Source organism: Flavobacterium bizetiae (assembly GCF_024271895.1).
GTDB lineage: Bacteria > Bacteroidota > Bacteroidia > Flavobacteriales > Flavobacteriaceae > Flavobacterium > Flavobacterium bizetiae.
Map to the genome: position 1 here is coordinate 1,041,543 of NZ_CP091861.1, position 57,671 is coordinate 1,099,213.

At 34.4% G+C, this 57,671-nt stretch carries 52 protein-coding genes (2 of these 52 cut by a window edge); 27 read left to right on the forward strand and 25 right to left on the reverse strand.

Features of this window, described 5'->3' with window-relative positions; genetic code table 11:
* The 5 genes from L0669_RS04750 to L0669_RS04770 form a co-directional block, all read right to left on the reverse strand.
* On the reverse strand, positions 1–203 hold the beginning of the coding sequence (locus L0669_RS04750) for a thioredoxin family protein (RefSeq protein ID WP_263761723.1). It extends 262 nt beyond the left edge of the window; 203 of the gene's 465 nt are visible here — the first part of the coding sequence; it begins with the start codon at positions 201–203; its stop codon lies off the left edge, out of view.
* 155 nt (positions 204–358) lie between these two features.
* A complete protein-coding gene (locus L0669_RS04755) occupies positions 359–2,656 on the reverse strand; it encodes a TonB-dependent receptor (protein WP_263761725.1) in 2,298 nt (765 codons plus the stop codon).
* Between the two features lie 519 nt (positions 2,657–3,175).
* Positions 3,176–4,087, reverse strand: a complete 912-nt coding sequence (locus L0669_RS04760) for an NAD(P)/FAD-dependent oxidoreductase (protein WP_263761727.1) — start codon at positions 4,085–4,087, stop codon at positions 3,176–3,178.
* Between the two features lie 16 nt (positions 4,088–4,103).
* Positions 4,104–5,306 (reverse strand): GTP-binding protein, encoded by a 1,203-nt coding sequence (locus tag L0669_RS04765; protein ID WP_263761729.1) that lies wholly within the window; start codon positions 5,304–5,306, stop codon positions 4,104–4,106.
* Positions 5,303–5,656 carry a MerC domain-containing protein gene (locus L0669_RS04770; protein ID WP_173968882.1) on the reverse strand — a complete coding sequence of 118 codons (354 nt, stop codon included), beginning with the start codon at positions 5,654–5,656 and terminating at the stop codon, positions 5,303–5,305. The genes L0669_RS04765 and L0669_RS04770 overlap by 4 nt, the downstream gene beginning before the upstream one ends.
* A 93-nt stretch (positions 5,657–5,749) precedes the next feature.
* Here L0669_RS04770 and L0669_RS04775 point away from each other — a divergent pair, with 93 nt between their 5' ends.
* From L0669_RS04775 to L0669_RS04785, 3 genes are all read left to right on the forward strand, one after another.
* Entirely contained in the window at positions 5,750–6,142 is a 393-nt protein-coding gene (locus L0669_RS04775; protein WP_263761731.1) for a Fur family transcriptional regulator, read from the forward strand.
* A gap of 74 nt (positions 6,143–6,216) precedes the next feature.
* Positions 6,217–8,085 (forward strand): Nramp family divalent metal transporter, encoded by a 1,869-nt coding sequence (locus L0669_RS04780; protein ID WP_173968884.1) that lies wholly within the window; start codon positions 6,217–6,219, stop codon positions 8,083–8,085.
* A gap of 102 nt (positions 8,086–8,187) precedes the next feature.
* Positions 8,188–8,841 (forward strand): metal-dependent transcriptional regulator, encoded by a 654-nt coding sequence (locus tag L0669_RS04785; RefSeq protein WP_263761733.1) that lies wholly within the window; start codon positions 8,188–8,190, stop codon positions 8,839–8,841.
* 342 nt (positions 8,842–9,183) lie between these two features.
* On the opposite strand, the gene L0669_RS04790 is transcribed toward L0669_RS04785, so the two are convergent.
* From L0669_RS04790 to L0669_RS04820, 7 genes are all read right to left on the reverse strand, one after another.
* The gene (locus L0669_RS04790) at positions 9,184–9,585 is read right to left on the reverse strand and encodes a hypothetical protein (RefSeq protein ID WP_263761735.1); all 402 of its coding nucleotides are present in this window, start codon (positions 9,583–9,585) and stop codon (positions 9,184–9,186) included.
* A 179-nt stretch (positions 9,586–9,764) separates the two neighbouring features.
* Entirely contained in the window at positions 9,765–10,547 is a 783-nt protein-coding gene (locus L0669_RS04795; RefSeq protein ID WP_263761737.1) for an enoyl-CoA hydratase/isomerase family protein, read from the reverse strand.
* Between the two features lie 10 nt (positions 10,548–10,557).
* Positions 10,558–11,973 (reverse strand): ATP-binding protein, encoded by a 1,416-nt coding sequence (locus L0669_RS04800; protein WP_263763907.1) that lies wholly within the window; start codon positions 11,971–11,973, stop codon positions 10,558–10,560.
* 131 nt (positions 11,974–12,104) lie between these two features.
* Positions 12,105–12,653 carry a CopD family protein gene (locus tag L0669_RS04805; protein WP_173968890.1) on the reverse strand — a complete coding sequence of 183 codons (549 nt, stop codon included), beginning with the start codon at positions 12,651–12,653 and terminating at the stop codon, positions 12,105–12,107.
* A gap of 52 nt (positions 12,654–12,705) precedes the next feature.
* Positions 12,706–13,719 (reverse strand): ferrochelatase, encoded by a 1,014-nt coding sequence (gene hemH / locus L0669_RS04810; protein WP_173968892.1) that lies wholly within the window; start codon positions 13,717–13,719, stop codon positions 12,706–12,708.
* Between the two features lie 147 nt (positions 13,720–13,866).
* The gene (locus tag L0669_RS04815) at positions 13,867–14,229 is read right to left on the reverse strand and encodes a hypothetical protein (protein ID WP_263761739.1); all 363 of its coding nucleotides are present in this window, start codon (positions 14,227–14,229) and stop codon (positions 13,867–13,869) included.
* Between the two features lie 3 nt (positions 14,230–14,232).
* The gene (locus L0669_RS04820; protein WP_173968896.1) at positions 14,233–15,105 is read right to left on the reverse strand and encodes a helix-turn-helix domain-containing protein; all 873 of its coding nucleotides are present in this window, start codon (positions 15,103–15,105) and stop codon (positions 14,233–14,235) included.
* Positions 15,106–15,332: 227 nt separating this feature from the next.
* On the opposite strand from L0669_RS04820, the gene hemA reads away from it, so the two are divergent.
* The 11 genes from hemA to L0669_RS04875 all read left to right on the forward strand — a co-directional run bounded on the left by hemA (position 15,333) and on the right by L0669_RS04875 (position 25,150).
* On the forward strand, positions 15,333–16,583 hold the full coding sequence (gene hemA / locus L0669_RS04825) for a glutamyl-tRNA reductase (protein WP_263761741.1): 1,251 nt from the start codon (positions 15,333–15,335) through the stop codon (positions 16,581–16,583).
* A gap of 104 nt (positions 16,584–16,687) precedes the next feature.
* Positions 16,688–17,611 (forward strand): hydroxymethylbilane synthase, encoded by a 924-nt coding sequence (gene hemC / locus L0669_RS04830; RefSeq protein WP_263761744.1) that lies wholly within the window; start codon positions 16,688–16,690, stop codon positions 17,609–17,611.
* Positions 17,611–18,276: a uroporphyrinogen-III synthase gene (locus tag L0669_RS04835; protein WP_263761745.1), complete on the forward strand. Its 666-nt coding sequence runs from the start codon at positions 17,611–17,613 to the stop codon at positions 18,274–18,276. Before hemC ends, L0669_RS04835 begins: the two co-directional genes overlap by 1 nt.
* A 50-nt stretch (positions 18,277–18,326) precedes the next feature.
* On the forward strand, positions 18,327–19,352 hold the full coding sequence (gene hemE, locus L0669_RS04840) for a uroporphyrinogen decarboxylase (RefSeq protein WP_041520396.1): 1,026 nt from the start codon (positions 18,327–18,329) through the stop codon (positions 19,350–19,352).
* 91 nt (positions 19,353–19,443) lie between these two features.
* Positions 19,444–20,139 carry a hypothetical protein gene (locus L0669_RS04845; RefSeq protein ID WP_263761747.1) on the forward strand — a complete coding sequence of 232 codons (696 nt, stop codon included), beginning with the start codon at positions 19,444–19,446 and terminating at the stop codon, positions 20,137–20,139.
* Between the two features lie 6 nt (positions 20,140–20,145).
* A complete protein-coding gene (locus L0669_RS04850) occupies positions 20,146–20,523 on the forward strand; it encodes a hypothetical protein (protein WP_263761749.1) in 378 nt (125 codons plus the stop codon).
* A gap of 2 nt (positions 20,524–20,525) precedes the next feature.
* Complete coding sequence (locus L0669_RS04855; protein ID WP_263761751.1) at positions 20,526–21,071, forward strand: GNAT family N-acetyltransferase; 546 nt, start codon at positions 20,526–20,528, stop codon at positions 21,069–21,071.
* Between the two features lie 132 nt (positions 21,072–21,203).
* Positions 21,204–22,106 (forward strand): oxygen-dependent coproporphyrinogen oxidase, encoded by a 903-nt coding sequence (gene hemF / locus L0669_RS04860; RefSeq protein WP_263761753.1) that lies wholly within the window; start codon positions 21,204–21,206, stop codon positions 22,104–22,106.
* A 653-nt stretch (positions 22,107–22,759) separates the two neighbouring features.
* Positions 22,760–23,218: an IS200/IS605 family transposase gene (gene tnpA / locus L0669_RS04865; RefSeq protein WP_263761755.1), complete on the forward strand. Its 459-nt coding sequence runs from the start codon at positions 22,760–22,762 to the stop codon at positions 23,216–23,218.
* Between the two features lie 42 nt (positions 23,219–23,260).
* A complete protein-coding gene (locus L0669_RS04870) occupies positions 23,261–24,199 on the forward strand; it encodes a DUF4421 domain-containing protein (RefSeq protein WP_263761758.1) in 939 nt (312 codons plus the stop codon).
* Positions 24,200–24,247: 48 nt separating this feature from the next.
* A complete protein-coding gene (locus tag L0669_RS04875) occupies positions 24,248–25,150 on the forward strand; it encodes a fructose bisphosphate aldolase (RefSeq protein ID WP_263761760.1) in 903 nt (300 codons plus the stop codon).
* 73 nt (positions 25,151–25,223) lie between these two features.
* On the opposite strand, the gene L0669_RS04880 is transcribed toward L0669_RS04875, so the two are convergent.
* Together L0669_RS04880 and L0669_RS04885 are read right to left on the reverse strand one after the other, a co-directional pair.
* Complete coding sequence (locus tag L0669_RS04880) at positions 25,224–27,053, reverse strand: hypothetical protein (RefSeq protein ID WP_263761762.1); 1,830 nt, start codon at positions 27,051–27,053, stop codon at positions 25,224–25,226.
* 2 nt (positions 27,054–27,055) lie between these two features.
* Positions 27,056–27,688, reverse strand: coding sequence for a hypothetical protein (locus L0669_RS04885; protein ID WP_263761764.1), 633 nt, complete (start codon positions 27,686–27,688; stop codon positions 27,056–27,058).
* A 288-nt stretch (positions 27,689–27,976) separates the two neighbouring features.
* Here L0669_RS04885 and hemB point away from each other — a divergent pair, with 288 nt between their 5' ends.
* The 4 genes from hemB to L0669_RS04905 all read left to right on the forward strand — a co-directional run bounded on the left by hemB (position 27,977) and on the right by L0669_RS04905 (position 30,889).
* Positions 27,977–28,969, forward strand: coding sequence for a porphobilinogen synthase (gene hemB, locus L0669_RS04890; RefSeq protein WP_173968922.1), 993 nt, complete (start codon positions 27,977–27,979; stop codon positions 28,967–28,969).
* Between the two features lie 48 nt (positions 28,970–29,017).
* Positions 29,018–29,947 carry a hypothetical protein gene (locus tag L0669_RS04895; protein ID WP_263761765.1) on the forward strand — a complete coding sequence of 310 codons (930 nt, stop codon included), beginning with the start codon at positions 29,018–29,020 and terminating at the stop codon, positions 29,945–29,947.
* Positions 29,948–29,963: 16 nt separating this feature from the next.
* Positions 29,964–30,365: a c-type cytochrome gene (locus L0669_RS04900; protein WP_263761767.1), complete on the forward strand. Its 402-nt coding sequence runs from the start codon at positions 29,964–29,966 to the stop codon at positions 30,363–30,365.
* A 74-nt stretch (positions 30,366–30,439) separates the two neighbouring features.
* The gene (locus L0669_RS04905) at positions 30,440–30,889 is read left to right on the forward strand and encodes a GyrI-like domain-containing protein (protein WP_263761770.1); all 450 of its coding nucleotides are present in this window, start codon (positions 30,440–30,442) and stop codon (positions 30,887–30,889) included.
* 574 nt (positions 30,890–31,463) lie between these two features.
* On the opposite strand, the gene L0669_RS04910 is transcribed toward L0669_RS04905, so the two are convergent.
* Entirely contained in the window at positions 31,464–33,524 is a 2,061-nt protein-coding gene (locus tag L0669_RS04910) for a M13 family metallopeptidase (protein WP_263761772.1), read from the reverse strand.
* A gap of 216 nt (positions 33,525–33,740) precedes the next feature.
* Positions 33,741–35,801: a M13 family metallopeptidase gene (locus L0669_RS04915; protein ID WP_263761774.1), complete on the reverse strand. Its 2,061-nt coding sequence runs from the start codon at positions 35,799–35,801 to the stop codon at positions 33,741–33,743.
* 203 nt (positions 35,802–36,004) lie between these two features.
* Here L0669_RS04915 and L0669_RS04920 point away from each other — a divergent pair, with 203 nt between their 5' ends.
* From L0669_RS04920 to L0669_RS04945, 6 genes are all read left to right on the forward strand, one after another.
* The gene (locus L0669_RS04920) at positions 36,005–36,928 is read left to right on the forward strand and encodes a DMT family transporter (RefSeq protein WP_263761776.1); all 924 of its coding nucleotides are present in this window, start codon (positions 36,005–36,007) and stop codon (positions 36,926–36,928) included.
* Between the two features lie 354 nt (positions 36,929–37,282).
* Positions 37,283–37,948, forward strand: a complete 666-nt coding sequence (locus tag L0669_RS04925) for an SCO family protein (RefSeq protein WP_263761778.1) — start codon at positions 37,283–37,285, stop codon at positions 37,946–37,948.
* Between the two features lie 104 nt (positions 37,949–38,052).
* On the forward strand, positions 38,053–38,292 hold the full coding sequence (locus L0669_RS04930; RefSeq protein ID WP_017495803.1) for a FeoA family protein: 240 nt from the start codon (positions 38,053–38,055) through the stop codon (positions 38,290–38,292).
* Positions 38,292–40,391 carry a ferrous iron transport protein B gene (gene feoB, locus L0669_RS04935; protein WP_263761780.1) on the forward strand — a complete coding sequence of 700 codons (2,100 nt, stop codon included), beginning with the start codon at positions 38,292–38,294 and terminating at the stop codon, positions 40,389–40,391. Before L0669_RS04930 ends, feoB begins: the two co-directional genes overlap by 1 nt.
* 6 nt (positions 40,392–40,397) lie before the next feature.
* Entirely contained in the window at positions 40,398–40,520 is a 123-nt protein-coding gene (locus L0669_RS04940; RefSeq protein WP_276598342.1) for a FeoB-associated Cys-rich membrane protein, read from the forward strand.
* Between the two features lie 779 nt (positions 40,521–41,299).
* Positions 41,300–42,181: a DUF4349 domain-containing protein gene (locus L0669_RS04945; protein ID WP_263761781.1), complete on the forward strand. Its 882-nt coding sequence runs from the start codon at positions 41,300–41,302 to the stop codon at positions 42,179–42,181.
* A 90-nt stretch (positions 42,182–42,271) separates the two neighbouring features.
* Here L0669_RS04945 and L0669_RS04950 read toward each other — a convergent pair whose 3' ends face one another.
* From L0669_RS04950 to L0669_RS04960, 3 genes are all read right to left on the reverse strand, one after another.
* Entirely contained in the window at positions 42,272–42,925 is a 654-nt protein-coding gene (locus L0669_RS04950) for an HD domain-containing protein (protein ID WP_263761782.1), read from the reverse strand.
* 233 nt (positions 42,926–43,158) lie between these two features.
* Complete coding sequence (locus L0669_RS04955; RefSeq protein ID WP_173968942.1) at positions 43,159–44,151, reverse strand: acyl-ACP desaturase; 993 nt, start codon at positions 44,149–44,151, stop codon at positions 43,159–43,161.
* Positions 44,152–44,204: 53 nt separating this feature from the next.
* Positions 44,205–44,945 (reverse strand): lysophospholipid acyltransferase family protein, encoded by a 741-nt coding sequence (locus L0669_RS04960; protein ID WP_263761783.1) that lies wholly within the window; start codon positions 44,943–44,945, stop codon positions 44,205–44,207.
* Between the two features lie 337 nt (positions 44,946–45,282).
* On the opposite strand from L0669_RS04960, the gene rnpA reads away from it, so the two are divergent.
* The 3 genes from rnpA (at position 45,283) to L0669_RS04975 (ending at position 48,233) form a co-directional block, all read left to right on the forward strand.
* Positions 45,283–45,687, forward strand: coding sequence for a ribonuclease P protein component (gene rnpA / locus L0669_RS04965; protein WP_173968945.1), 405 nt, complete (start codon positions 45,283–45,285; stop codon positions 45,685–45,687).
* An 81-nt stretch (positions 45,688–45,768) separates the two neighbouring features.
* Positions 45,769–46,593 (forward strand): DUF4349 domain-containing protein, encoded by an 825-nt coding sequence (locus L0669_RS04970; RefSeq protein WP_263761784.1) that lies wholly within the window; start codon positions 45,769–45,771, stop codon positions 46,591–46,593.
* Positions 46,594–46,595: 2 nt separating this feature from the next.
* On the forward strand, positions 46,596–48,233 hold the full coding sequence (locus L0669_RS04975; protein ID WP_263761785.1) for a S41 family peptidase: 1,638 nt from the start codon (positions 46,596–46,598) through the stop codon (positions 48,231–48,233).
* A gap of 95 nt (positions 48,234–48,328) precedes the next feature.
* Here L0669_RS04975 and L0669_RS04980 read toward each other — a convergent pair whose 3' ends face one another.
* The 6 genes from L0669_RS04980 to L0669_RS05005 all read right to left on the reverse strand — a co-directional run.
* Positions 48,329–48,775, reverse strand: a complete 447-nt coding sequence (locus L0669_RS04980; RefSeq protein ID WP_263761786.1) for a GNAT family N-acetyltransferase — start codon at positions 48,773–48,775, stop codon at positions 48,329–48,331.
* 77 nt (positions 48,776–48,852) lie between these two features.
* Positions 48,853–49,818: a DUF4837 family protein gene (locus tag L0669_RS04985; RefSeq protein WP_173968957.1), complete on the reverse strand. Its 966-nt coding sequence runs from the start codon at positions 49,816–49,818 to the stop codon at positions 48,853–48,855.
* Between the two features lie 47 nt (positions 49,819–49,865).
* Positions 49,866–51,710 carry a LysM peptidoglycan-binding domain-containing protein gene (locus L0669_RS04990; protein WP_263761787.1) on the reverse strand — a complete coding sequence of 615 codons (1,845 nt, stop codon included), beginning with the start codon at positions 51,708–51,710 and terminating at the stop codon, positions 49,866–49,868.
* A 110-nt stretch (positions 51,711–51,820) separates the two neighbouring features.
* Positions 51,821–53,008: a phosphoglycerate kinase gene (locus L0669_RS04995; protein ID WP_263761788.1), complete on the reverse strand. Its 1,188-nt coding sequence runs from the start codon at positions 53,006–53,008 to the stop codon at positions 51,821–51,823.
* A gap of 148 nt (positions 53,009–53,156) precedes the next feature.
* On the reverse strand, positions 53,157–54,131 hold the full coding sequence (locus tag L0669_RS05000; protein ID WP_263761789.1) for a PorP/SprF family type IX secretion system membrane protein: 975 nt from the start codon (positions 54,129–54,131) through the stop codon (positions 53,157–53,159).
* Between the two features lie 44 nt (positions 54,132–54,175).
* Positions 54,176–57,671, reverse strand: the final stretch of a protein-coding gene (locus tag L0669_RS05005; RefSeq protein WP_263761790.1) for a T9SS type B sorting domain-containing protein. Its footprint extends 12,785 nt past the window's final position; the window shows 3,496 of its 16,281 coding nt (coding positions 12,786–16,281); its start codon lies beyond the right edge, outside the window — the gene reads right to left on this strand; its stop codon occupies positions 54,176–54,178.

Consider the following 57,671-nt stretch of genomic DNA (forward strand, 5'->3'; position numbering starts at 1 on the left):
TTTTGGATGATTTCCTGATTTTTAAAAGTCGTTTGTTTCATTCGCTGGCAAAACTGGCACCAATTGGTATGAATGAAAACGATTATTTTTCGTTTTTGAAGATGTTGCAAACTATCAACTTCTTCAAAAGATCTGCTTTTTAACTGACAGAATCCTGTTGAAGTAAATCCGAAGAAGATGATAAGTAATATTAGCTTTTTCATTTCGTTTTTATTGCCCGCGGATTGCCCGGATTAAACTGGTTTACACAGATTTGTTTTTGATAAGCTGCATTTATTTTTGCAACAAATTAAAAAATAAAAATGTAAAAATCAGCGAAAACCCGCTTAATCCGTACAATCTGTGGGTCATTTAAGTTTTATCTCAACGTATATCTCAACCCTAAAAATCCACGGATGGTTTGGTTTTGCCCATATACATAAGTCGTATCAAAAGTTAAACCGTACGGATTATCGGGAGTATCGACTATTTGCCCCTTTGGAACTACTTTTCCATGAATACCAACATTGGTTCCGTCAGAAGTTTGCACATTTTTATCGAAAGGATCATTGGTTCTTGAAATCAAAAACGGATTATTTCGCTTTGGCGTAAAGTTCAGTAGGTTTTTTACTCCACCATAAAGTTCGAAATTTTTCCATCCAAAATAGGTAAACTGAATATTCTGAATGCTGAACCACGGAGAATTGGGACTTCTTGGATCATATTCACTAAGTAAAGGCAATTTCATTGAGCTGTACACATTTCCGGTATAATCCAGTAACAAATTCCAAGGTTCTATTTTATATGAAACGCTCCAGGTTCCGGTAAAATTCTCGGTTAAAAAAGGTCGTTCTGAAATTCCGTCCTGAACATTTTTATTATCTAAAATCGTCGCTCCCAGAATAAACTTTAATCCGTTGGTGAAATTCAAGTCAACATTCGTACTGATTCCCTGACTTATTGCGTAACCATTAATGTTGTCATAGATAATTTTATTCGGATCAGTTTCATAATCGGATATGATCTTATTGCTAAAACGGGTATAAAAAGCTGTTGTTTCGATCCCCATAAAAGTTCCGTTTGCAAAATTGATCTTCTGAATATAATTCAGGTTTGCATTTACAGATCGTTCCGGCTTTAAATCACTTTTTATCACGACATCTCTGGAACCGGTAAGCGCTGCGTGATCTTCGGTAAATAAATTTACAACACGAAATCCGGTTCCTGCATTAAAACGGAAGATCGTATTATCATTCGCTTTCCATCGATACGCGACTCTGGGTGTATAAATCGAACCATGAATCGAATTATAATCATAACGCATTCCTAACAAAACCTGGCTTTTTGGCGAAAGCGTAATTTCGTCCTGAATAAAAATTCCCGGTAACCAAGTACTTTCTGCTTCTTTTGTCGCCGGTGTATTATCATCGTAATACGAATATCGAGTGGCGATTCCGGCAAGAAAATCATTGCGGCCAATCTTCTTGTCCCAGGTCAGTTGCAGAAAACCTATTTTCTGATTCGCGATATACGATGTTGTGCCGTAGCGACTATCCTGATAATGCACATTACCGGAAAAGGAGAGCATCAGTTTTTCTTCAAAAGGTAATTGATAACTTCCTATCAACTCTCCTCGTTTGGTATAAATACTTTCTCCGTAAATTTCATCACCGCCTCGGTATTTTTTCTCCCAACGTACATCTCCGCCCCAACGGTCTTCGTACATTCCGCGGGCAGCGATCGAAAACAAACGATTATTTTCTCTTTGAAAATTCCACTTATTAAAAACCGAAATTCTTTGCGAAAGTGTCACATCGGTAAAACCATCTTTATCTTTATCTACAACCTGATTATAATCGAAGTAATTAATTCCTAGAAGTGTTGATGATTTTTTAGTCGGGTTAAATTTCATTCCCAAATCAAAATTAGTTTCTAAATACGAAGTCGTAAAAACATCTGCCGAAAACAAAGGCGCGTTGGTTGGGTTCTTCGTGATAATGTTGATCAAACCACCAACCGCTTCACTTCCGTAAAGAGAAGATGCCGGACCTTTTACGATTTCAATACGTTCTACAAGTGAATTGGGAATTCCGGATAACCCGTAAACGGTTGAAAGACTACTTACGATTGGCATTCCGTCAATTAAAACCAAAGTATACGGGCCTTCCAGTCCATTAATGTGAATGTCTCCCGTATTACAAACACCACAATTAAGCTGTGGCCGAACTCCGTTGATATTCTGCAATGCTTCGTAAATACTTGGAGTTGGATTTTTCTTGAAGAAAACTGGAGAATACACCTCAACCGGAACAGCGCTTTCTAATCTTTTTACGGCTTTTAAAGTTCCTGAAACCACGACTTCATTCAGTTGGTTCTCATTATCTGTCAATTCAAAATCATATGATTGAATAGAATCTTTAAGAACTTCTATTTTCTTTTTTATCGTCTGAAAGCCTATTTGAGAGACTTGCAGCGTATAATTACCAACCGCAACATTTTCTAATTTATAATATCCTAAACTATCCGTAATCGTTTTGTGTTTTGTGCCCAATAGATGAACATTCACCAACTGTAATTTATGGCCTTCGCCGGAAATAAAACCCGAAACAGAACTTGTTTCTTGTGCGAAGGAAATTTGCAAACCAAATAAAAGCAATATCAAAAAAAGTTTTTTCATTGTTGTAAAATTAAATTTAGACAAAACTAAAAATTAAATTTGATAAATGTTGTTTTTAATTTTAAAATTTACAATTGAAATCATATCAATGTGTTATATTTCTAATTTAAGAGATTAAAAATAAAAATATAATACTTTTGAATAGCGTCCAGCTTTAGCTGGATAAGAATATAAACAGAATTGAAAAGGGCTTTAGCCAAATTTTAGTTCGGCTAAAGCCCTTTTCAATTAAAATCTTATTCCCCTAGCTGAAGCTAGGGGCTATGCAAACAATTATGAAAAAATCACCTAACGATGTAAACCAATAAAAAATGGAATATCTTTTATTGTGCCTCTAGGCACTAAATGTTGGTAGAAAATATGAATTAAATATATTGAAGCGTGCCGTAGGTACGCAACAAAACGATAGCTGTCGCGTACCTATGGCACGCTAAACGAATTCCAAACTAATAACTACCAATATGTAGTACCTAACGGTATATTCCCCCCCCTCGATAATTTATATGTGCTTAAAAGATTTTAAACAAAATCTTCATCAATCAATTGTTTATTGACCATCGCTCCGGCAAAAGAACCTGAAGAAATGGCCAATGCAACTGATCTTGCCTGAATATGGCAATCACCGCTGGCAAAAACTCCGGGAATTGTGGTTTTCTGAAAAGCATCTACTTTCAACAGGCCATTTTCGGTCAATTCGCAGCCTAAAAATTCCGGTAAAGGACAATGCTGCTCAAAAGGAGCTTTGAAGTAAATGGCTTTAAGTTCGATTTTAGATTTATTTTTAAAAATAATCTGCTTAAGCTTTCCGTTTAGATGTTCTACGCTTTCTATTTCATCCTCAACAATTTGAACATTGTGTTGTTGCAATAATTGAGTTTGTTCAATTGTTAGCGTTGATTTTCCATTCGTTAATAATCTCAAGTCTTTTGTCCAGTTGGATATCATTTTAGAAAATTCAAAACCCATATCGCCATTGGCTACAATTGCGGTTTTTTCTTTTTTTACTTCATAACCGTGACAATACGGACAATGCAAAACCGAAATTCCCCAACATTCTGCAAAACCAGGAATTTGTGGCAATAAATCTTTTACACCAGTAGCAAAAAGTAATTTTCTGGCTGTAAAAATTTTTCCGGAACTGGTTTCAATTTCAAAGCCGGATTCTGTTTTAATGGCATTAATAGCAAGTCCACTATAGAATTTAACCGAATCATAAAATTCAACCTGGGTTTTGGCTTTCGCCGAAATTACAGCTGGTTTCTCCCCATCGTGCGTGATGAAGTTATGCGAATGTGGCGTTTGTCTGTTACAAGGCACACCGCTGTCAATGACCAAAACGTTTCGTAAAGAACGCCCTAAACTCATTGCTGCCGAAAGTCCGCTATAACTACCGCCGATAATTATAACGTCGTATGTATTATTGTATATCATAGTTTTATGTTTTTTATTAATTTCTGGGAATAGGAAAAGGATCTTTTGTAGAAAAGAAACCGTCATGATAATCTACAATTTCATCTTCTGTACAAAGGCATTTATTAAGTGCTTCCAGAATTTTAGTTTCATTTATTTTCTGACCAATAAACACGATTTCATTCAATCTGTCACCAAAATTAGACGTCCATCGTTCTTCAATTACATCCTGAAACTCAACAAAATTGTTAAACGCCATTCGTTCGCTTAATGGCATACTCGCCCACCAAACTCCTGCTCCTTCTGCTTTCATCGATCCTCCGGCCTGACTCCAATTAATGGCTTGTTCGGGTCTTGACGCCATCCACAATAATCCTTTGCTTCGAATGACGTTGGCCGGAAAATCAGAAGAAATGTAATTCCATAATCTGTTGGGATGAAAAGGTCTCGGATCACGAAATACAAAAGAGTTGATTCCGTATTCTTCTGTTTCAGGCGTATGAATTCCTTCTAATTCTCTGATCCAACCGGCAGAATTTTCGGCTTCTTCATAATTGAATAAACCTGTATTTATAATTTCGTTCGGATTCACTTTGCCTAAAACCGACTCGATTATTTTCGCAACCGGATTTAGTTTTTGAATCGAAGCTTTCAATATTTCTAATGATTCTGAGCTAATTAAATCTGTTTTATTCAAGATAATAACATTGGCAAATTCGACCTGATCGACCAAAAGATTGACTATTGTTCGGTTGTCATTTTCAACATCTGACAGCTTTTGTTCCTGTAATATTTTGGCTGAGCCAAAATCTTTAAAGAAATTAAAACTGTCGACAACCGTCACCATTGTATCGATATAACTAAATCGCGACAGATCGATATTTTCGTCTTCATTAATAAAGGAAAAAGTTTGCGCCACCGGAATGGGTTCGCTAATTCCGGTACTTTCGATCAGCAAATAATCGAACCTGTTTTCTTTTGCCAGTTTTTCGACCTCAAGCATTAAGTCTTCGCGCAAGGTGCAGCAAATACAGCCATTCGTCATTTCAACCAATTTCTCTTCGGTTCTGGACAAAGTAGATTCATTTTTTACAAGTTGTGCGTCGATATTGACTTCGCTCATATCGTTAACGATCACAGCAACTTTTAGTCCTTCTTTATTGTGCAAAACATGATTGAGCAGCGTAGTTTTCCCAGCTCCAAGAAATCCGCTTAGTACAGTTACTGGTAATTTTTTCATCGTTGTAAAGATTTATGATTTCTATAATTTAAAATATGTCCGATGATCATTCCAATTCCTCCAATAAAAATTAGATTCGTATGAAGATCTAACAGCAATTCGCACAAAACACTGATCCAAATCAAAGCCATTGAAATAATCAGAATACTTATCACTAATAAATTTGAATCTTTCGTAATTTTGATAATTGCAAAAAGACCAATCGTAGCAAATAGCAAATCGATATATGGATTGTGACTTATACCCAACGGTAAAATCGTCAGGAGCGGAAAAACCAAACAATGAACCAAACAAATGCCCGCGCTTGAGATTCCTAAAATATCGTAAAGAGGTGTGGTAGATTTCTTCATTTTCAGTACTTTTGCTTAATGCAATTTTGTTGCAAATATACAAGATTATTTTAATTGCAACATTGTTGCGATAATATTTTTTAATACCATCAAATGAAAACAACAAGAAATACAGCAGCAAAGACGGCCGTTTTAGAGATATTTGAGAAATCTAAAATTGCGCTGTCTCACACCGAAATTCAAAAACAAACGGGAGATTTATGCGATCGAGTTACGATTTATAGAATATTAGATCGTTTGGTCAATGACGATATTATACATAAAATTGTAAATCTTGACGGCACGGTAAAGTATGCAAAATGCCATCATCACGCCCAAAGAGTACACATTCATAATCATGCTCATTTTAGCTGCGAAAAGTGTTTAGAGATTACTTGTCTTGAAAATGTAAAGCCGAGTTACATTATTCCGCATAATTATAAAGTAAACGATATAAACTTTACATTGTCAGGTTTATGCCCAAATTGTTTGAATTCTAACATTTAAGATTTAGACTCGCCTAAAAATTTTGTTGCGCGAATATAATTTATCCCTATATTTGTTCAAACAACATTTTTACAATGGGTAAATCTTTAGAAGAAGTTCATCAATCGGTTGCAACACAGCATAAAAAAACAGGTTTTAGAAAAATATTAGCCTTTTTAGGCCCAGCCTACCTGGTAAGTGTAGGATATATGGATCCGGGAAACTGGGCCACAGATATAGCCGGCGGTAGTCAATTTGGGTATTCGCTACTTTGGGTTTTGTTAATGAGTAACTTAATGGCTTTGCTTCTTCAAAGCTTAAGTGCACGTTTAGGAATTGTTACACAACGCGATTTGGCGCAGGCTTCTCGAGAAACGTATTCTAAGTTTATCAATTATATTTTATACTTTCTGGCCGAAATTGCCATTGCGGCTTGTGATTTAGCCGAAGTATTAGGAATGGCTATTGGTATTAATCTTCTTTTTGATATTCCGCTTATCGAAGGTGTTTTGATCACCGTATTAGATACTTTCTTATTGCTTTTCCTGATCAATAAAGGAATTCGAAAAATGGAGGCCTTTATTATTGTATTGGTAGCGATTATTGGGTTTTCTTTCATTTTTGAAATGATCTTTGCAGAACCAGAACTGGATAAAGTTTTTTACGGACTTATTCCGTCAATGCCTAATTCTGCTGCTTTGTATATTGCTATCGGAATTATTGGGGCAACTGTAATGCCGCACAACTTGTATCTGCATTCTTCTTTGGTACAAACCCGAAAATTCGATCGTACTCCAGCCGGAATCAAACAGGCTTTAAAATACAATCTTATCGATTCGACAATCGCTCTGAATCTTGCTTTCTTTGTAAATGCTGCTATTTTAATTTTGGCTGCAGCCACATTTTACAAGAACGGAATGTTTGAGGTTGCTGAAATTCAGGATGCACATCAATTTTTAGAACCTTTACTAGGAACCAAATGGGCGCCTATTTTATTTGCCGTTGCTTTGATCGCCGCGGGACAAAGTTCGACTGTAACGGGAACTTTGGCCGGACAAATCGTAATGGAGGGGTATTTGAATTTAAGGATTCAGCCTTGGGTACGCCGAATCATAACGCGTTTAATTGCTATTGTTCCTGCTGTTGTCGTGATTTTAATTTATGGCGATAGCGTAACCGGGAAATTACTGATTTTAAGTCAGGTTATTTTGAGTTTACAATTGGGCTTTGCGATTATTCCGTTGATTCACTTTGTGAGTGACAAAAGCAAAATGAAGGGTTTTCATATTTCGAAAACGACACAAATCGTGGCCTGGATTATTGCTTTGATTATTGTTTCGCTAAATGCAAAATTGGTTTACGACGAAATCACTTCGTGGTTAGAAAACTCAGATCATCCTATGATTCTTTGGTTTACCGTTGTTCCGCTTGCTTTTGCGTTTCTGGCGTTATTATTATACATCATTGCAAAACCGTTTATTGCCAGAGCCAAATCGAATATTGAGAATCATTCGCCTCATCATTTAAAATTGGTTTATACTCCAAAAGAAACTTACGGCAAGAAAAACATAGCTATTTCAGTCGATTTTTCTAAAGCCGATGAAGCTGCACTTAACAATGCGTTCGAATTGGGCGGAATCGACGCGCAATACACCTTAATTCATATCGTAGAAACAGTTGGCGCATTAATGTACGGCGGTCATGTTGACGATCACGAAACGACTATCGATGAAAAATTATTATTAGAATATAAAGAGATGCTTTCGCAGAAGGGCTTCAGGATCGAAACAGAACTTGGTTTTGGAAAACCTAACACCGTGATTCCGAATATTATTAATGCAGGGAATTTTGATATTCTGGTGATGGGAACCCACGGCCACACTGGATTAAAAGATATTCTATTTGGTACAACGGTAGACAAATTGAGACACAAAATTTCAATACCTTTGTTGATTGTTAAATAAAGGGACTAAGGTTCTGAGTTGCTAAGGTTCTAAGGTTTTTCTTTAGATACTTAAAAAAAACTTAGCAACTCAGAATCTTAGAACCTTAGAACCTTTCAAAAAATGACTTTTTCAGAAGAAAACTATCTAAAATCGATATATCATCTTACTACTTCTAATGATTCAGAAGTGAGCACGAACGCTATTGCGGAAATGATGGAGACTAAAGCTTCATCGGTTACGGATATGCTTAAAAAGCTTGCGGAGAAGGATTTGGTAAATTATAAAAAGTATCAGGGTGTTTCTTTGACGGAAAACGGAAAATTAGCGGCTAAAATGATTGTGAGAAAACATCGCCTTTGGGAAGTGTTTTTGGTTGAAAAACTGAATTTTTCCTGGGATGAAGTTCATGATATTGCAGAACAGCTGGAACACATTAAATCGGAACAATTGATTAATCGTTTGGATGATTTTCTGGGAAATCCTACTGAAGATCCGCATGGTGACCCGATTCCGGATGCCAATGGAAGAATTGTTAAGATCGAGAAACATTTACTTTCTGAATTAACTGAAAACCAAACCGGAGTTTGCGTGGGTGTAAAAGATACTTCGTCTGAATTTTTACAATATCTGGACAAACAAGGAATTGCTCTGGGTTCTCAAATCGAACTTTTATCGAAAGAATCTTTTGATTTATCTGTGAAGATTAAAATTGATGGTCGTGAATTGTCAATTTCGAATAAGATTGCTTCGAATTTATTTGTGAAGCTAGTTTAAAGACTATTTCACTGAGAACTCTGCTCATTTTTGTCATCCCGAGGAACGAGGGATCTCCACAAGAAACTAACGCAACGAATTTTACTTTGTCGAGCTACTCCTGAAGATCCCTCGTTCCTCGGGATGACAAAAATGCGGTTATGCTCACAGAAATGAATTATAACAAAATAGGGCTTCGACTTCGCTCAGCCTGACAAACGAGGCGTTATACTTTATGATGCTAAAAGTTTCATCAACGTCGGTTTTTAGCCCCGATAGAAGTGGAAATCCTTTTGTGCCGGGGTTCGGCACAAAAGATTGTAACGGATAGCGGGATCAGCTCCTAAATCCAATAAAAGTTATTTAAACAATTCCTTTCTCGATCATTTCTAACATTACGGGCGAAGCATTCTTGAATGTTGGTTCTTGCTCGATGATACTTCCTGCGTTTTTTTTGTTTACTTTAAACGTCACATCGTTATCTGTGGTAAACAATAAAGCGGTTAAAAACGGATTTTTGATGTAGGTTCCTAAAATCATTAAAGCTTCGTCTAAAGTATGTGTGCTTTCGATTTCTTCGGTTTTATAACGGGTTGTTAACGCGATTGAATAGGTATTGTCTTCGTTTATCGCCAAACGGAAATAGATGTTTTTGATCTCGGTATCTCCGATGGTTTTTGCTAAAGTAAGTTTGGCAAAAGTTCCTGCTTTGATGCTTTCTTTAACGCGTTCGCAAAAAAGGGCGAATATTGGTTCGTATGACATTTTTTTTTAAGGTTCTAAGGTTCTGAGATACTAAGGTTCTAAGTTTTTAAAACCTTGTCTATATATTTAACCGCAAAGTTCGCAAAGATTTACGCAAAGATCACTAAGTTTTATAAGTTTCTTATGTGCTTTGCGTAAATCTTACTCCCGATAGCTATCGGGATTGGGTTAAGGAAAAATTACTTTCCTGTAAATTCAGCTTTACGTTTTTCTAGAAATGCTGTTGTTCCTTCTTTAAAATCCTGAGTTCCGAAACATTTTCCGAATGATTTTATCTCGGTTTCGAAACCGTCTTTTCCGTCTTTATAATTAGCGTTGATGGCTTTTATAGCTTTATTGATGGCAAACGGAGCATTTTTAATGATTTTTTGAGCAATTGTGGTCGTAAATGCTAAAAGTTCTGATTGCGGTACTACGTGATTTACTAAACCGTATTGTTTGGCTTCTTCGGCAGAAATCATGGCTGCTGTCATAATCATTTCCATCGCGCGGCCCTTACCTACTAATTGCGGCAAGCGTTGTGTTCCTCCGTAGCCTGGAATTAATCCTAAGGTTACTTCGGGTAATCCCATTTTGGCATTATCTGATGCTACTCTAAAATGACACGCCATCGCTAATTCCAGTCCGCCGCCAAGAGCAAAACCGTTAACGGCTGCAATTACGGGTTTCTTTAGATTCTCTATATAATCGAATAGTTTTTCTTGTCCTTCGGCAGCTAATTGTGCTCCTTCGATAATGGTATAATTAGCGAATTCTGAAATATCGGCTCCGGCTACAAATGCTTTTTCCCCAAATCCGGTTAATATAATTACACGAACATCATCGTTTTTACCTAATAATTTAATGGCTTTACTCAAGTCGCTGATAGTCGCTTTGTTTAAAGCATTTAACTTTGTTGGTCGATTAATGGTTACGGTCGCAATTTTTTCTTCAATTGAGATTAAAAGATTTTCGTAGTTCATGACGGTTAGTTTATGAGTTTGTTATGGGTAAAGAAACTCTAAATGTAGTTCCTTTTCCGTATGTTGATTCAAAGGTAATTGTTCCTTTGTAATTTTCGATGATGTTTTTTATAATTCCGAGTCCAAGTCCCATTCCGCTGGTTTTGGTGGTGAATTTTGGTTCGAAAATTCTGCCGGTATCTTGTTTCTGAATTCCGATTCCGTTGTCTTTTACCGCAATTTCTACATTATTGTTTCTGCGTTTTACAGTTACGACGATAGATTTATGAAACTGACTTTCCGGAATGGCCTGCGTGGCATTTTTAACAAGATTGGTAATCACACGAATCAATTGCGTACGATCCATTTTTGAGATGATTTCTTCTTCTTCGCTTTCAAAAACAATATAATCTTCGTTGAAAATATCTAATGCTAATTCGACTACTTCAACCACATTTAAGGTTTCGTTTTGCTGTGCCGGCATAGAGGCAAAATTCGAAAATGCCGATGCCACCGCTGTCATGGTGTCGATTTGCTGAATTAAAGTTTCGGAGTAATCGTTTAATTTCTGCTTTACATCCGGTGCCGTTGGATCGAACTTGCGCTGAAAACTCTGCACGGTTAACCTCATCGGCGTAAGCGGATTTTTAATTTCGTGTGCGACTTGTTTTGCCATTTCGCGCCAGGCTTCTTCACGTTCGCTTTGGGCTAGTTTTATGGCGCTGGTTTCGAGTTTATCGACCATTCCGTTGTAAGCCTTTATCAGGAAGTTGACCTCTTTGCTATTGGCTTCTAATACGATTTTCTCGTTTTTCTGATCCAGATTGGTTTCTTCTAAACGATCTGAAATGGTTTTTAGTGATTTTGTAATATAAGTTGAAAGGAAATATGCCAAAGCAAAAGCCACAACCAGCATAAACGAATATACTTGGCTCAAACGAATCAGGAAAGTATTTAATTCGTTGTCATAATAACCATCGTCTTCTAAATATGGAAGATTTAGGATTCCAAGTGGCTTGAATTTTTCGTCTTTGATTAAACTGTATGAAGATCTATTTTTAATTCCGTCGATGGTTTTAATGTCTACAAATCGCTTTTCGATAGAAGAACGAACCAGTTTCAGGATATATTCCGGAATTGGCGGCGCTACTTTATCTACGGCAAAGGATTCTTTGGAAGATTTTAATAATTTCCCATCAAGGCTGTAAATATTGATTTCGATTTTGTGAATCTGCGCTAATTCGTGGATTTTATCTTTAAAAATAAGATCGAGATTTCCTGTTTTTAAAGGATAAGTTGTAGTCGATAAAACATAATTGATATGTTCTTTTACTGCATTTTCTTTACGTTCGAGACGTTCCTGATGGTATTCTTTTGCCTCATTCTTGAACTGAATTATCGAAATAGAAGCTAATAAAAATGATGCTACAACTATCAATACAATCATCGAAAGGAAAATCCTAACACGCAATGAAAGCATCGACATTTTGAAGTTATTCAGCATATATTTTTAGTATTCAGTCTCAGTTTTCAGTCTCAGTCCCAGCATAAACTGAAAACTGAGACTGCGACTGAAAACTATTTTCTTTCTCTTATTCTTTTATAAAAACGGAAACCAAGCATTATTAAAACCGAGAATACAATGATTCCGATTACGCCGAAAATCCAGTTGATGGCACTTTTTAAAATTACTAAAAAAACCACTGCAAAAAGTATAATCGTTGCGCCTTCATTCCATAAACGCATAAAATTGTTGGAATATTTTACCTCATCGTTTTGCAATTGCTTGAAAATTTGATGACATTTTAAATGATACAAATACAACAAGAAAACGAAAGCCAATTTTACATGCATCCATGGCATTTTAAGCCAGGCCATTCCTAAATCTGTAAAAAACAACATCCAAAAGGCAAAAATACTTGCCAAAATTGCTGATGGCCAGGTAATAATGTACCACAAACGGTATGACATTATTTTGTATTGTGCTTGTAAAATTTCCTTTTCAGGCGAAGGTTTTTCATTGGCTTCTATTTGGTACACAAATAAACGCACAATATAAAATAATCCGGCAAACCAGGTTATTACAAAAATAAGATGCAATGATTTTAAGTAATTATAGTATTCCATTATAAAGTCTTTTTTCTTTACGCTCTATTTTCTTTACTCTTTGTTCTATTTTCTATTTAGCCCAATCGTTAATCCAATTTCCAACGGTCTGGCACCATTCATCGTCGTCATTCAAACACGGAATTGCTAAGAAATTCCCGCCGCCATTTTTCTCGAAATCTTCTTTGGCGCGCATTGCAATTTCCTCCAGTGTTTCTAAACAATCCGAAACAAAGGCAGGTGTAACAACCGCAAGATTTTTGATTCCTTTTCCTGGCATTTTGTCGATTTCAACATCTGTATAAGGCTCTAACCATTTGTCTCCTGCTAAACGCGACTGAAAAGTCAGACTGTATTTATCTTCAGGAAGTCCTAATAGTTTCACGACTTGTCTTGTTGTTTCGTAACATTGGTGACGGTAACAAAAATCATGTGCTGGCGATGGTGTATTACAACAAGAACCATCAATTTTGCAATGTGATTTTGTTACATCGGTTTTACGAATATGACGTTCCGGGATTCCGTGGTATGAGAATAATAAATGATCATAATCAAAACCAACTAAATGTTTCTGAATCGAATCAGCCAAATTCTTGATATAATCCGGTTTGTTGTAAAATGCCGGAACATCAGTAAAGGTCATTTGAGGGAATTTCTTTTTACGAATTTCTTCTGCTTTTACTAAAATAGTCAAAGTCGAAGCCATTGCGTATTGCGGATATAACGGAAAAAGTAATACCTCGGTAACTCCTTTATCATGCAATTCCTGAAGTCCTTTTTCGATTGTCATGCTTCCGTAACGCATTGCTAAAGCAACCGGAACATTTACTAAAGGCTGCACTTTTTCCTGCATTCTTTCAGAAAGTACAACTAACGGAGAACCTTCGTCCCACCAAATTTTTGCGTAAGCATGTGCTGATTCTTCTGGTCTTTTTCTTAAAATAATACCACGAACCAACAAAGCTCTCAATAAATACGGAACATCGATCACGTATTTATCCATTAAAAATTCGTCTAAGTATGGTTTTACATCTTTTGGTGTTGGACTTTCCGGAGATCCTAAGTTTACTAATAATACGCCTTTCATTATAATTTTATTGCTTTAGGCTTTAAGCTTTGGGCTTTAAGCATTTGTTTAAATTTTCGTCAAAAGTATTGTATGTAACTTTTTAGAAATATGATAATTATTATTTTTTATTTATACCTTGATTTGTAAAATTGATTCTGGATCACTTTAGAATGTTTGTCTTACCTTTTCATCTGTCACACATTCAGTTTCTCCATTTTCTATAGTTACAAAAGCAATTTTATTTTTTCCGAATAAAACTTTTAACCTCTCTGATCTTATAGAAACAGAGGTAATCTTAGCTTTTCTTTTTCTGCAATTCTTAATGACATCTGCTTTCCATTTGATACTATCATTCTGAACTGCTACTAAAATTTCACTATTCTTTTCTATATAAAATGTTATTCCTCCCGAATATTCCATTCCTTCTAGCTTTACCATCTGACTATAATCAGCTTTTGATGTTTTTTGAGCGTTCATATCTTGAAATCCCAATAAAGCAATCAGTATAAGAAAAGTGACTTTTTTCATTAATTACACATTCGTATTAATTGACATCAAATATTTTTTAGGAGTTGTGGCAAACTTTTTCTTGAAAGCCGCTATAAAGTGACTTCCTGTGCTGTAGCCAATCTTCAACCCTACTTCATTTACATTATATGATCCGCTATCTAATAGTTTACGGGCGAAATCCATTTTGTAATCAAATAGAAAACCGTAAACTGTGTCGCCATAAATTTGTTTGAAACCCATTTTAAGTTTTTTCAAATTCAAACCAATTTCATCTGCCAATTCCTGTAAACCTGGAGGTTCGGCCATATTCGCGATAATGATTTCTTTGGCTTTTCTAATTTTTAGAACGTTATCTTCATCAATCAAAAACGGACATTGTTCTGCGTTTGGATCTTCGGTTCTATTAAAATATAAACTCAGCAATTCGTATCCTTTTCCTTTATAATAAAGATTTTTTATCGACGGATGTAAGTTATAATGAAACAGTTGACTCAAAACAATCGCCATCGACGGACTAATATTTCCTTCGTTATAATACTTTTTGTCTTTATTGTCCGGACTTAAAAAAGTAATATAGTCTGCTTCTGCAGAAAACAACGCGTGAAATTTCTTAATCGAAACAATTACAGAGATTACCCACGAATTTGGAGCCAACTCTAAATTCAATGGTAATTCTTTCTGCGGATTGTACAAAAGCAACGATTTTTCTTCTTTCAAATCTAAAGCATAACTGCCCTGATTGAATAAAAATTTGGCATTGCCTTTTATCCCGAAATGAAACTGTATCAGGCCACTACCCACTTCGTGCTGTCCGAAAAAAGATTCTGAACTGTCATTCTGAAAACGAATAAGCGTAAAGTCGTCTTCAATTTTAATAATTTCCTGAGAACTCATAGCGATATTTTTTTAGTACAAAAATCAGGACAATTGCAATATCTTATTTAGAATCACTCTAAACAAAACATTTCTAACGAGCTGATTTTGCTACAAAAGTACTTCTTTTTGCATAAAAACAGATGTTTAGAAACAAAAAAACATGTAGCGATACAAAAAGTACTTTGAGCGTTACTTTTATAACCACTATAGTAATAATTTTGTTGCACTTTTATGAAAGTGAATTTATGGAAAACAATAACGTACCGAAACATCTCTATTTTTATTCAGTTGGTTTAAGCTATAAAAAAGCTGATGCTGAGGTAAGAGGTCAATTTAGTTTGGATGCAATTGCAAAAACGCGCTTGCTGGAACAGGCTAAAAGTGAAGGAATAGAAAGTTTAATTGTCACTTCGACTTGCAATAGAACCGAGATCTATGGTTTTGCTGAACACCCTTTTCAATTAATAAAACTAATTTGTGATAACAGCAACGGTTCTGTTGATGCTTTTCAGAAAGTTGGTTTTGTCTATAAAAATCAAGAAGCTATTGGTCATATGTTTCGCGTAGGAACTGGTTTAGACAGTCAGATCTTAGGCGATTTTGAGATTATATCTCAAATTAAGACCAGTTTTGCACATTCAAAATCTTTAGGTTTAGCGAATGCTTTCTTAGAAAGATTAGTAAATGCTGTGATTCAGGCGAGTAAAAAAATCAAAAACGAAACGGAGATTAGTTCAGGCGCAACATCAGTTTCTTTTGCATCGGTACAATACATTCTTAAAAATGTAGAAGATATTGGTAATAAAAATATTTTACTTTTTGGAACAGGAAAAATTGGAAGAAATACTTGCGAAAATCTTGTAAAACATACCAAAAACGAACATATTACTTTAATAAACAGAACAAAAGATAAGGCGGAGAAATTAGCCGGAAAACTAAATTTGATTGTTAAAGATTATTCAGAGTTACATCTGGAACTTCAAAAAGCCGATGTTGTGGTTGTCGCTACAGGTGCTCAAAACCCAACGGTTGACAAAGCAATTTTAAATCTAAAGAAACCTTTATTGATTTTAGATTTATCAATTCCGAAAAACGTTAATGAAAATGTAGAGGAATTAGAAGGCGTAACTTTGATTCATATGGATTATTTGTCGCAACTGACAGATGAGACTCTAGAAAACAGAAAATTACATATTCCTGCTGCGGAGGCTATTATAGAAGAAGTAAAAGAGGAATTCGTTACCTGGACAAAAGGAAGAAAATTTGCTCCAACTATTAATGCTTTAAAAGAAAAACTAAACGAGATTAAAGTTTCTGAATTAGATTTTCAAAGCAGAAAAATAGCCGATTTTAATGAAGCTCAAGCTGAAATCATCAGCAACAGAATCATCCAGAAAATCACTACACATTTCGCAAATCATTTAAAAGACGACAGCACCATGGTCGATGAAAGCATCGAATGGATCGAAAAAGTCTTTAAGATAAAAGCATCTTAATAAAATCAAATTTTAAACCATATAAGTTCATTTAATAAAACTGATGTTTTTACACAAACTGCTTAAATTTACTTATATAACTTATATGGTTCAAGAAACAAAAAATGGCTGAAAAAACAATCAGAATTGGAACTCGCGATAGCGAATTAGCACTTTGGCAAGCACATACTGTCGAAAAAAAACTAAACGACTTAGGTTATAAAACCGAGATTGTTGCGGTGAAATCTACAGGCGATATTATTCTTGACAAACCTCTTTACGAACTTGGTATTACCGGAATCTTTACTAAAACCTTAGACATTGCCATGATCAATGGTAGTATTGATATTGCGGTTCATTCCATGAAAGATGTTCCAACGGCTTTACCAAAAGGTATTGTTCAGGCGGCAGTTTTAGAAAGAGCCAATGTTTTAGACATTTTAGTTCATAAAGGCAATCCTGATTTTGCCAATCCAAGTACGATTGCAACGGGAAGTTTACGTCGTCAGGCGCAATGGTTCAACAAATATCCTAATCATACAGTAGTTGATTTACGTGGAAACGTAAACACACGTATGCAAAAACTAGAAGACAATAACTGGGACGGAGCTGTTTTTGCTGCTGCAGGTTTGGAGCGCATTAACCTTAAACCAGGAAATTATATAGATTTAGATTGGATGATTCCTGCACCGGCACAAGGCGCAATGCTTGTTGTGGCGATGGAAAATGACAATTATACGCTGGACGCTCTTTCTCAATTGAATCATATCGAAACTGAAATTTGCACGTATATCGAACGTCAGTTTTTAAGAACTCTTGAAGGTGGTTGTACGGCGCCAATTGGAGCTTTAGTAAATTATAATGAAGACGAAGACACTTTACATTTTCAAGGTGTTTTACTTTCTGTTGATGGAAAACAAAAATTGGAAATCGACAAAACGGTTGACATTTCTGAATGGAAAAAACTAGGTTTCTTCGCTGCTCAGGAAATCCTGAACAATGGCGGAGCTGAATTGATGGCATCTATTAAAGAATCTTTAAAAAAATAATGAGTAAATCAATTCAAATATTATCTACTAAAAAGCTGTCGGGCGAACAAAAACAAGCATTGGTAAAAGCCAATATTGAAGTTATCGAAGCTGATTTTATTCAAACTCAAAACAAACCTTTCGAACTAAAAGACCTCAACGAAAATCTGATTTTTACGAGTCAGAATGCAGTTCATAGTGTTTTATCGAATCCTGATTCGGAAAAACTGAAAAGCAAAAATGTATTTTGTGTAGGTTTAAAAACCAAAATTCTATTATCTGAAAATGGTTTTAATGTTGTGGCTTACACAGGTTATGCCGCTGATCTAGCAGAAATTATCACTTTGATTTACCGTAGCGAAAGCTATACTTTTTTTAGCGGAAACCTTCGAAGAGAAACATTACCAAAAGCATTAAAAGATGCTGATGTCAAATTGAATGAAATTCAGGTTTATGATACGTCACTAGTTCCTCAGAAAATAAAAACTACCGTAGATGGAATTTTATTTTTTAGTCCTTCTGGCGTTGAAAGTTATTTGAAAGACAATACGATTAAGAAAGAAAAATGCTTTTGCATAGGAGAAACAACCGCAGAAGCTTTAGATAAAATTACCAAAAACATCATCATTGCAGATCAACCAACGGTTGAAGACGTAATCGAAGATGTGATTAACGAATATAAATAAAAACCTTTGTGACTTTGTCCCTTTGTGGCTTTGCACCTAAAATAAAAAACATGTTAAAAAACGACCTATTTTTAAAAGCATTAAAAGGAGAAACTGTTCAACGTCCGCCAGTATGGATGATGCGTCAAGCCGGAAGATATTTACCGGAATTTATCGCTTTGCGTGATAAATATGATTTCTTCACTCGTTGTCAGACTCCTGAATTGGCTGCTGAAATTACTGTTCAGCCAATTCGCAGAATTGCTCCGGATGCTGCAATTTTATTCTCAGATATCCTGGTTGTTCCGCAAGCAATGGGAATCGAAGTTTTAATGAAAGAGAATTTTGGTCCGTTTTTACCAAATCCAATTCGTTCATTGGCAGATGTTCATAGAGTTTATGTTCCGGACATTCAGGAGAGTTTAGGTTATGTAATGGATGCCATTAAATTGACTAAAGAAATGCTGAACGACGAAGTGCCATTAATTGGTTTCGCTGGTTCGCCTTGGACAATTTTCTGTTATGCTGTTGAAGGAAAAGGTTCTAAAAGTTTTGATACTGCAAAGGGATTCTGCTTCTCAAACCCAGCTGCAGCACATACTTTATTACAAAAAATTACAGACACTACTATTTTATACTTAAAAGAAAAAGTAAAAGCGGGTGTTGATGCCGTTCAGATTTTTGATTCTTGGGGAGGAATGCTTTCTCCGGTTGATTATCAGGAATTTTCATGGAAATACATCAACCAAATCGTTGAAGCTTTAGCTGATCACGCTCCGGTTATTGTTTTCGGAAAAGGATGTTGGTTTGCTCTTGGAGAAATGGGCAAAAGTAGAGCTTCGGCATTAGGAGTTGACTGGACTTGTTCGGCTAGAAATGCTCGTTATTTGTCTGGAGGAAATATTACTTTACAAGGAAATTTCGATCCGTCAAGATTGCTTTCTCCAATTCCAACCATCAAAAAAATGGTTCACGAAATGATCGACGAGTTCGGAAAAGATAAATATGTTGTAAATTTAGGTCACGGAATTTTACCAAATATCCCTGTAGATCACGCAAAAGCGTTTATTGACGCGGTTAAGGAATACGGGAACTAACTAGTTTTTCAGTAATCAGTCGCAGTTTTCAGTCTCATTTTAAAACTGAAAACTGCAACTTAGACTGAAAACTAAAAAAACCATATCCTAAATGTTTGCAAACATAAGCTTCACCAGAAATTCTCCATTTTCTTTTATAGAATATGCTTTTCAGGCATATTATGCGACCGTATTTTTGATGGTTTGGTTACATCCCGAAGAACATAATGTGAGTTTGATAAATGATTTAGCTATTTTAATGGCTTTTGAGTTTATCATGGTACATTCAGGAGTTTTTATGGCAGTTATGCCTAAAAAGCTATCGCTTTTCGTGTTTTTCCCCATGTACGGACTGTTTGCATTAGCATTTCATCATTCTGTAATCAATACAAATATTTTATACATTTATTTGTTAACGGTACTTAACCGAATGCGGTTTGCTTTTTCGGATGTAAGTCCTGAAGTTCGCGCTTTACAAATAGGAAAATCTGTTGCCAAAGCAATGTTTTATTTCTTTTTAATTTTTGCGGTATCATTTGGAAATGGAATAATTCCGAAGTTTGGATTAACGGATGAATTTTTAGAAAAATCTCACTATTTTGATACTGTAAAATCAAGCGGATTATTTATAGAAAAACCATACGTACCAATATCTATGGGATTTATCTATTACTCTGTGCCAGTTTTGTATTTTATTTACCGAACCATTAAAAGCTTTGGCAGAAATAAAAACAATTCTTTTCAGGAAGAGAGATTAATCTTTAGTAAAACAACATACAGCGAGAAGTTTAAATCGGATAAAAGATAAGAAATCATGCTCAACAAAGGCTTAAGAGACGAGGAAAGTATTAGAATAGAAAACACGCTACGAACTTTGCATGCGTTAATTTTTGTTCCAAAGTTTTGGAATGCCGAAGATACAAGCCTTATCGATGAGCAACTTAAAAGTTTTGGTTTAAGCTTAGAAAGAACCATTGAAATTCCTGAAGAAGAGTTGATTCTTTTATTGCAAAGATGTCATCTCGACTGGAATCAACAGGAGGAATTTGCAGATATTTTAATAGGCTTATCTCATGAAAAACAATTCGATTTTCTAGCAAAGGCACTTGCTATTTACCAATATATTCAGCAGGAAAGCAAGGTTTTTTCTTTTGGAATAAATACTAAAATTGCTGCGGCTAAAAACAAATAGAGATGAGTTTTACAGATTTCAAAATAGAAACAATTAACGATATTCTTCCGGAAGAGTTTTATAACCTCATCGAAAAGAATAAAACTCATATCGAAAAGACTTTTCCGGTAACACTTTCACATTGTCTGGATCTTAAAAAAACAAAGCAGTTTATTAGTTTCAATCAAGATAAAGAAAATCATAAAGAAGGATATTATTTCTATCCAAGAGATATGAAAACCAATGCCTTAATTGGTTATTTGTGTATAAAAAGCATTGATAACGATAAAGCAAAATGCGAGTTGGGTTATTTTGTTGATCAAGATTATCAGGGAAAAGGAATCACCTCAAAAGTAGTTTCAGAAACTTTAGATTTTTGTTTTAATACTTTAAAAATGAATAAAGTTTTTATTTGTACTTCAAAAATCAATACTGCAAGTCAGCAAATTGCTTTGAAACATGACTTTAAACAAGAAGGAATTTTAAGAGATGAATTCAAAAATGGCGACGGAACATTAGAAGATGTCGTTTACTTTGGATTGCTTAAATCAGAATATAATAAACAGTAAGCTTATTAAAAACATGGAAAATCAGTGGGTTACAAATTGTAACTAACTGAAATCTTAAAAGAAAACAGGTAAAAAAGTAGTCAATAAATTAAATACTATTGATTATTTGGGAAACAAAAAAGGATTGGAATAATGAAAGATAAATTTTACGCATACATACAAAAGCTACAAGATCAAATTTGTGCCGGACTAGAAGCCGTTGACGGAACTACAAAATTCCGCGAAGATCTTTGGAAACGTCCTGAAGGCGGCGGCGGAAGAACCCGTGTTATTGAAAACGGAAATGTTTTCGAAAAAGGCGGTGTAAACATTTCAGCCGTTCACGGAAAATTACCCGAAGCCATGCAAAAGATGTTTGGCGTTGGTGAAGCAGATTTTTTTGCCTGTGGATTAAGTTTGGTTTTACACCCAAAAAATCCAATGGCCCCAACGGTTCATGCCAATTGGCGTTATTTTGAAATGTATGATGAATCCGGAAAAGTAATCGAACAATGGTTTGGTGGCGGACAGGATTTAACGCCTTATTATTTGTTTGAAGAAGATGCAAAACACTTTCATCAAATTTGTAAAACGGCTTGCGATAAACACAATTCGGAATTTTATCCAAAATATAAAAAACAATGCGACGCTTATTTCTGGAATGCACATAGAAACGAAGCCCGCGGAATTGGTGGTTTATTCTTTGATTATTGCAAAGCAAATGAGCAAATGTCGATGGAAGATTGGTACAATTTCGTAACCGAAGTTGGTAATAGTTTCCTTGAAGCTTATGTTCCAATCGTAGAACGAAGAAAAAATTTAGAATATACTCCGGAAAACAGAACATGGCAGGAAATCCGTCGTGGACGTTATGTTGAGTTTAATCTGGTTCACGATAAAGGAACATTATTCGGTTTAAAAACCAACGGAAGAATCGAGAGTATTTTGATGAGTTTACCTCCGCATGTGCAGTGGGTTTATGATCATCATGCCGAAGCCGGAAGTGAAGAGGAAAAATTAGTAAATGTGTTAGAAAATCCGATTGATTGGGTTTAATATTTATACACGAATTTATATTGTTATAAATATGTCGCTCCGCTGGAGCTCAAGATCTTTTTCGACAATTCATTTCTAGAGATATTTCGCCCCGCTGGAACTTTTGAACATTTTGCTATAAATATGTCGCTCCGCTGGAGCTCAAAATCTTTTCGACAATTCATTTCCAGAGATATTTCGCTCCGCTGGAGCTTTTGAACAATACCCTATAATTTTTGCTATAAATATATCGTCCCTCTGGGACTGGATGTAGATTACGTTTTATAAAAGCTCCGGAGGAGCGATATATTTATAGCATAATATATTACCATTCACATAAAGCCCCAGAGGGGTGACATGTTTATAGCAAAAATATTAGCATTCAAATAAAGCTCCGGAGGAGCGATATATTTATAGCACAATATATTCCATTCACATAAAGCCCCAGAGAGGTGACATATTTATAACAAAATTATTACCATTTAAATAAAGCTCCAGCGGAGCGGTATATTTATAACACAATTTATTCCCGTTCACATAAAGCCCCGGAGGGGTGACATATTTATAACTATCAACAGGATTAAACATCAATATTTTTATAATAAAAAAGAAATATTTATCCTACAAATTAAATTTATTAATTAGTTTTACTATCAATAAATTTTAATTAAAAAATGGCAAATACTTACTCTCAGCTATACATTCAAATTGTTTTTGCAGTAAAGGGAAGGCAAAACTTAATATCAAAAAATAATAAAGACGAGATTTATAAATATATCACAGGAATCATTACCAATCACAAACAAAAACTGATTGTCATTAACGGAATGCCAGATCATATTCATATCTTAGTTGGAATAAAACCGGATATCTCATTGTCTGATTTAGTAAGGGACATTAAATCAAATTCATCCAAATTTATAAATGAACAAAAATGGATAAATGGAAAATTTGAATGGCAAATTGGTTTTGGTGCTTTTTCATACGGACATTCACAATTGGCCAATGTTATAAAATACATTGAAAACCAAGAAAAACATCATAAAACAAAAACATTCAGAGAAGAATATATCGCATTTTTAAAACTATTCAATATTGATTTTAAAAATGAATATCTTTTTGAAGACGTTTAATATATAGCTCCGCTGGAGCACGTTATAATTATTATTATAAAAATGAACTCCAAACTGATTTACATAGCGTTTTTTGCCAGCATTTTTGGATGTTTTGCCCAAAACGATTCACTGCAAAATCCTTATTTTAAATCGTATAATGATAAAATTACTGGAAGCATTTATTATTTAGATACTTCAAATAGTTTTCAGATTGCTTCAGGCACTCAGGATTCAGAAACATTTGTTAACCTTATACCGAATAGAAGGGAACAGATTGGTTTTAATCTGAATTATAAAATCATTGATATTTCTGTTGGTTTTGCACCAAAATTTCTAAGTCAGAACAAAGGCGATTCCAATTCCAAGCATTTTAATTTCAATACCCGTTTTTATTATAAAAAATGGATGCAGTCGTTTACTTTTATCAATCAAAAAGGATTTTATATCAGTGATGATAATATAACGGCACAATTGCCCGATATGCGTACTACAAAAATTGGCGGAACGACGGCTTATGTTTTCAATAATAAATTTTCTTTTAAAACTTTGGTAAGTCAAAACGAATGGCAGACCAAAAGTTCCGGAAGTTTTATTCCTACTTTCTCGTTTTATTACACCAATATCGATTTAAACACTCCAGATGCAACACCCGGAGATATTTACGTTTTTACTTTAGCTCCATCCTATTTCTATAATTTTGTAATTAGTAACAGGGTTTTAATTGGTGCCGGAGTTGCTTTAGGCGTTGGACTTAATGATATAAATGGAGATTCATCAGCCTTATATCAAGCCGATTTCAATTTAAAACTGGCATACAATAATGATCGTTTCTTTGCTTTTGCAAGTATTAATTCTACAAGTTTTGCTCAGGACGATAAGGTCAATCCACGACTGAATGATAATATCGCTACTTTAAAACTTTCTGCAGGTTACCGATTTGATCCTCCCAAAAAAGTAAAAGAGGTTTATGACAAGGTAAATCAGAAAATAGGTCTGTGATATTCATTATCTTTAAATCTTCATTCTAAAAATCTAAAATATAACGATATGAAAAATAGAGAAAGATACATAGCACAGTTAAACCGTATGCATTCCGGAAAAGGATTTATCGCCGCACTGGATCAAAGTGGCGGAAGCACTCCAAAAGCTTTAGCTCAATATGGCATTCAGGAAAGCAGTTTCTCTAACGATGAAGAAATGTATACGCTTGTACATGAAATGAGAACCCGCATTATCAAAAGTCCTGCATTTGATCGCGAATATATACTGGGTGCTATTTTGTTTGAAAACACGATGGATCGCAAAATCGACGACCAATGGACAGCAGATTATTTGTGGGAGAAAAAAAACATCGTGCCTTTTTTAAAAGTCGATAAAGGGCTTGCTGATCTTGCAAATGGCGTACAATTGATGAAGCCTATTTCTAATTTAGATGAATTGCTGACACGTGCCGTAGAACGAAATGTTTTTGGAACCAAAATGCGTTCTGTGATTAAGGAAGCAAATGCAACAGGAATTCGTGAAGTAGTCGAACAACAATTTGCAGTAGGTTTACAAATCTTCGAAAAAGGACTTATTCCTATTATTGAGCCTGAAGTTGATATTTATAGTGCTGATAAAGCAAAATCAGAAGAGATTTTAAAAGAAGAAATCAAAAAACAACTTGATTTATTGGGCAAAGAGGTAAAAGTAATGTTGAAATTATCGATTCCAACTGTGAATGATTTTTATAAAGAATTAATCTCAGATCCGCATGTGGTGCGTGTTGTAGCATTGTCTGGTGGATATGGACAGGATGAAGCCAATGAAAAACTGTCTCAAAACCACGGATTAATTGCCAGTTTTTCAAGAGCATTGTCTGAAGGACTTACCGCTGGCCAGTCTGATGACGACTTCAACACTAAACTTGGCAAAACGATTAAGGAAATTTATGCCGCTTCTATAACATAATCGATTCATCTTTACATAAAAAAATCCCCGAAAGTATCAATTTTCGGGGATTTTGTATTTTATAGATTTAAAACTACTTAGACGATAATTCCTGCGCGAAATCTAAAGTTTGCAGGATAATGTTTTTATCTGATTTCACAGCGTTTAACTTAAACGCGAAAACCAATTTATTGTTAATTAGCTTTTTAGGAGATTCAATTGTTACAGCTGAGAATTGCTCCGAAAATTTGCTGAATTTCCCAAAATCCGAAGATTTAATTTCACCTGATTTTCCAAACGCATTTATTAGTTCCGCCATATTCAGTTTTCCGAACATATAATTTTTCTTCAAATCCTTTTTGGCTTCACCAGAAAATGTACCGTTTTTTCCATTAAAATAATCCGGCGTATTGGCGATTACAATTACATCTTTGTCTTTTTTGATGAAGATCTCTCCGTAATCTTGTGTACCCGCAATAGTGTATGAATTTCCATTTGGAACTAACACTTTTTTACGAACGCCCAATTGCATCAATTTATCAGCAAAAGTAAGATGTGTCGAAGTAAATATCACAGAAAATAACGGAACCGATTTTTTAGTTTTTTTATCGGTTATTTTCTCTTCATAATTTTCATCGTATTCGTATGATTTGGTTACAACCTCAATTTCCTTGAAACCATATAAAAATGCGCTTAAATCACCATCAAAAAGTGTTGCGGTGGCCTCTTCATCAACAATTGTCGAAATTAAATCGGTAACAATAGCAATATCTTCTTTTATCAATTTTGGACTTTGAAATATATCTGCTGTCAAAGACGGAAAATTTTCCAAAGCCGCTCTTGTATTTAAGTGATAAGACATATAGCCCAACGGTTTTTGAGCCGGGAAATAATTAAACACATTCTTGTTGATCTTTCTATTGGTGATTTTGCTAACCACCTCAGCAAGTTCCGGCGAATATTCGACAACCTCCTCTACGCGCGCATTATTGTTGTCAAAGTAAAAGTCAAGGTTAATGCCTTTTATAAAATTTCCGAAGTTTTTCTGCATTGGCAAAAACTTATCATAACCTCCAAAAATCGACATTGGATAATTGTATACAGAATATAAACTTGTCATTGCAGCGCTGTAATTTATCCAGGACGAAATATCAGCATTCGAATTTATCTTTTCTGAAGTTGGTGCAGTAAATCCGTTTTCGAATAACGATTTTATAATCTGATTCAATTTTTCTGTTTGTTCCAGATCAAAAGTAGCTTGCTGAATCGTATACGGTGCGCTTGCGGTACCCTCTTGTTCCCCATTATACGGAACCGGAGCTTCTTCAATCGCAATTGGAGCATCATTTGCAGGAGTATCAATCGTAATTGAATTTTCGTCAGATTTATTTTCGTCATAAACCTCATCAACAGCAATAGAATCCTGCCAAACTGCTTCACTTTCGGTGGTATAAAAACGCGAAGGAAGTCTTTGGGTTAGTTCCAGAATAACCAGGTAATTATCGTTCCAGGCGAAGATTTTCTTTTTGGTTTTTGCATTAAAAACAGCATATTTACCCAGATCCTGAATCTGTACATTTCGTGCTAAATCGTTTCCAAATTCCTTTATGATAAATTGTTTAACGGCTTCTTTACTTTTTACAGGAATCGTAACCTGATAATACGGAATACTGTCTGAGAATTTTCCGTGAATGGTAATTTTTTGATCTAACTGAATAAGCGAAGTATATTTAGTAAAATCTAAATCCGGTTTTTTAGCGCTGTATTTGGTTATGATTGGATGATTCAAAATTTCGGCAACGCTCACTTTTTTAGAAAGCTGATTTCCGTTAAACTGAACAAAATAATCGTATTCGTTTTTATTAATCTGACCAAAAGTCAAATACGTGGCAAGTAATAAAAGTAAAGTATAAAATTGCTTCATAATCAAGGCGTTAATTGGATTGTATTATTCATTAAAGTTGATTTTTTTAAAACGCTGTACATGCTTTGTTTTAAAAAAACCGTTTTCTTATTTTTTGAAATCTTGCTGTTGGCATTCTCTACAGACTGAACATCTTTATCGAAAGTGTAAATGGCAATAATATTCGCCTCTTCAAGATCTTTCTTTTTCTTAGGATCTTTAACCACTTTTTCGGGAACGGGATAAGAGGCAATTCTTTCGAAATTTTTTACGCTTCCGCTAAAGTGAATCTGATCGTGCTGATTGTTGATCGTATTCACCACGGCGTTAAGTGCTTTTAGATTGGTATAATTCAGTTTGATGATAAAAACATAACTATCAAAATCAGCTTTTGTGGTTACGTTCGAAATTCCGTCAATTTTTAATGCCTTAGTTTTAAAGTCTTCCAGCTTTTGGGAGATTTCCTGTTCGTTTGGGATTTTTACGCCATCGACTTCTTCGAGAAAAATTGCGGATTTTGTTTTAAACCATGATTTCGAAAAGTCGACCATCAAAGTATATTCACCACTTTGATCGTCGTGATGTTTGATTCTTTCTGTTATTTCAAAACAACTTGTTAAGAGCAAACAGCAGCAGAAAGCGAGAAATTTCTTCATTAGACAAATTTAGACCGAAAATATTTTAAAAACCAAATCTTAGTAAATTTCTTAAAACCAAACATCCGAAAACTCTAAATTTTTAGATAATATTAACGGATTCAAGGTTGGCTAACGTCCTTATTCTGTTCCTTTTTCTTTAACTTTGCACTGCTTCAAAAAAGTAAAACAATCTTCAAAAAAAATAAAAAAACAACTGTAGTTTTTAGAACAAGGGTGAATCGATCTGTTTTCAAAAAAAATCAGGTTAGAAAATCTGAAATCTAAAATCTAAAAATCTAAAATTGTATGTTCCCATTACAAAGAAACCGCCGTTTAAGAACCAATGAGTCTATTCGTTCTTTAGTTCGTGAAACCAGTTTGAGTCCACAGGATTTTATGCTTCCTATGTTTGTTGCCGAAGGAAAAGACGTAAAAGTTGCTATTCCGTCAATGCCGGGAATTTACCGTCATTCGTTAGACAATACGATTAAAGAAGTAAAAGAAGCCTGGGATTTAGGAATCAAGGCGGTGAATATTTATGTAAAAGTTAGTGACAATCTTAAAGATAACAAAGGTGTTGAAGCCTGGAATAAAGATGGTTTGATGCAACAAACGATTCGCGCGATTAAAGATGCCGTTCCGGAAATGATTGTTATGCCAGATGTAGCTTTAGATCCTTATTCTATTTACGGTCATGATGGAATTATCGAAAATGGTCAATTGATTAATGATGCGACAGTTGACGCTTTAACAAGAATGAGTTTAAGCCATGCTGAGGCTGGAGCTGATTTTGTAGCGCCAAGCGACATGATGGACGGACGTGTTTTAGCAATCAGAAAAGCATTAGAAGAAAACGGACATCACAATGTGGGTATCATGAGTTACAGTGCCAAATATGCTTCGGCATTTTACGGACCATTTCGTGATGCATTAGATTCTGCTCCGGTAGATTCTCAAAATATTCCTAAAGATAAAAAGACATACCAAATGGATTATGCGAACCGAATTGAAGGAATTCGCGAAGCATTATTAGACGTTGAAGAAGGTGCAGACATCGTTATGGTAAAACCAGGAATTGCATATTTAGACATTGTTCGCGAGATAAAAGATACGGTTCATGTGCCTGTTGCAGTGTACCAGGTATCTGGTGAGTACGCTATGGTAAAGGCCGCAGCCGAAAGAGGATGGTTAGATCATGACAAAATTATGATAGAGCAACTTTATTGCATTAAGCGTGCAGGTGCTAGTATCATCTCTACTTATTTCGCAAAAGAAGCTGCATTGTTATTAAATAAGTAAATTCTTATATTTTTTCATATTTTTGTAGCTTAATTAAACTATAAAAATATGAAAAAAGTATTAGCTTGCTTTACAATGTTGTGTTTATTCATAACTGCGAACTCTCAAGAGATTAAAATCAAAAAAGATAAAATCATTATCGACGGAACAGAAGTTGCAATTTTAGAAAAACAAAAATTAATTTATAAAATTCTTTCACTAGATAGTAGACCTATCTTTTCAATTGAAAGAAAAGCGACGACACTTCTTGATGGTTCTTTAGTATATTGGTCACTTCTTACTGATTTAAGCAATAACAAAACGAATGAAGTTATAGATTATGGTGACGATCAAGGCTTCAGTTTTCAAAGAGCTATTGTAGCTAGCGTTTGTAATGAAAAATATAAATTTATAAGCTCAGCAGGCTTAGATGAAAAGGGAGTTTTAGAATTTATCAATGAAAAACCAACTAACATTACGAAATTTTTTGAAGATGCTGATTTAAAAACGATAGAAAATCTTAAAAAAGAACAGGAAATCTTAATTCAAAATAAAATTAAGGTTAACAAAAATGGAGACATTACACAAGCACAAGAAGTAACTAAAAACCATAAAATAATTATTGAAGATGTTATAATTGGCAAAATTTCAAAACAAAATATTGCTAACGTATCGGGTTTTACACCAAACTTAACTTATATAATAACATCAATATATAAAAAAGATGAAGGAAGTATAAAAGTAACATCATGGACTAGAATAGTTGCTACTTGGTACGCTGCAAAAACCGGCTATAAAAATCCAGTAACAAATAAAAATATTAAAGAACAAATAATCACAGAAGATAATAAATCATTTAATCTAAGTCAAAAACTTCCTGATTCAGTAATTAAAGAACTTAATATTTCAGAAAAAAGTGGAGATGGAGATATCCTTTCAAAACAAATTTTAGCAAAACTTCTTTCTAATGGTTACGAATTTGAAGCTATGAAAAAATAATTTATAAAAATTTATAATGAAAAACGTATTATTCTTATCTGCCGTTTTAGCATTTGCATCTTGTAAAAAAGAGGCAACAGAAGATCCGGTTCAGGATCCGACAGAAAATTATTCAGAAGGTCATTCGGCGGAAGCCAAAACTCCGGAAGCATTAGGAAAACAAATTTTTGAAGGGCAAGGAAACTGTTCTTCCTGCCATCAGGCAGATCAAAAAGTAATTGGGCCAAGCATCAAGGAAATTGCTAAAATTTATAAAGATAAAAAAGGCGATATGGTCACTTTCTTAAAAGGAAATGCTGAACCAATTGTAGATCCAAGTCAGTTTGCGGTTATGAAAACCAATTTACCTGTAACTCAGGCAATGTCTGATGACGAATTAAAAGCGATTGAGACTTATATTTACAGCCATTTAAAGTAATATTTATAGTTTCTGCTGACATACTGTTGTCATTGCATCATTTTACATTTACAGCTTAACGAAAATAAAGCAAAATGATAATTCAAAAATTCAATGTAATTGGTATTTCGATAAGAACTACAAACGAAGATGGTCAGTCAGGAAAAGACATTACTTCACTTTGGAACAAATTTATGACGGAAGAAATTCAGGGTAAAATTCCAAGTAAAGTTTCGGAGGATATTTTTTGCATTTATACCGATTACGAAAAAGATCATACAAAACCATACACGACTATTTTAGGCTGTAAAGTAGAAAGTTTAGATAACATACCTGAAGATATGGTGGGTAAAACAATTGAATCCGCAGATTATGAGGAATTGATTGCCAAAGGAAATTTATCCGAAGGAACTGTTTATAATAAATGGCTTGAAATCTGGAATTCAGATTTAAACCGAAGTTTTACAGCAGATTTTGAGGTTTACGGAAGTAAAACCCAAAACCCGGAAAATGCAGAAGTAGACATTTACATCGCACTTCGATAATATATATAAACAAAAAACGGCGCTAATTACAGCGCCGTTTTTTATTTTATATATTCCCGTGTTCCAAAAGGACATTTCATTGGTAGAAAATCAAATTGTAATCGTTATTTTACGTTTCGTAGGAACTTTTGTTTTTGGCATTATCATCTTTTTTAAACAATCTAAAATATCAAACGTTCCTACGGAACGTAAACGCCATTCGTTAACATTTTTCTACCGACGAAACATTCCTACGGAATGATTAACCGATATAAAAAATTGAGAAGCTTAGTTTTTGTTTTTACATTCCTTTGTTCCGTAGGAACATTTCATCGGTAGAAAAATCATATTGTCATCGTTATTTTACATTCCGTAGGAACGTTTGTTTTTGACATCATCATTTTTTTTAAACAATCTAAAATATCAAACGTTCCTGCGGAACGTAAACACCATTCGTTAATATTTTTCTACCGACGAAACATTCCTACGGAATGATAAACTGGTGGTGAAACGCTTTGTTTGGATTACATAATTACAAAAAAAAAGGGCTGTCTCAAAAATTGAAACAGCCCACTTTTATATCATCAGTAAAAAATTACCAGATTATAACTCTCTTATCAGGTTCAACATACATTGCATCTCCTTTTTTGATTCCGAAAGCTTGATAAAAAGCATCTACGTTCTGGATAGGCACAACCGCTCTGTACATTCCTGGAGAATGCGGATCAGTTTTAACCTGGCTTTTGATAGCCTCATCTCTAGATTTAGTTCTCCAAACTGTTGCCCATGAAATAAAGAAACGTTGTTCTGGTGTAAATCCGTCGATTAAGCCTGGGTTTCCATTTGCTTTCAAATACAATTGTAATCCGTCATAAGCAGCGTTAATTCCACCTAAATCACCAATATTTTCACCTAAAGTAAATTTACCATCTACGTGAATTCCTGGCAACGGCTCTAAAGCGCTGTATTGATCTGCTAATTTTGTACCTAATGCAGTAAATTGTTTCAAATCATCAGCTGTCCACCAGTCAACAAGGTTTCCGTCTGCGTTGTAACGTGCACCAGAATCATCAAATCCGTGAGAAATCTCATGACCAATTACAGCTCCAATTCCACCATAATTAACCGCTTCATCAGCCTGGTAATTGTAGAAAGGAGGTTGTAAAATCGCCGCCGGGAAAACAATCTCGTTGTAAGATGGGTTGAAATAAGCATTTACAGTTTGCGGAGACATTCCCCATTCTGTTTTATCAACTGGTTTACCCAATTTTGCTAAGTTCTCTGCATAAGCCCATTTTGATATATTTCTTGAATTATCAAAATAAGTTCCGCCTTCGTTAACATTCTTAAGTTCTAATTTAGAGTAATCTTTCCATTTATCAGGATATCCAATTTTAATGGTCAGTTTTTTTAATTTTTCGATTGCTTTTGTCTTAGTTTCTGCAGACATCCAAGGCAATGCATTGATTCTGTTTTCGTATGCTAACATTACATTTGCAATCATATTCTTTGCTTTGTCTTTTGCTTCAGCAGGAAATAATTTCTCTACGTAAAGTTTCCCTAAAGCTTCTCCGGTTGCACCGTTGATTACTTGTAAAGCTACTTCTTCGCGCGGACGTTGTTTTAATGCTCCTGTTAATGTTTTTCCGTAGAAATCGAAATTAGCATTTTCAATATCAGTTGTTAAAGTTGAAGCTGTTCTGTTTAATAAAGTCCATTTAAGGTATTCTTTCCAGGCTTCTACTTTTTTCTCTGTTAATGTTTTTTCTAAAGCAATCATATAACGTGGCTGAGCTACATTTACTGTATCCAGTTTTGTCATACCAATTCCTGCGAAATATTTATCCCATTGAATTGAAGGTGTATTCTTTTTTAAATCAGCTACCGCAGTTGGATTGTATTGTTTTCTACGATCTCTACGCTCAACACGGTCTAATCTCGGAGCAGACAATTCAACTTCTAAAGCCAGGATTTGTTTTGCACTTTCTTTTGCTTTTGCAGGAGATTCTCCAAGATATTGCAACATTCTTGCTACGTGCACTTCGTATTTTTCACGTTTTTCTTTCGAATCTTTATCATCTGCATTGTAGTAATCTTTATCAGATAATCCTAAACCACCTGGGCTTAAGTTCACTGAATTTTTGTTACTGTTTTTTGCATCAGCACCAACATATACTGCGAAGAAACCAATTCCGCCCTGAGGTTGCATTTCGATAAAGAAATTTTGCAAATCAGTTACGTTTTTAATCGCATCGATTTTCTTTAAATAAGGCTGAAGTGGTTTGATACCGTTTTTGTTACGGCCAACCGTATCCATAATCGTATTGAACAAAGCAATTGCTTTACCCTGATCTGTATTCGATTTGTACTTAGGATCTTTTGATGCTTCTTTTAAAATTGCAAGTGCATCGTTATCTGTCTTTTGACGTAATTCATTAAAACTTCCCCATGAGTTTCTGTCACTTGGAATTTCAGTTTTATCTAACCAGGCTCCGTTTACGTAACGAAAGAAATCCTGACCAGGACTTACTTTTGTATCCATATTAGAAAGGTTGATACCCGGTTCTTTTGGTTTTGCATTTTGCGCCTCGATAGTTACGCAGCATAGCATTGCTGAAAATGCACAAAACACAGATTTGTTAAGCTGTTTTATCATTTTTATTTATAGTATTAGTATATATACAAACATATTGTTATTATTTTGAATTCTATGTTAAATTTTATCAATAATTGATTTGGGAAATTACGATACAATTAAAACGCTTATTTTAACCCAAATTGTCTTCTAAAATTTTTAAAAGTTCACTTTTTCAAAGAATAACTTAAACAAAAAACGACGCTAATAAAGCGTCGTTTTTTTAATTTCTATAGATTACCAGATTTTAACTCTTTTATCTGGATCAACATACATTTTGTCTCCTTTTTTGATACCGAAAGCATCGTAAAAAGCATCAACATTTTGAAGCGGAACGTAAGCTCTGTACATACCAGGTGAATGTGGATCTGTTTTTACCTGATTTTTAATTGCTTCGTCTCTCGTTTTAGTTCTCCATACGGTTGCCCAAGAAATAAAGAAACGTTGTTGTGGAGTAAATCCGTCAATTAATCCAGGATTTGGATGTGATTTTAAGTACAATTGCAAACCATCATAAGCTGCATTGATACCACCTAAATCTCCAATATTCTCACCTAAAGTAAAATTACCGTCTACGTGAATTCCAGGTAATGGCTCTAAAGCACTATATTGATCTGCTAAAGCTTTACCTAATGCTGTAAATTGTTTCAAGTCTTCTGGTGTCCACCAGTCTACTAAATTTCCTTCAGCATTGTAACGTGCTCCTGAATCATCAAAACCATGAGAAATTTCATGTCCAATAACAGCTCCGATTCCACCATAATTTACTGCTTCATCAGCTTGGTAATTGTAGAAAGGCGGCTGTAAAATTGCTGCTGGGAATACAATTTCGTTATAAGATGGGTTGTAATAAGCGTTTACAGTTTGAGGTGACATTCCCCACTCTGTTTTATCAACCGGCTTATGTAGTTTTTCGATTCCTTTTTTGAAATTCCATTTGCTTAGGCTACGGGCATTATCAAAATAACTTCCGCCTTCGGCAACACTTTTAATTTGAAGCGCTGAGTAGTCTTTCCATTTGTCCGGATAACCTACTTTTATCGTAATCTTATTTAACTTTTCGATCGCTTTAACTTTAGTTGCAGCAGACATCCAGGTTAAATTATTAATACGGTTTTGGTACGCCAAAATAATATTATGAATCATATCTACTGCTTTTGCTTTTGCTTCTGCAGGAAATACTTTTTCTACGTATAATTTACCAAGCGCCTCACCAACAGTTGTATTTACAACTTGTAATGCTTTTTCTTCGCGTGGTAATTGTTTGATAGCACCTCTTAACGTTTTGCTGTAAAAATTAAAATTAGCAGTTTCGATATCTGTTGATAATTTTGTAGCAACGGTATTTAATAAATCCCATTTTAAGTATTCTTTCCACTGCGCTACTTTATTTTGAGTAAAAACAGTTTGCAAAGCTTTCATATACTTTGGCTCCATTACCACTACTGTATCTAATTTTGCCAAACCAAGACCTGTAAAATAAGCATCCCACTTAATAGCCGGTGTTATTTTTTGAAGTTCTGCAATTGTCATTGGGTTGTATTGTAAACGGCTGTCTCTGCTTTCTACACGATCTAATCTAGGTTTAGATAATTCTGTTTCTAAAGCTAAAATTGCAGCTGCACTTTGTTTTGCTTTTTCCGGAGATTCTCCAATAAACTGCATCATCTTCGCTACATGAAGCTCGTATTTTGCTCTTTTTTCTTTAGAATCTTTATCTTCAGATGTGTAATAATCTTTGTCTGGTAAACCTAACTGACTTACACCAAGAGTTACAGAGTTTTTAGAACTGTTTTTTTCATCGGCACCAATATAGATTCCGAAAAAAGCAGCTGTACCTTCCGGTTCAACCTCAACCAAATACTTTTGTAAATCAGCCACATTTTTAATGGCATCAATCTTTTTAAAGTAAGGTTGCAAAGGTGCGATTCCCGCTTTATTTCTTCCTACTGTATCTAAAATAGTAGAGAATAAATTAACGGCTTTTCCCTGATCTGTGTCGGATTTGTACTTTGGATTTTTTGATGCTTCTTTCAGGATAGACATTGCATCTTTGTCTGTTTTCTTAATCAATTCATTAAAACTTCCCCATGTCGTACGATCACTTGGAATTTCAGTTTGATTAAGCCAGGTTCCGTTTACGTATTGAAAAAAGTCCTGACTTGGACTAATTTTGGTATTCATGTACGAAACATTGATACCTGGTTCTTTCGAAGTTGCATTTTGAGCTTGAACAGCTGTAAATGAAACTGCCGCAAAAAAGGCGCAGAACAAAGGTCTGCTAAGTTGTTTTTTCATTTATATCTAAGTTTTTGGTCTTTATACAAACGTATTCCTAATATCTGAAACACTATGTTAAAATTATTGAAATAATCGCAAAAAAATGCATTATCCTCAAATTTTAATAGATATCATCAAATATTTTCATGTATAAATCACGGGTTTCTAACTGAATATTAGAATACTTTTTGGAATATTTGTTACAAATAATTTCAATAAAAGTGAGAGCAAAAATACAGAATGCAGTTTCCGGAAAAATAAATGCTATTGGATTACCTATATTGGCGCTGTTTTGGGTGAGTTTCTTTTGGGGCACCACTTGGCTGGCCTCAAAAGAGGGCGTAAAATATATGCCTGCCTTACAATTGGCTACTATACGCCAGTTTGTTGGCGGGATTCTATATGTTGGCTATTTTATACTAAAAAAGGAACCCTGGCCAAAAGGCAAACAATGGACCACAATTTTTATTTTGGCCATTTTAAATTTTGCCTGTAGTAATGGTTTAAGTACTTGGGGTGTTCAATATATTAGCAGTGGTTTGGCTGCTATTATTGCTGCTATTTTCCCAATCTGGATTGTTGTAATTTGTTTTTTTCAAGGACAGCGAATTGCTAAACTGGCGATTACGGGTTTATTAATTTGTTTTGGCGGAATTTGTGTTATTTTCATGGATCATTTAGGAGATTTTCTAAAACCTGATTTTCAATTTGGAATTTTCTTATCTGTTGCATCAACGATTACGTGGGCTTTTGGGATTTTACATACCAAGAAAAAAGCAGCGAGTTTTAATCCGTATTTTAGTTTAGGATTGCAAATGTTGATTTCGAGCTTTTTACTTTTTGGAATCACGGAGGCTTTTGGAATGAATATTTCATTAAAGGAAATTCCGTTAGTATCATGGTGGGCGATATCTTATTTGATTGTCATTGGTTCTATTCTAACTTTCGTTGCTTTTATTTATATGTTGCAACATCTTCCCACAGAAATTACGGGTATTTATGCTTATATGAATCCAATCGTGGCTATTATTTTAGGAGTTATTCTTTTTGGTGAAATACTGACTCCGGCAATTGCAGTTGGTGTTTTTGTGACTTTAATGGGATTGTTTCTGGTGAATAAATCGATTAGAAAAAACAAAATTTAAAGTGTTGCGAGATGGCACACGGATGACACGGATTTGCTAGCGCGAAAACGCAGATTTACACGGATCTTTTATTATAAAACTTTAATAAATTGGGGATCTGTTTTGTGGTCCTTCGACTTCGCTCAGGATGACAAGCTTGGGTATAAAAAATTGCGACTCCGCGACTTTGCGAGATTAATAGCAAAAAAATCCGCCCTAATCCGTGCTTTCGCGCTAGCAAATCCGCTTCATCCGTGTGCTATTCCGCAATCCTGTCGTAAGAAAGCTCTTTTAAACTGGGCTTCTTCTGTTAAAAACAACACGCAATTAGCTTTTTAAAAAGTGCTTTTTGTATTTTTGCTGCAAATTATTTTTATGAAATCGTTTCTTTATAAATACCGCAAATTCTTTATTGTTTTATTTGTTTTTTCGGCTGTCACTATATCCCTATTTTATTCGGCTTTAAAGCCACAAAAAACATTACCGATATTTAATCCCGCTGATGTAAATCCTGAATTGGTTGATAGTACGGTGCAATATAAAAGTAAATACCATACGATTGCTGATTTTAAATTTGTAAACCAGAACGGAGATACGATTAGTCAAAAAAATTACGAAGGAAAAATTTATGTTGCTGACTTTTTCTTCACAACTTGCGGGTCTATCTGCCCAAAAATGACTACGAATTTAGAAGATGTTCAAAAAGCAATTTTAAATAATCCTAAAGTAATGTTGCTTTCTCACACCGTTTTTCCTGAAGTTGACAGCATTCCGGTTTTAAAAGCTTATGCTATAAAACATAATGTTGTGGATAGTAAATGGAATCTGGTTACGGGAGATAAAAAAGAAATCTACACAATGGCTAGAAAATCGTATCTGGCTGTAAAATTAGGAAGGCCAGATCAATTGTACGATATGGTACATACAGAGAATTTTGTTTTGGTGGATCAAAAAAGACGCGTTCGTGGTTTTTACGACGGAACGAATAAAGAAGAAATTAAACGCCTTTTAGAGGACATCAATTTCTTGTGTCAGGAGTAAAATCCCTTATTTTTAGAAACATTTAGCATTTACAAAAGTGTTAAATGCCTTGAAATAAAGAATAATTGCCTACTTTTGCAATCTAAATTCAATCTAAATAAGCTTTGCAAAATACTATCCACACTCTAAAAAAAGGCGAGAAAGCCATTATCAAAGATTTTGATATCGATCTTATTCCTCTAAAATTATTAGAAATGGGTTGTTTACCAGGCAACTTAGTCGAATTGCTTCAAATTGCTCCTTTTGGAGATCCATTATACTTAGATATTAATGGTTCACACGTAGCCATTCGTGTTGAAACTGCTCGTGAAATTGAAGTTGAACTTATCAAAACCAATTTGTAATGAGCATTCAAAATATCAATGTTGCCCTTATTGGGAATCCAAATACAGGAAAAACTTCCGTTTTTAATCAGCTTACAGGACTAAATCAACAAGTGGGGAATTATCCCGGAATTACGGTTGAGAAAAAAATAGGTTTCTGTAAATTACCTCACAACATCAAAGCCAATATTCTTGACTTACCTGGAACTTACAGTCTTAACGCAAGTTCTATGGATGAAAGTGTGGTGATTGAACTGTTATTAAACAAAAACGATAAATTATATCCGGATGTGGCAGTAGTGGTTACAGATGTTGAAAATCTGAAACGAAATCTACTGATTTACACTCAAATAAAAGACCTTGAAATTCCGACGATTTTAGTCATCAATATGTCTGATCGTATGGAAAGCAAAGGGATAACTTTAGATATTCCGTATCTTGAAGAAAAACTAAAAACGAAAATTGCTTTAGTAAGTTCACGAAAAGGTTTGGGAATTGAGGAATTAAAGGAACTTATTGTTTCTTATAAAACGATTCCAAATGAACCTTGCATGAATGCTTCGGTTATTGACGAGGAATATTTTCAAAAATTACAACATGCTTTTCCTAACCAATTATTATACAAATTATGGTTGGTGATCACGCAGGATGTGAACTTTTTGAATTTAGACCGAAATGAAATCAGAAGTACTTTTACGAAATCGCATTCTGAATTAAAGCGTTTACAGCAAAAAGAAACGATAAAACGTTATCAATTTATAAATGATGTTTTAAAAGAAGGTTTAAAAGTTGATGCCTCGATGGCAAAAGACTTTAGAGCTAAACTTGATCGTGTTTTAACGCACAAAGTTTGGGGTTACGTGATTTTCTTAGCCATTTTATTTTTGATTTTCCAATCGATTTTTAGTTGGTCAACTATCCCGATGGATTTCATCGACAGCACTTTTGCTTCTTTAAGTACGTGGGTAGCTCAGGAATTACCAAGCGGAATTTTAACTGATTTACTTTCGCAGGGAATTGTGCCGGGAATTGGCGGTGTTATTATTTTTATTCCGCAAATTGCCTTTTTATTCTTGTTTATTTCTATTCTTGAGGAAAGCGGTTATATGAGTCGTGTTGTCTTTTTGATGGATAAAATCATGCGCAAGTTTGGTCTTTCCGGAAAAAGTGTGGTGCCTTTAATTTCAGGAACTGCTTGTGCGATTCCGGCAATTATGGCGACGAGAAATATCGAAAACTGGAAAGAACGTTTGATCACCATTCTGGTAACGCCATTTACTACTTGTTCTGCGAGATTACCGGTTTATACGATCATCATTTCATTGGTTATTCCTGACGAACGTTTGTTTGGTTTCTTAAACGTACAAGGTTTGGCCTTGATGTTATTATATTTAATAGGTTTTGGAACGGCAATTCTATCGGCTTATATCTTAAATAAAATATTAAAAATAAGTGCCAAAACGTATTTCGTTGTCGAAATGCCAAGTTATAAATTGCCACTTTTTAAGAACGTTGCAATAAATGTTGTCGAAAAAACAAAAGCTTTCGTAGTTGGAGCAGGTAAAATTATCTTAGCGATATCTGTTATTTTATGGTTTTTAGCATCGTATGGTCCAGGAAAAGATTTTAACGAAGCGGAAACTATCGTAAAAGAAAGATTTGTTGACACGCCTCTTGACGAAGTTCAATTTGAAAATGAAGTAGCGTCTCAAAAACTAGAGAATTCTTATATCGGACTTATGGGAAGAGCGATTGAGCCTGTTATTTCTCCTTTGGGTTACGACTGGAAAATCGGAATTGCATTAATTAGTTCATTTGCTGCACGTGAAGTTTTCGTAGGAACGCTTGCCACCATTTATAGTGTTGGAGATACTGATAACGAATCTACTATAAAAAGCAAAATGCAGGAAGAGATTAATCCGGAAACGGGTAAGAAGATCTTTAATTTTGCTTCTGGAATTTCTTTACTTTTATTTTACGCTTTTGCCATGCAATGCGCCAGTACGCTTGCTATTACTAAAAAAGAAACAAATTCATGGAAATGGCCTGCAATGCAGCTTTTCCTAATGAGTGGACTTGCTTATTTTGTAGCGCTTTTTGCGTATCAACTTTTAAAATAAACGATCATGGTACAGGAAATTATTGCCTTTGTCATTTTATTTATCGCTGTTGGTTTTTTGATTAGAAAATTCTTTTGGAAATCTAAGAAGAAAAAAGATTGCGGTGACGGGAATTGTGGGTGTTCTTAGAGAAAGGTTCTAAGGTACTGAGAGGCTGAGATACTAAGGTTTTGAGCGACTTTGTCTTGACTACATCTTTGAATGATATTTTAAAAAATCCAATTTAAAAAATGCCAAATTTCATTTATTGTTTATTTTTCATATTCTTAAATCTATCTCTATTTTTAATACTTTCTAAAAAAGTCCTTTTAAATCGATACATCAATTTAAGCATTGTAGCCTTTTTTATAATTGTATATTTAATACACCAATTGAATCTTTTTGGATATCAAATAAATCCATCTGATTTCAGAAAAATATGCTTTTTTAGTATTGCTCTAATATTTTGGTTTTACCTGAATTCCTTTTTTTTAAAACAAATGGAGACTAAAAAAAACGCTCTCAATCATTTTAATAAAGGCATATATATCTTTGTAAAAAAAGATTTTCTAATTTATTTCCTTTTTGTGATGACAACAATAACTCAAATAGACTGGGTTTATCGTATAAAATAAGAGTCAAACAGATATTGATGTGTCAGACTGAGCGAAGTCGAAGTCCGCAAAGCTATATCTAAATAAATCATAAAAAAAATGGCTTCATTATGAAGCCATTTTTTATTTACTGAAAACTATTTAAGTCTTTCGGCAAATATTGTTTTCTTACCTTTCATTGAAAAATTTTTCACTTCAATAAAAACCGCACCTTATTTAGTAGTAAAATTTTTATTATTTTTCCAAATAATTACTTCCACAACATAAAAAATAGTTATTTTCGATGCGATTAAGAAACTAACTAAATTAACTCAAATGGCAAAAAACTTTAGATCGCGTTTTTGGAAATTAAGTAAATGGTCTGTCGGACTTTTTATTCTATTATTTGCATTCAGAATTCTATATGGTTATGTCGCAGCAGATTCAGCTTCGCGAAATGATTACAGTGATAATTTTTTTGGAAGTATCGACAATTTGCGAAAAAATTATGCATCAGAAAAAATCTCAATTAAAGGTGATATTCAGTCTGCACCAAACATGGCATCGAGTCAAAAATTTGAAAAAACAGCTTCAATCAAAGCAAAAACATCTGAATTTGATAAAGATGAAAATCTTATCAAGGCAAAAACAAAATCGTATAATGCTATTATTCAATATGAACAAAACCTAGGGCAAAAGGGTAATAGACAGATTCATCTTCTGATTGGAATAAATCCTGCAAAATTTGAAGATTTTTATGTTGAACTTCAAAAAATCGGAGTCCTTAAGGACACTGAAATTACTAAAGTTGACAAAACAAACGAGTACCGTCAATTGAATGCTAAAAAGATTTCGATCGAAAAAATGCTTCAGTCGCTGACCGAATTAAAAGCTAAAGGGGGACAGATTGCAGATTTCATTTCCCTTAATGACAAAATTTTAGAAGTAGAAGAGCAATTACAAGGACTGGGAGTTGAACTTGGAAATTTTAATACCGAAAATGAATTCTGTACTGTACGATTTTCGATGTACGAAGGAGCAACAGAAAAAAGCATAAGCTTTATTCACAGAACAAAAGTTGCCCTTGAATGGTCTATTAAATATTTTGCAATAATTGCAATTACTTCCCTTTTCATTTTAATTGCAATTTTCGTTTTACTCACTATAATTGACAAACTAAAAATTATAACTGCCGTAAACAATAAGTTAAACGAATAATGAATAAAAAATGGCTTCCTATTGAAGCCATTTTTTATTACTGAAAACTGAGACTGAGACTGAGACTGAGACCGAGAATGAGACTGAAAACTACTTAATCCCGTCCCACTCTGCGTAGAACTGAGCAAGGAATAACTCCATAAAACGATGTCTTTCGGCAGCGATTTGTTTTCCGGTTTCGGTATTCATTTTATCTTTTAAAAGTAAAAGCTTTTCGTAAAAATGATTTATCGTTGGCGCATTATTCTTTTTATATTCTTCTTTGGTCATATTGGTTATTGGTGCAATTTCGGGATCATGAAGGGTTCTATTTTTAAAACCTCCATAATTAAACGCTCTTGCTACTCCAATTGCACCTATTGCGTCTAAACGATCCGCGTCTTGCACGATATCCAATTCTATAGACTTGAACTTCTTTTCGAAATTTCCGCCCTTATAAGAGATGTTTTCGATGATATTTACCACATGCTGAATAATATCTTCTGAAACACCTTCACTTTCCAGAAACAAACGGGCTGTTTTTGGTCCGATAGTTTCATCTCCGTTATGAAATTTACTATCAGCAATGTCATGAAGCAAAGCTCCTAACTGAACAACTGTGAGATCACAATCAGTGTCTTTTGCAATTAAAAGAGCATTTTTATACACGCGCTCGATATGAAACCAATCGTGTCCTCCTTCGGCATCGTTTAATTTTTCTTTTACAAAAGCAATTGTTTTGTTTATTAATTCAGTTGTACTCATAATTTGTTATGTTTTTATCTGGGTGGTTAATAGCACACAGATCTTGCGGATTAAACGGATTGACACAGATTACTTTTAATCTCCTCTTTCGAAAATCCTTATTGAATAAAAAATGTTGATTGCTAAAGTTTTTCAACCTTAACAATCAACAATATGTTTTAAATCTCAATATCAATTATTAATTGCGAAATCAATTTTAAATCTAAAATCAGAAATCTGCAATCTAAAATTTTTTATAATCTAGCTGGTTCAACCCATTTGAAGATATGTCCTTCTTGTGGAATTACTAATCTTTCTGAGATTCTTGCCATACGAGCTGGTAATTTCATTAAGTAATCACGCGCTTTTTCAGCTTCATCAGTTAAATTGGTAACCTTATCGATTTCCCATTTATCAATTAATTTTTGCATGATATCTACATAATCGTTTGCGGTATATACCCCAATACGTTGTGCAGAATCAGAAAATTGTTCGAAAGCAGAACTGATCTTTTGACCTGATTCTCTTAAGAAATGTGCCGGCATAACGATTTTTTGTTTCATCATGTATTGAAACGCCAACATCATTTCGCTAGGATCTACTGCAAAAATACGGGTAACAAATTCGCTGTATGCATGGTGATGACGCATTTCGTCACCAGCAATCATTTTACACATTTTAGACAATTTGTTATCGCCAAATTTCTTCGCGATCTGTGCTACTCTGTTGTGCGACACATAAGTTGCTAATTCCTGGAAACTAGTGTATACAAAGTTTTTGTATGGGTCAGTTCCGGTTCCAATATCAAATCCGTCGTTGATTAAGTGCTGTGTTGTCATTTCGATTTCACGCATGTTTACACGACCAGACAAATACAAGTATTTATTTAGCAAATCTCCGTGACGGTTTTCTTCTCCGGTCCACTGTCTGATCCATTTAGACCAGCCGTTTCCACCATTTTCGATTTGATCAATTCCTTCTACATCCATTAACCATGATTCGTAAGTTGGTAAAGCCTCCTCAGTGATAGTGTCACCTACAAGCGTTACCCAGAAATCGTATGGTAATTCTTTGGCAATTTCACGTAACTCTTTTACCTCCTCAAAGAAATTTTCTCCTTCAGAATTAGGCAAAAAGTCTGACGGCTGCCAAATTTTTTCCACCGGAATTAAATACTGTTCAACGAAGCTATCCACGTTTTTTTCCAAAAACTGCATTACTTCTAATCTAATGTTTTTTATAGACATTACTTATTTAAGATTGGGATTTCTGTTTCAGTTTAATTGCTGAAATCAAAAATCTATTTATACTCGTTTACTCCTTCTACAACTGCCTTCTCTGTCATCTCCATTAATTCGGCAAAATTATAGTCTTTTACGGCTAAAGCCTTATGAGCGGTAAAGGTAAGACGATTTCCTAAACCTACAGGAAAAAAACCATATTTTACCATTTTCCATGAATTGTTGATACTCACTGGTACTATATACGCAGAAGGTGCGTATTTGCATAGAATTTTTACACCATTTTGAGCAAATTCTTTCGGTTTTCCTGTTTTACTACGTGTTCCTTCAGGAAAAATTACTGCAGATCTCTTATATTTTTCAATATATTCAGACAAACCTTTTATTGCCGGTATTGCCTGTTTTGGGTCTTTACGGTCAATTAGCACAGATCCGCCATGTTTTAAATTATAAGACACACTTGGGATTCCGCTACCTAACTCTTTCTTGCTTACAAATTTACAATGAAAACGTCTAAAGTACCAAATCATTGCAATGATATCGTACATACTTTGATGGTTAGAAACAAAAATAATAGGAACTCCGGTTGGGATATTTTCTCTATTTCCGATCTTATAAGTTGTTCCCACAAGATTGGTACATCTTAACAGGCAAAAATTTAAATAATCGACACTTTTTTTATGAGCCTGATAGCCAAAAACATTTAGGCAAATCCATTGTATTGGATGAAATACAAGCAAACACAAACTAAAAACTAGATAGTATATTACTGATATTGGATAGGAAATTATTTTTTGCATGCTTAAAAAATTAATGCCCAAAAGTAATAAATAAATTTTTAGCTCTATAAAAATTATATAACTATCAACAAATATGGTGTTTACCAAAATAAACCTATTACAAATCGTACAAATTTAGACTCATTATATTGGCTTTATAAATTGAATTTTACAAATATAACCCGGATACGATCGATAATGCTTACAGAAAATCAGGTTTAATTTATAAAAACCACATCAATATCAATAAAATTTAAGACCTCAGCACAAATTTGACTATAAAGTAATTGCCTAAAATCGCTCGCATTTGTAATACAATTGTACCTTTGCCTTAAATTGCAATTTTTTTCTGAATTAAATGAACTTCACTTACCCTAAAAATGAACGCTTAAAGAGCAAAACGACAATAGGTTTACTATTTTCTGAAGGAAAATCGGTTTCTAAATATCCGTTGCGTTTGGTTTACCGTCAAGCGGAAGTTGATGCCGCAGAAAAAATTAAAATTGGTGTTTCGGTTTCTAAGAAATATTTTAAAAAAGCGGTTGATCGTAATTATTTCAAACGCGTTTTGAGAGAAACGTACAGATTGAATAAACATTTGCTTTTAGATAATATTCAGGAACCCTATTCTTTGATGTTTTTTTACCAAACCAAAGACAAATTATCTTACGAAGAAATCAATACCAAAACGATTCAACTTTTCGAAAAATTCCTGCTTCAGGTAAACAAAACCAGCGATTCTGAAAGTAAAACTGATTTGTAATCCTTCGATGACAACTTTATTGATCAAATTAGACCAAGAATTATAAAAAAATTGTAGTTTTAGATTTAATTTGAAATAGACATGAAATATATTTTCTTTTTATTCTTTGTCCTTTTGACGTTTTCGGGTTGTAGTAAAGCCGAGCCTAGTTTCAATAGTGTGGTAGCTCCCACCGTAAGATTAGCATCACCATCTTCACCTGGTAAATACGAATCTGCTACTAAAGATAAAACTCAAAATTCACCAGAAATTCCGGAGAAAATAATTAAGGAAGCATCTCTTCGATTTGAAACTAGCGATTTAAAAAACACCTATAATCAGATTCAAATATCAGTTAAACAAAATAACGCGAAAATTCAAAATGATTTCGAAGGAAAGGACTATGATAATGCGTACAGAAGCATAACTGTTCGCGTTCCTAGTCAGAATTTTGATAATTTTATAAATTCTGTTTCAAAAGGTGTTTCTTATTTTGATAAAAAAGAAATATCTGCACAAGATGTTACACAAGAATATATTGATCTAACCTCGAGACTAAATACCAAGCGTAAACTTGAAGCCCGTTACTTAGAAATATTACAAAAGGCGACAAAAATTAGTGAGATTTTAGACATCGAAAAACAAATTTCGGCTATTCGTGAAGAAATTGAAGCGAAAGAAGGACAGTTAAAATACTTAGAAAATCGTGTTTCAGAAAGTGTTGTTACCATCGATTTTTATAAAACAATTGCTCAAAAAGAAGGTGTTAAAACTTCGTACGGATCTAAAATCTGGACGGCAATTCAATCCGGATTTTATAGCCTTTCAGATTTTTTAATATCCATTATTAGTCTTTGGCCATTTATTATACTATTTTGCGTATTCGCCTATTTTATTAGAAAAAGATTTAAAAGAAAAAAAACATAGTCATGTATCCTTATCTCAAAAAGAAATTCATCATACCTACTGTTGCGGCAGGATTTTTATTTATTGGAACCAGTTTCAAAGACGATTTTTTTGAGATTGCCAAACAAATCGAAATCTTCACAACGTTGTTTAAAGCTGTAAACACCAATTATGTCGACGAAACAAATCCGGGTGATTTGATGGATAAAGCCATTAAAAGCATGTTGGGAAGTTTAGATCCGTATACGGTTTACTTTAATGAACAGGATGTTGTAAATTTTAAAATCAACAATACGGGAGAATATACCGGAATTGGCGCTATGATCGCGCGCAAAAAAGACCGCTTGATTGTTCGCGAACCTTATAAAAATTATCCTGCTGATAAAGCCGGACTTAAAGCAGGTGACGAAATTATTCAGATTGGTGATGTTTTGATTGCTGATTTTAAGGATGATGCTTCTCAATTATTGAAAGGAACGAAAAACACTAAAATTCAGATTAAATACCTGCGTCAGGGAAAAACCTTTTCTACCGAATTGGTTTTGGATGAAGTGGATATTAAATCGGTTCCGTTTTATGGAAAAATCGATGACAAGACGGGTTATATTGTTTTGGCACACTTTAGCCGTAAGGCGTCAAATGAAGTAAAAGACGCTCTTGAAAAACTTAAAGCAGATGGATCCACACAAATTGTTCTTGATTTAAGAGGCAATCCGGGTGGTTTACTAAATGAGGCGATTGACATTTGTAATTTGTTTGTTCCTAAAAATGAAGTAATTGTAACGACAAAATCAAGAATTGAGAAACATAACAATACGTATAAAACGACTAAAGAACCTGTAGACACACAAATTCCGCTGGCTATTTTAGTAAACGGAAGAAGTGCTTCTGCATCTGAAATTGTTTCCGGTGCCTTGCAGGATTTAGATCGTGCCGTGATTTTAGGAACTCGTAGTTTTGGTAAAGGTTTAGTACAACGTTCTGTTGATTTAACTTATGGAACTCAATTAAAAGTAACTATTTCTCGTTATTACACGCCTTCTGGCCGATGCATTCAGGCATTAGATTATGCTCATAAAGATAAAAATGGTGTAGCTCAAAAAACGGATGCTAAAAACTTTAATGCTTTTAAAACCCGTAAAGGAAGAACGGTTTATGATGGTGGCGGGGTTTTGCCGGATATCGAATTAGACGAATCTAAAATGAGCCCGATTACGAGCGCCTTATTAAAAAATGACGGAATTTTTGATTACGCGACAACGTATTATTACAAAAATCCAAACTTGGGAGATAAAATCCCGACAGTTTCAGATGCTGATTATGCAAGTTTTAAGCAATACCTAAAAGCCAACAAAATTAGTTTTGATACTGAAACTGAGGTTGCATTGAAGAATACTTTGGCTGCAGCCAAAAATGAAAAAATCGATGAAACAATAGCGCCGGAATATCAACAATTATTGGCCGCTCTTGAAAAAAGCGAAACTACTTTACTGGATAAAAACCAAAAAGAGATTAGAAACCTGATTCAGGAAGAACTAATTAAAAGATATCAATATCAGGAAGGTTTGTATCAATATTATATCAAAAATAACTCTGAGATTAAGAAAGCGGTTACTATTTTGAATAATCAAACGGAATATAAATCGATTTTGAGAATGTAGTTCAAAAAGATTTTTAAATATAAAAGCCTTTGTTAACGTTTATCGCTAACAAAGGCTTTTTTATGTTATTTAAGTATTTTAAACTTGATGGCAATTTAACCGCGAATCATCTCAATATGCGGAATATCATCTTCAAGATACATTTCGCTGCTTTGTACAAATCCGTGACTTTCGTAGAACTTCTTTAAATACAATTGTGCGCCTATGGTAATTTTATCTTTATCAAAGTGGTTTTTTATTGCGGCAATGGCTTCACGCATTAAGTCATGTCCCCATTTTCTGTCGCGGTAATTGGCATCAACAACAACTCTGCCTATTGATGCATTGTCAAAACTAATTCCTGCATCAAACAATCGTACATAAGCGACTGTTTTGCCATCATATTCACCAATTAGGTGTAATGCTTTCTTGTCTTTTCCGTCAAGGTCTAAATAGACGCAATTTTGCTCTACTACAAAGATCTCACTTCTTAGTTTAAGCAAATCATATAACTCATGAACCGTTAATGCCTCAAACGGCTTTATTTTCCATTTTAATTCCATTTAATATTGTTTGTTGTTTTTGTATTGATTTCTTGAGTAAACCTCAACGTGGAGATTTTAAACCTAAAAGCAAAATCTTAGCGTTTGTCTATTTTAACAGATTTAATAATGGCTTCTAAATCGAACATTAAATCTCTTTCCTGATTTGAAGGCGAATAACAAAATCCTTCAATAACCAAAATACGATTGTACATTTCATCTACAATGGCATAATTGATAAATGGCCCGGACATAAAATCGTTTTTCAGTTCCCAGGTTCCTTTGGTTTCATAGGCCTTTTTTCCGTCTAGCGTTGTATTCGAAAAATAAGGCGCATAGGCTTCACCGGTTATCATTCTCGTATTGGGTTCGCGGCCTTTGATATAAAAACCAACTGAGTCTCGCATTTTGATAATATTTCCAACAAGATCTGAACTTTTCTTAAAGCTACGAATGGGAATCTGGTAAATAAGTAAACTCGTATTCCCGCTTATAATGTCTTTTTTAAGCCAAATAAAGTTCTTTTTGTGCAACATGTATTCGTAACCGGTCGGGATTTGCAAATCGATGTGGAACTTGTTTTTTATCACCGTAGGATTTAATAGTGATTTGCTATTGTCTTCCTGTACTTTCTCAATTTCGGTATCGCGAATGATTTTGATAATTTGTGCCGAATTGAGTTCGATACTGCAAATAATATCATCAACAGATTTTCCGTAAATACGAAATGTATTATGGGGTAAAGATTTGCTATGGGTAATTTCGAATTTTTCTGTAGTTGCTTTTTTCACTACAATAATGCTTCGGCTATCGGTCACAAAACCTTCAAGCAAACGGGCAGGATATTGATTTATGGTAAATAAGGGTTCCTCCTGGGTGAGGCCCAAAACGGGTGAAGCAAATTTATTTCGGATACTATCTCCTACTTCTCCGTACCACAACTGATCGTCTATAATAATAGAAATCGAATTGGTTTTGCCGGATACAGGCTCAGGTTTCTCGCTTTTAAAACAAGAAATCAAGAGAAACGGAATTAACAGCAATAAAAAATGGGTTTTATTCATTTTCTTAATTTATGAAATAAAACCCAAATTTATGTAAGATTTTTTAACTATCCGTTTATTTTAAGTTTCATTCCTGGTTTAATGTCTCCGTCTTTAATGTTATTCCACTTTTTAATATCTGAAATGGTAACTCCAGGATACTTTTTAGAAATACTATACAACGAATCTCCTTTTTTAACGTAATAGTCTTCTCCAAGATTTTTGGTTGAAGTAGCTTTTTTCCTGAATGAATCAATTGACGAATTTGAAGCTATAGCTGTAGTTACATTTTCCTCGATAATTTCAGGAGCTGCTTTTGCAACTACTAATGTTTTACCTAAACCAATGTTATTTGATGTAAGACTATTTAGTTCTTTTAACTCCGCAATAGTCGTACCGAATTTTTTAGCGATGCTTCCTAAATTGTCTCCGGCTGCTACAACATATTCCTGCGGATGCGTATTGTTCTTATCTTTATCATCAGCTGAAGCAATGGCTTCTTCTGATTTTTTCTCAACAGCGATAGTTGATTTTAACTCTTTAAAGCTTTTAGTAACGGGATCGTAATCTGTTTTAAGTTTTAGATTTCTTCCTAACGCAACTGCATTTGATTTAAGATTATTCCATTTTTTCAGTTCAGGAACAGTCACATTATATTTAGCTGCTATGGTTCCTAAGTTGTCTCCTTTTTGAACTTTATACCATTTAACATCAGTATCTGTTGGCTCTATTATTTTATCCTGTTTTGCTTTTGCTTTAGGCGTAACTTTTAAAGCCAATTGAGCGGGCATTGTTTTATTTTGCGACTGGTACGCTACATAGTCGTAAATTTTATCTTCGTTTGAAACGAAAGTGGCAATTTTATCTTTTGGTAAGCGCAGGTAATGTGCTTCGTTTTGATAAAAAGGTACTACGTTTAATTTATACGAAGGGTTTAAAAGTTGTATTTGAGATTGTGGCATGTCTAACAAATCTGCAATTTGCTTGAATGACATTTGATTTTTAATCTGAACTGTATCTGTTTCAAAGTTTTTAACTACAGCTCTTTGCGGATTAATTCCGTGTTCTTTATGATATTCAAAAAGATACATTGTAGCTAAGAAAGCGGGAACATAACCTTGAGTTTCTTTTGGAAGATGGTTACGAATGTCCCAGTATTTTGTTTTTCCGCCAGAGCGACGAATGGCTTTGGTAACATTTCCCGGTCCTGAATTGTATGAAGCTAAAACTAACTCCCAATCGCCAAAAATGTTGAACATTTTACTCATGTATTCTGAGGCAGCAGCTGTAGCTTTAAGTGGATCGCTACGTTCGTCTACATACGAATCTATTTTCAGGGCGTATTGTTTTCCTGTTCCGTACATGAATTGCCAAAGTCCTGTGGCGCCCATTTTAGAAACTGCTTTAGGATTTAAAGCAGATTCTACAACGGCTAAATATTTAATTTCTAAAGGCACATTTTGTCTGGCAAAAGCGTCTTCAAAAATTGGGAAATAATATTCTGATAAAGCCATTAATCGAGAAAACGATTTTTTACGATTCTTAAGAAATGACTTTATTATATTTTCTAATCCTTGATTGTATTCAATATCAAAAGGTGATTTTTCATTCATTGCCTGAAGACGCTGTTTAAGCAATTCTGTTGGCAGTTCTTCATCTACAGTAACATCTGTGTTGATGGTTTGAATGTCTTTTGTAAGATCATCGTAAATATCTAAACTTACTAATTCGTTCATCCAGAGACTGTCAACACGTGTTGCCATTTCATCTCTTTTGAAAGTATTTTTAACAGAATCTAAATACGATATCTTTACAACTGGCTTAATTTCTACTTCTGTCTTCGCAACATCCTGCGCAAACATCGACATAGAGAAAAATGCCGTGACCACTATTGATATTTTTTTTACAATCATATAACATTTTTTTAAAATTCTATAATTCAAACAATTACAGAAACCTTACTTTTGCAAACTTAACCAGTTTATGCATGTAAACTATCTAAAAAAATGTTAATTGTGATTTTTTAGTCTAAAATCGCAGCGATTCCAGGTAAAACTTTTCCTTCTAACATTTCAAGCATAGCCCCACCACCGGTAGATACATAACTCATTTTATCTTCGAATCCGAATTGTTTTACAGCAGCAACTGAATCTCCACCACCTACTAATGAAAACGCTCCATTTTCTGTAGCTTCGGCGATATAATCACCTAATGCAATTGTTCCTTTCGCGAATGATTCCATTTCGAAAACTCCTAAAGGACCATTCCATAATATAGTTTTAGACTCTAAAATTACTTTTTTGAAATTCTCTAAAGATTTAGGACCTGCATCAAGACCTTGCCATCCGTCAGGAATTGCTGTTACATCTACAACTTGCGTGTTTGCAGTGTTTGAGAAATCATCGGCAGCAATTACATCAACCGGAATATGAATCTGAACTCCTTTTTCTTTAGCTAATCTTAAAATTTCAAGTGCTAATTCTTGTTTGTCATCTTCGCAAATAGAATCTCCAATTTTACCACCTTGTGCTTTAATGAACGTAAAAGTCATTCCACCACCAATGATCATGTGATCTACTTTGTCTAAGATATTTTCGATAACGGTAATTTTTGATGATACTTTAGATCCTCCAAGAACTGCTGTTACCGGTTTTTCGCTATTTTTAAGTACTTTGTTTAAGCTTTCTATTTCTTTTGCTAACAATGTTCCGAAACATTTTTCTGTTGGGAAAAATTGAGCAATAATAGTTGTTGAAGCGTGCGCTCTGTGAGCTGTACCAAAAGCATCGTTTACATAGATGTCTCCTAATGATGCTAATTCTTTTGCAAAAGCAACATCTCCAGCTTCTTCTTCTGCATGAAAACGTAAATTTTCAAGTAATAAAACTTCGCCTGGTTTTAAATCTTTTGCAGCAGTTTGAGCTAATTCTCCAACACAGTTTTCAGCAAACTTAACCTGAACTCCTAAAATTTCAGAAGCTGTTTTTAAAATATGTTTTAATGAATATTTTTCTTCTGCTCCTTTTGGTCTTCCTAAATGCGACATCAAAATTACACTTCCTCCTTGTGCCAAAATAGCATCAATTGTTGGTTTTGCAGCTTCGATACGAGTAGCATCTGTTACATTAAAATTTTCATCCAATGGTACATTAAAATCTACACGGATAATTGCTTTCTTATTTTTAAAGTCGAAATCGTTTAAAGTCTTCATTTTATAGTTTTTTTAGTTTTTTTTGAAAGAAAAACAAATATAGAACTTTTAAAGTATCATAAATATAAAAATAACCGATCTATAACAGCGAAAACGTTATAAGTTAAGAAAAAAAACAAATTAGCGCGTAAAATGATGAAATTGTACCTTAATCGTGAACCGGACTTTGTGTACAAGGACAGTTACTGATTGATTGTAAGAAATCGAAACCTATGGTTACCGAGTGCGTTCCTGTATTGTAGTTCCCTAAATCGTTGAACATTACCTGATATGAATATCCGAAGTAAAATTTAGATTTCATGAAACCTACCATTGGCCCAACTGATAATGGTTTTGGGAATTGGTCGTTTAAGAAACGGTATGAAACTCCTATCCAATAGTAATCTTCGTAACGATTGTAACGTCTGTACTTGAAGTTAAAATCGGTTGTTGAACGTCCGTCACTCGCAAAGTATTGATAGTAAACAGATGGTTCGTATTCGATACGGCTGTTTTCTCCGTCTTTAAAAACATAACCGGTATATACCTGATAGTTGGAAAGTAAATTAGGTTCTACTCCACGGTATTTATCGGTATTTTTCTTTAAAACGTTATTGGCATTAAAACTTAAGTAGAAGCTTTTATTACGATATAAGGCACTAATATCAAAATTATTATTGGCATTATAACGATTATCTGTTACAGAAGGGTCTATAACAGGGTGCTCGATTGTAGTATTGAATTCGTCTGTATCGATACGAAATGTATTGAAGTTGTACGAAAGTCCGAAAGACAAATATTGCTTTGAATAATAATCTAAAATGATGTGGTGCGCAAAGGAAACTTTTGCTCCTGTTTGGCGCGTATAACCGTTTCTGTCATTATAAAGCGAGATACCAACTCCGGAACGATCCAGAACTCTAAAATCAGCATAAAGTGACTGGTTTTGCGGTGCATCTTTAATACCCACCCATTGTGTAAGACCGTTGGCTCTAACTCTAAGGTTATCTCCGATACCGGCAAAGGCAGGAGAAATAACAAAAGGGTTGTCTGCTAAATATTGTGTAAATACTGGTAGGTTTAACTCTTGGCTGTAACTTGTTGTTACAGCCATGAGTACTAAAGATAAAATAAACTTTTTCATTGTAATTAATTTTTTAGACAACATCATTAGGGGCTCTTATTTTGTTATCTGTATAAAGTGAAATGTCCTACAAACTCTCTGTCATCCTTCGCATCATTCAATTTAAGAACATACCAGTAATCTCCTGAAGGTAAATCTGCACCGTTGTATCTACCATCCCATTTTTGACCGTAGTGGTACTTAGCAATTACACGACCGTATCTGTCGAAGATTGAGAACTCAAGGTTGTTGTAAATATTAGTACAACCAGGACCCCATGTTGTGTTCGTAGCACCACCAGGAGTAAAGTAATTATCAAGACAAATGTCTGTGTAAATTCCAGGAAGAGTTATTGTCGCTGTACATCCGTTTCTATCTCTTACAATTACAATATAATCTGCAGTTTTGTATATTTTGTATTTGTTTGAAGATGTAAATGGCTCTCCGTTGAAACTGTACTCATATCCAGGCGCTCCACCAGCAGCAGTAACCGAAAGGATATTCATTTCTTCCTTACTAGGAGTTTTTATAAGTGTTAACGGATCGTATGCTTTGATATCGAAACTTGCCGTTGGTACTTTACATCCGTTAGTATGTCTTGCCACAATATAGTGTTTTCCAGGAGCAACATTTGTAAAGATGTTACTTGGTTGGAAAGGTCCTACATCACTATCAAGTGCATAATCTACCTGAGAAAGATCAGTATTACTCTTATCAACTGTAACGGTTACCATATTAGATTGTGAATTGTTTACACAATCGTAATTGATATCGAAAGTTGGGTTAAGGATTACTGGTTCCGGCATTCTTATTTCTACTTTACTTGTACATCCATTACTATCTTTAATGTAAACATTATGTGTACCACCTACTTGATTTAAATAGTCTTTAGTAAGGCCAGTTACTGGTAAGTATGGTCCTTTTTCATTATCAAGACTTTCAAAGTATGGAGCTGTTCCACCTTTTATTTGAATAAAGAATGCACCGTCTTTATCGTCTTTACAAATCTCAGGGATCATTGAATTAGGAATTTCAGAAGCTATTAAAACAGTTGGTTCTTTTATCTCAATGTCTTTATATATCACGTTACAACCTAATATATCCTGAACAATTACAGTATAGAATCCTGCCTCTAAAAATTGAAAATCTCCACTTTCAACAAACTGATCTAAGTATGGTGAAATAGCATATTTGATAACACCTGTACCACCAGAAGCAGTAATTTTGATTGCACCATTCTTTTCACCAAAACATTTAACAGGTACTACATCATAATTTGATGTAAGCGGATTAACCGGCTCTGTTACTGTTGTAGCAGTTGAATTCTGCGTACAATCACCACTTACTACATGTACTGTATATGGACCATCAGCTGCATTAAGAGCGGCAAAAATACCATCAGCTTGCGCTGGTCTTATTTCTACACCGGCACCATTCAATAATGAATATTGATAGTTACCTAAACCTCCTGTTGCTTTTGCAACGATCATTGCTGTAAATTCTCCTGTACAATTAACTGTTGCATTTCTTAAATCTAATTCTATTGCTAATGGCACAACTGGCTCAATTTTCACATCATTAGAGATAACGCTCACACAACCTAAATTATCTTTTACAAAATAACGGTGTGTTCCTACAGCTACAGAGAAAGTCGTTGAATTATTGAAAGGTACACTATATGTAGTTCCATCTTCACTATATGTATAAGGACCTGTACCACCTGTTGCAGTTAATGTAAGTGTAGCATCAGTAAGACAAGTGATATTGTCTTTTAATGATAATTCTGCTTCAACTTTTGCAGGATTTACAAGTGTAATTGTTGTAGGCATGATGGTTTCACAACTAAAACTATCACTTACGCTTACGGTATATGTTCCTGCGCTTAATCCTGTAAAGACATTAAGTTCTTGTGGTCCTAATACCTCAATCTCACCGTTTTCCATTGTATAAGATAAACTATAAACATAGTTAGCACCTTCACCTCCTTGTGGATTAGTAACTGTAATTACACCACTATTATCTCCGTAGCAAGTTAATACTGTACTTGTTGCAGCGGCATTGAATGTTATTGCATCTGGAATAACTAAGTGCACAACCTCTGAAACAATACAACCTTTACTATCTCTTGCATTAACAGTATAATCTCCAGGAGTTAATTTTTGGAAATAACCAAACTCTGAATAATCATAACTTACCGGACCAACCAATTCGTATTGATAAGTACCTTCCCATCCGCCTTCAGCAAATACATTAATCGTACCGTCATCGCTATTTGCAGATGCACAAGTAATACGTGTATGTGTTACTGTACTCTTTAATGGAGTTGATGGCTGACCAATATCAAAAGTTGTACGAACATCACATCCAGGGCTATTTTCTAATGTAGCTACAACTTCGTATCTACCGGCCAGTAATCCTGTTAATTGAAGTGGTCCCGCATTCGTTGTTTTTCCTGTAATAGGAAGAGGCATTGGACCTGTAATTGTATATCTAAACGCACCAGCTTCATCAGCAGGATAAGGGCGATTATCTACAAGAGTTAACTCAACATTTCCTGTTGATTCACCATAACAAATATCTGCTCTTATTGCATTAACCTGGAATCCAAACGTATTTGGATCAAGTACCTGATGATTTTGTGAAATAGTACAATGAGTTGCAGTATTTAAAACTGTTACTAAATAGTTACCAATTCCTACTGTGAACTTTCCGTCATTATTTACGACTGGCGCAATAGCCGTTCCATTAACATCTGTACCTGTTAATGTATATTGTAAAGGTGCAGTTAAAGTTCCTTTTGTAGCCACAATTGCCTGAATAGTTTCTGGCGTAACACATGTAATTGGCGTTACATCAAAAGTAATATCTAATAAAGTAGCAAAAGGCGCAACACTAATAGGTGCTGTAGAAGAACCTAAACAGCCATTACTATCATATACATTCACAACATAATTCCCAACTAAGTGATCGGTTTGAGTGTATGTTTTTGAATCGCCACTCTGAACTTCAACACCATCTCTCATAAACTGATATGTAACATACTTACCAGAACCACCTGTAACATTATCTACTGTAATAATAGCATTGTTATTAGTGTTGGTATTTGGTGTACATTCAAAATCAGTATTACTTGCTGTTACAATAATAGCATCAGGTTCTGGAACAAAAACATCTACTAATTGCAATTCACAACCTCTTCCTGATTTTACTGTTATAGTATAATTACCAGAACGCAAATTATTAAATTCCGGAGAAGTTTGATCTACTATAGGTGTAATACCCATACCTGAGATACTATATACGTATTGCGGATTGATATTGGCCGCTGAAAGACTTACAGAAATACCACCATCAGCAGTTCCTTTACATGAAGTTTTTCTTGGTGTTGCCACCGCATCTATAATATCTGCTGCTAATGTGATTTCTTCTTTAATTTCTTTATAACATCCTGTAACGATATCAGTTACCCTAAATACATAAATTCCTGCACCTAAACCAGCAAACTGATTACTTGGCTGTGGAGCACCACCATTCTTAGTATAAACATAACTGCTAGGAGTA

What these genes read in the sequence shown, in the direction of transcription:
- L0669_RS04755 (WP_263761725.1), bottom strand. Translation starts at nt 2,656, where the DNA reads ATGAAAAAACTTTTTTTGATATTGCTTTTATTTGGTTTGCAAATTTCC.
- L0669_RS04760 (WP_263761727.1), bottom strand. Translation starts at nt 4,087, where the DNA reads ATGATATACAATAATACATACGACGTTATAATTATCGGCGGTAGTTAT.
- L0669_RS04765 (WP_263761729.1), bottom strand. Translation starts at nt 5,306, where the DNA reads ATGAAAAAATTACCAGTAACTGTACTAAGCGGATTTCTTGGAGCTGGG.
- L0669_RS04770 (WP_173968882.1), bottom strand. Translation starts at nt 5,656, where the DNA reads ATGAAGAAATCTACCACACCTCTTTACGATATTTTAGGAATCTCAAGC.
- L0669_RS04775 (WP_263761731.1), top strand. Translation starts at nt 5,750, where the DNA reads ATGAAAACAACAAGAAATACAGCAGCAAAGACGGCCGTTTTAGAGATA.
- L0669_RS04780 (WP_173968884.1), top strand. Translation starts at nt 6,217, where the DNA reads ATGGGTAAATCTTTAGAAGAAGTTCATCAATCGGTTGCAACACAGCAT.
- L0669_RS04785 (WP_263761733.1), top strand. Translation starts at nt 8,188, where the DNA reads ATGACTTTTTCAGAAGAAAACTATCTAAAATCGATATATCATCTTACT.
- L0669_RS04790 (WP_263761735.1), bottom strand. Translation starts at nt 9,585, where the DNA reads ATGTCATACGAACCAATATTCGCCCTTTTTTGCGAACGCGTTAAAGAA.
- L0669_RS04795 (WP_263761737.1), bottom strand. Translation starts at nt 10,547, where the DNA reads ATGAACTACGAAAATCTTTTAATCTCAATTGAAGAAAAAATTGCGACC.
- L0669_RS04800 (WP_263763907.1), bottom strand. Translation starts at nt 11,973, where the DNA reads ATGATTGTATTGATAGTTGTAGCATCATTTTTATTAGCTTCTATTTCG.
- L0669_RS04805 (WP_173968890.1), bottom strand. Translation starts at nt 12,653, where the DNA reads ATGGAATACTATAATTACTTAAAATCATTGCATCTTATTTTTGTAATA.
- hemH (WP_173968892.1), bottom strand. Translation starts at nt 13,719, where the DNA reads ATGAAAGGCGTATTATTAGTAAACTTAGGATCTCCGGAAAGTCCAACA.
- L0669_RS04815 (WP_263761739.1), bottom strand. Translation starts at nt 14,229, where the DNA reads ATGAAAAAAGTCACTTTTCTTATACTGATTGCTTTATTGGGATTTCAA.
- L0669_RS04820 (WP_173968896.1), bottom strand. Translation starts at nt 15,105, where the DNA reads ATGAGTTCTCAGGAAATTATTAAAATTGAAGACGACTTTACGCTTATT.
- hemA (WP_263761741.1), top strand. Translation starts at nt 15,333, where the DNA reads ATGGAAAACAATAACGTACCGAAACATCTCTATTTTTATTCAGTTGGT.
- hemC (WP_263761744.1), top strand. Translation starts at nt 16,688, where the DNA reads ATGGCTGAAAAAACAATCAGAATTGGAACTCGCGATAGCGAATTAGCA.
- L0669_RS04835 (WP_263761745.1), top strand. Translation starts at nt 17,611, where the DNA reads ATGAGTAAATCAATTCAAATATTATCTACTAAAAAGCTGTCGGGCGAA.
- hemE (WP_041520396.1), top strand. Translation starts at nt 18,327, where the DNA reads ATGTTAAAAAACGACCTATTTTTAAAAGCATTAAAAGGAGAAACTGTT.
- L0669_RS04845 (WP_263761747.1), top strand. Translation starts at nt 19,444, where the DNA reads ATGTTTGCAAACATAAGCTTCACCAGAAATTCTCCATTTTCTTTTATA.
- L0669_RS04850 (WP_263761749.1), top strand. Translation starts at nt 20,146, where the DNA reads ATGCTCAACAAAGGCTTAAGAGACGAGGAAAGTATTAGAATAGAAAAC.
- L0669_RS04855 (WP_263761751.1), top strand. Translation starts at nt 20,526, where the DNA reads ATGAGTTTTACAGATTTCAAAATAGAAACAATTAACGATATTCTTCCG.
- hemF (WP_263761753.1), top strand. Translation starts at nt 21,204, where the DNA reads ATGAAAGATAAATTTTACGCATACATACAAAAGCTACAAGATCAAATT.
- tnpA (WP_263761755.1), top strand. Translation starts at nt 22,760, where the DNA reads ATGGCAAATACTTACTCTCAGCTATACATTCAAATTGTTTTTGCAGTA.
- L0669_RS04870 (WP_263761758.1), top strand. Translation starts at nt 23,261, where the DNA reads ATGAACTCCAAACTGATTTACATAGCGTTTTTTGCCAGCATTTTTGGA.
- L0669_RS04875 (WP_263761760.1), top strand. Translation starts at nt 24,248, where the DNA reads ATGAAAAATAGAGAAAGATACATAGCACAGTTAAACCGTATGCATTCC.
- L0669_RS04880 (WP_263761762.1), bottom strand. Translation starts at nt 27,053, where the DNA reads ATGAAGCAATTTTATACTTTACTTTTATTACTTGCCACGTATTTGACT.
- L0669_RS04885 (WP_263761764.1), bottom strand. Translation starts at nt 27,688, where the DNA reads ATGAAGAAATTTCTCGCTTTCTGCTGCTGTTTGCTCTTAACAAGTTGT.
- hemB (WP_173968922.1), top strand. Translation starts at nt 27,977, where the DNA reads ATGTTCCCATTACAAAGAAACCGCCGTTTAAGAACCAATGAGTCTATT.
- L0669_RS04895 (WP_263761765.1), top strand. Translation starts at nt 29,018, where the DNA reads ATGAAAAAAGTATTAGCTTGCTTTACAATGTTGTGTTTATTCATAACT.
- L0669_RS04900 (WP_263761767.1), top strand. Translation starts at nt 29,964, where the DNA reads ATGAAAAACGTATTATTCTTATCTGCCGTTTTAGCATTTGCATCTTGT.
- L0669_RS04905 (WP_263761770.1), top strand. Translation starts at nt 30,440, where the DNA reads ATGATAATTCAAAAATTCAATGTAATTGGTATTTCGATAAGAACTACA.
- L0669_RS04910 (WP_263761772.1), bottom strand. Translation starts at nt 33,524, where the DNA reads ATGATAAAACAGCTTAACAAATCTGTGTTTTGTGCATTTTCAGCAATG.
- L0669_RS04915 (WP_263761774.1), bottom strand. Translation starts at nt 35,801, where the DNA reads ATGAAAAAACAACTTAGCAGACCTTTGTTCTGCGCCTTTTTTGCGGCA.
- L0669_RS04925 (WP_263761778.1), top strand. Translation starts at nt 37,283, where the DNA reads ATGAAATCGTTTCTTTATAAATACCGCAAATTCTTTATTGTTTTATTT.
- feoB (WP_263761780.1), top strand. Translation starts at nt 38,292, where the DNA reads ATGAGCATTCAAAATATCAATGTTGCCCTTATTGGGAATCCAAATACA.
- L0669_RS04940 (WP_276598342.1), top strand. Translation starts at nt 40,398, where the DNA reads ATGGTACAGGAAATTATTGCCTTTGTCATTTTATTTATCGCTGTTGGT.
- L0669_RS04945 (WP_263761781.1), top strand. Translation starts at nt 41,300, where the DNA reads ATGGCAAAAAACTTTAGATCGCGTTTTTGGAAATTAAGTAAATGGTCT.
- L0669_RS04950 (WP_263761782.1), bottom strand. Translation starts at nt 42,925, where the DNA reads ATGAGTACAACTGAATTAATAAACAAAACAATTGCTTTTGTAAAAGAA.
- L0669_RS04955 (WP_173968942.1), bottom strand. Translation starts at nt 44,151, where the DNA reads ATGTCTATAAAAAACATTAGATTAGAAGTAATGCAGTTTTTGGAAAAA.
- L0669_RS04960 (WP_263761783.1), bottom strand. Translation starts at nt 44,945, where the DNA reads ATGCAAAAAATAATTTCCTATCCAATATCAGTAATATACTATCTAGTT.
- rnpA (WP_173968945.1), top strand. Translation starts at nt 45,283, where the DNA reads ATGAACTTCACTTACCCTAAAAATGAACGCTTAAAGAGCAAAACGACA.
- L0669_RS04970 (WP_263761784.1), top strand. Translation starts at nt 45,769, where the DNA reads ATGAAATATATTTTCTTTTTATTCTTTGTCCTTTTGACGTTTTCGGGT.
- L0669_RS04975 (WP_263761785.1), top strand. Translation starts at nt 46,596, where the DNA reads ATGTATCCTTATCTCAAAAAGAAATTCATCATACCTACTGTTGCGGCA.
- L0669_RS04980 (WP_263761786.1), bottom strand. Translation starts at nt 48,775, where the DNA reads ATGGAATTAAAATGGAAAATAAAGCCGTTTGAGGCATTAACGGTTCAT.
- L0669_RS04985 (WP_173968957.1), bottom strand. Translation starts at nt 49,818, where the DNA reads ATGAATAAAACCCATTTTTTATTGCTGTTAATTCCGTTTCTCTTGATT.
- L0669_RS04990 (WP_263761787.1), bottom strand. Translation starts at nt 51,710, where the DNA reads ATGATTGTAAAAAAAATATCAATAGTGGTCACGGCATTTTTCTCTATG.
- L0669_RS04995 (WP_263761788.1), bottom strand. Translation starts at nt 53,008, where the DNA reads ATGAAGACTTTAAACGATTTCGACTTTAAAAATAAGAAAGCAATTATC.
- L0669_RS05000 (WP_263761789.1), bottom strand. Translation starts at nt 54,131, where the DNA reads ATGAAAAAGTTTATTTTATCTTTAGTACTCATGGCTGTAACAACAAGT.